The following is a 57,671-nucleotide window of genomic DNA, read 5'->3' on the forward strand; positions in this document are numbered from 1 at the left end:
CACCGCTGTCCTCTTCGTAATCCAGGTCTAAGCGTTCTTCGCCATCGACGATGCCTACGCTGACTGCTGCCACGCTGTCTTTGAGGATGCGATCCAGGGTATGCGGCAACTCCTTACGCAAAGCATGCAAGGCATCTACCACGGCCACAAAAGCGCCGTTGATGGAGGCTGTCCGGGTACCCCCATCTGCTTCCAGCACATCGCAATCGATCCACAAGGTTCGCGGTCCGAGGGCCTCCAGGTCCACCACTGCCCGCAAACTCCGCCCGATCAAGCGCTGGATTTCCACGGTGCGGCCATCCACCTTGCCCTTATCCCGCGGCTTACGAGTCGCCGTGGAACTAGGCAACATGCCATATTCTGCGGTCAGCCACCCTTTGTTTTGCCCTTCGAGAAACTCCGGTACCCGGCTATCCACACAACAAGTGCACAAGACTGTCGTGCGGCCCATCTTCACCAGGACCGAGCCGGCGGCATTGCGCGTGAACTTCCGCTTGAAGCTTATGGGACGGAGTTGATTTGCCTTCCGCTCATCCGGTCGCATGATCCCCTTCTCCCCACTCGGCAGTACCTTCCGGTTGGCTCTCCACTTGCCGCTCCGCCTCCCCTTGGCCGTGGTGACATCCTAACGAAAAGAGCCGCTCAGGAAAACATCCACCCTCACTTCGACCCCTCCCTTCCTGCACAATTTCAACTTCATTCGCCAGGACAAGGACCCTGATGAAGCGACGAGTCGCCTCTCGATAGGATGACTCAACAGGTGATTTCTCCTGCACCTCTTCGTTGCCTTTCCTGTCTTCGAGGATCGCTAGAGTTTACCCACAGCGTAATATTTTGCAGCCAGAAGAAAGAAAAAAGCATTATTTGGGATTTTTTCTGCAGCGGGATTTGCACGACCTCGTATCCTGGCGTAAAGAAGAAATGTACTACGACGTTTGTCCCGTGCTGTGTGTGCGAGGAATCCGTACGACGGATAGGAGCAAACCGGGAAAGGAATCGTCGGTAAAGACGACAGCACTGGGGATACTATACGACGTGTGATTCCCTCCCAATCCTCTGGCGATTCCTCAAGGAGGAGGTAGACCGCTAAGAGTCAGTGTTCGAGGTTGGAGCGGTGGATGACCTCCCGTCCTCGGTGGTGTTTTTACCCAATCATGCCCGGGGTCTGCCACCGGATGCAGAACTTCCACGCACGGCGGTGCTCTCGGACATCCCGCTGATTGCCAACGCCGAGGCTTCCGCCGGTGTGGAGATGACGCCTCTCCCCTTGCGGTACCGCTCCTCGGAGGTTCCCTCTTCGCATCCCGCCTCGGCGGACAACAGCGGGGACAGCACCCAGGAATTACGCCCCGGAGACAGCTTCTACGGCTTCGAGTTAGTGGAAGAGCTGGGGCAAGGGGCATTCGCACGGGTCTTTCTGGCTCGGCAGAGAGCGTTAGCGGGACGGCTCGTCGTTTTGAAAATCTCTCGCCGCCCCACGCGGGAGGCGGAACGCCTGGCCCGTTTGCAACACACCAATGTCGTCCCCGTGTACTCGGTCCACGACGATCCGCCCCTGCAAATCATCTGCATGCCTTTCCTGGGCCGGAGGACAATCGCCGACGTCCTGCGGCAATACCGCTGGCAGCGGTCCACAGAATCTTCCTCGAGCAGCGGCCGCTGGAGCCTGACGCGCCGCGGGCGCTCCACGCGTTGGGAGAGCCATCGCACTTCGGCCCGTCCTGCTCGCGCTGAGAAAACTTCTCCTCCTTTCGTGTCCGCTTCTGCCGCCGCAACCGAGCCGCAGGAGTCCTTCATCGGCAACCCTCTCGCCGTGCTCCGCTTGCTCAGTCAACTGGCCGCGGGATTGCATCACGCCCACGAGCGCGGCATCCTGCACCTTGACATCAAACCGGCGAATGTGCTCCTGGCGGAAACGGGCGAGCCGATGCTGTTCGACTTCAATCTCGCCTTCGATGCTCACGAGCAGGATCGGGAACTCATCGGCGGTACGATCGCCTACATGGCCATTGAGCAATTGGAGGATATGCGCAGCCGAGGGCAGGGACAGATCGATGCCCGCACAGACCTATATGCCTTGGGGGTGATGGCCTGGGAGATGCTCACCGGGGAAGTGCCCTTCCCTCCCGGTCCGCGCGGTCTTGTGGACCTCGACGAACTCATCGCCGCCCGCCGGGGTGAATTGCCATCCCTGCGCAAGCTCAATCCCGCCGTCACCCCAGCGGTGGAAGCCATCATCCGCAAACTCCTGGCACCTGAACCCGCCGATCGGTACCAATCCGCCGCGGAACTGAAAGCCGACATCGACCGGCATTTGGCTGATCTGCCCCTCCTTTATGCTGCCGAACCTTCCTGGCGCGAGCGCTTCCAGAAATGGCGCCGCCGTAACCCGCGACTCTTGCGCCGCCTGACGATCTCGGCTTCTCTACTCCTGACCGCCCTCACCGCTGGCCTGACCTACCATTACTTGGAAACCCAGGCCATCGCCGCAGCGCGGAACAAATATCACGACCTCATCCCCCGCATGCAGTCGGCCCACATCGAACTTCTGGTCCAGGGCGAATACACCTGGCAGGAGCAAGGCCGTCTCCACGCCTTCGACATTCTTCAAGAATACGGCCTGCCCTATGATCCGGAGTGGCGGGAGCGTCCCGAATTCCAGCGCCTGCCTCCCGAAGAGCAGCGTGAATTGTCCGCCTCGCTAGCCGACCTGCTCCTGCTCGTAGTCCAGAGCCGCTGGGAGGAAGATCGCTGGCGTCCGCCGGATGCTCAACGCCAAGCAGCCGCCGAACTGCTTGAACTCAACCGCCTCGCTCAACGACTCTATCCCACCGATGTGATTCCTCCGCTGCTCATCCAGCAGGCGCGGGAGATGGCGGAAATTCTCGGAGCGGACACCGCGACCCTGCCGCCGCAAGCCCCGCCGGCCAGCTTCCGCGATCATTATCTCGAAGCAGCTCGCGACATCTTGGCCGGGCGCTTTACCCAAGCCCTCGGCCGCCTCGAACCGCTGGTGGCCCAGCGACCAAGCGACGGCCTGGTTCATTTTTGGATCGCCTTCTGCCGCCAACAGCTTGGCCAATACGACAATGCCCTCGACCGCTACGACATCGCGGCTGTCCTCTTGCCGCACGATTCCCGGCCCGTTTTCTTCCGCGGAACAATCCACTCCCAAAATCTGCACCCTTCCGTCGCCGAGTTGCAATACACCCAAGCCATCTACATGACGCCGAAGGAGCCACTCTACTATCGAGCGCGCGGCATGACCCGTTGGCGGCTCCGTAAATACGAGGAAGCCGAGGAAGACCTCGATCACGCCCTCCGCTTAGGCGGACCGGACATTCAGGCCCACATCTATCGAGCCTGGATCCGCAAAGCTCGGGGCAATCACCAGGGGGCACACGAAGACCTGGAGAAAGCTTTCACGCTCAAGCCGCAAACCGCCGGAGATCACGTGGCCCGCGGCCTGGAACTCATGCAGACACGGCCCGCAGTCGCTTTGGACGAATTCCAAGCCGCTGAGCGTCTTGATCCACAATCTCTACCCGCATTGTTCAATCAAATCAATGTGCTCGGCAACTTGGGACAATGGCACCAAGCTGTAGAAGTCTCTCGCCGCCTGGTTGCCATGCGCCCGGATTATGTCATGGGCTGGGTGTCCCATGCGGTGGTTCTCGCCCAGTTAGGACAGCGAGAGGAAGCCCACCACTCAGCCCAGAAGGCTCTCAGCTTGTCGCAAGATGTTGTGGTGCTGTTTCGATTATCGAGTGTCTATGCCTTACTCACCCAGAAGCATCCTGAAGACGGAGAAATTGCCATCGACTTGCTGGAAAAAGCCTTCCAAGCTGGCTTTCGGCGTGTCGATCTGGTCGAAAATAACAAGCTATTTTTGCCGCTGCGCAACTACCCCCGCTATCAGAAACTCATCTCTTCGGCCAAGTCCCTCTTTGGTAAGAGAAAAATCAATTAGCACCCCAATCTTTGTCCCAAGATTTACTTGGGGTCGAGTCGAGCGCATCACTCACGAGATTATTTACTGAAAATTATTCCACTTCACAGGTAAAAGGCCCACTCGCCTGACTCACGGACCAATGGGATCCAGAGGCTCCCAAGGATCATCCGGCTGATCAAGCGGGATTTCCGGATGCTGATCCAGAGGTTCGCCATTGGGCAGAAGTGGACTCGGCAGCTCCGGAGGAATGGGGAAAGGCAGAGGTGGTCCCCAATCATTCGGGTTTTCCCGTGACTCCAACACGGTCAGGACGGGACAGAAGCGGACGTTCATGCGCTACTCCTTTTCGGTTGAGGGGGTAACCGAAAAATTCAGACTGGTTCAGACCGCCTGAACCGACCTCTATTTTCACCAAAAATCTTTACTTGTCCAGAAAAAACTTTCTGCTTTGGAAATTTTTTCTGCCCAGGTCAATCTTTATCATCGAAAAATTCGATATAAAGCGAACATTTTTCAGATTTTGCGTGAAATGAGACTACCAAATCCGAAATGGGAGACGGTATCAGAAGCAATCCTCCAAGTTTTTGCAATGGCAAACTTTTATGGTATATTCCGAGTATTTCGCCTGATGATTTATGTGATCATATTACCATAAATGTTATTCAGTACAGTATTCCATAATCGATTGAGTCCTGGAAACACGGAGGAGGCGACTATCGCGTCCCGCGGTTAGGACTGGGTAACCATCGCATCCCGCGGCCCGGATTGGGCCTTGAGTTCGATTTGGGATTGAGAATGCTTACCGGAGGAAGTTAGGATGGCGACCTGGGAAGACGACCGGGGAAGGGGTGTGGAAAGGGATTGACCCTGCTCCGAAGCTGCCTTGCAGATACTGACACCCATTCGGCAAGGAAGAAACGAACTCTCTCGGCGTTGGGAGAGGGGAAAGCGCGGAGCTTGGAGTGGGGAAGGCCGGACTTGAGGATGAGGAGGAAGAGGTGGCCCGCCGGCGACGTCGGAGCATCGATTGGGCAGTCTATGTGATATTGCGCTTGGTTGTGTGCCTGGTCCAAGCCCTACCCGTGTGGCTGGCCTTGGCAGCAGCGGAGGGGATCGCCTGGCTGCTATATCACACCGTCCCCTCCCGCCGGAGGATCGCCCAAGCTAACGTCGCCGCAGCGTTTCCCGATTGGTCTCCGGCCCGCCAGCAGAGGGTGGTCTTGGGGATGTATCGCCATTTCGTCCGGGCCGTGGTGGAAGGTTTGTTCCTATCGCGGAAGCTGCATTTGCACACCTGGCGAGCTTATCTAGACATCCGTCAGGCAAGCCAATTGCCTGAAGTGCTTCTCGATGCACGGCCCGTCCTGCTCGTCACAGGCCACTTCGGGAATTGGGAAGTCGGGGGTTACGTGCCAGCTCTTTTAGGGTTTCAGACCTACGCCATTGCTCGCGTGCTGGACAATCCCTATTTGGATCGTTTGGTGCGGCGGCTGCGGCAGTCGTCGGGCCAGACGCTGATCGCCAAAAAGGATGACTTTGAGCGTTTGACTGCGGTCCTGGCCTCTGGCGGCAAGGTAGCTACCCTGGCGGATCAAGATGCCGGTCCTCGTGGAGTGTTTGTGCCGTTTTTCGGCCGTGCGGCCAGCACCCATAAGGCCGTGGCGCTCATGGCGTTGGAGTTTGATGCCCTCATCGTGGTCCTTGGCATGCCGCGCATTCCCCGGAGCAGTCGCCGATTCGCCCCTCCTCCGCCGGGAAGTGAAGAGATTTGTTACGCCGTGGAAATCGAGGAGGTCATCGAACCGCGGGACTATGCCGGTTTACCCAACGCCGTCGTCCGAATTACGGAGCGTTACACCGCCGCTTTGGAAAGGCTCATCCGCCGCCACCCCCAGCAGTATTTCTGGGTGCATCGCCGCTGGAAACATCAGCCCCGGTCGTCTGCAGTACGCCAGGCAGCATGAGAGAACACACCGCTTTGTGCCCAGCACTCCTCATAGACCAGACCGGTCTAAGAGCCTGGAAGCGTGGGAGACTGGATGCCTACGACGACTCCGGTTTTTTCCTCAAGAACTTGCCGAGACTCTCCCGTGGCTTCGGGAAAAGTCTTTCATGCGAGGGATAAACACTGGAGCTTATCACGCGAGGCGGAAGGCTTCGCGGAGGCATTCGAGGGCTTCAGCTCCCCGCTCCTGATCGACCACCACGGCGACGCAGACTTCGCTGGTGTTGATCATATGGATGTTGATCTGTCGGGCGGCCAAAGCACCGAACATGGTCCGAGCCACACCGGTATGAGTCCGCATACCTACGCCGGTGACGTACAAGACGGCGATGTCCGCATCCCCCACCACGCGGCAGGACGGGTCGATACTGCGAAGCACCTCTTCTGTGCAATGCAAGGCTTGCTGGTAATCTCTGCGGGTGACCGTAAACGAAAGCTCAGCGCGGCCAGGGGCTACGATATTCTGCACGATCATATCCACCAAAATGCCGGCCTGAGCCACCGCCGTGAACACACGAGCACAATTGCCGGGCCGGTCGGGCAAGTCGTGGATGGTCAAGCGGCACTGCTCGGTGTTGAGGTAGACGCCGCTGACCAGGACATCCTCCATGCCGGCCAGCCGGGCGATGGCGGCTTCATGATCTGCTTCCGAGTGCACCACCATTGGTTGGGGACGCGGGCGAAAGCCGTTATCCGCCGGTTCCGCGGGCACCCCCGCTCCCTTGCGGGGCAAGGCCAGGCCGAAAGCATCATGCACTGTGCGTAAGGCCCGCCGGCCCACCACGGCCTTGCGCGCCTCCAAATGGGCCTTCTTCGTCGGTTCCGAGGGCGTCTCCGTTGCCCACTCTTCCGCGGTAGTATTTTCCTCAACCAAAACGCTGATTTTGATGTCCCCCGTGGTAATCATCTGGATATTGATCCCCGCTTGGGCCAAGGCCGAGAACATACGTTCGGCAACACCGGCGAGCGTCCGCATTCCCGCCCCGACCACGGAAACCTTGCTGACCCGCCCGCTTTCCAGCAAGGTGGCCCCCATCTCGGCAACAATCGGCATCAGGATTTTTCGAGTCCGATCCAACTCACTGTTGAGCACGGTAAAGCCGATAGTCGCTCGTCCCCCGCGCCCCACACTCTGGGCGATCATGTCCACGGCAATGTTGGCATCGGCCAGGGCGGAGAAGATGCGGTGGGATACGCCCGGCCGATCCGGCACCCCTTCGAGGACCAAGCGGGATTCATCGGCGGCTAGCGCTGCACCACAGACCGGGAACTCGCTCATCCAGGGAGCTTCGGGCAAAATCCAGGTGCCCAGGGCATCGGAACGGGCGTTGCGCACCATAAGCGGCACATCGTATTTCTTGGCAAACTCGATGGAGCGGGAATGCATCACACCTGCCCCCATGCTCGCCATCTCCAGCATCTCGTCGTAGCTGATCGCATCCATCTTGCGGGCATCGGGAACCAGACGCGGATCGCTGGTGTACACCCCATCCACATCGGTGTAGATTTCGCAGGTCACGTCATAGCCGGCCAATTTCATCGCCGCAGCTACGGCCACCGCTGTGGTGTCGCTCCCACCCCGGCCCAAGGTGGTAATGTCTCCTTCATCCGTCATCCCCTGGAAGCCAGCCAAGACCACGATCTGCCCCGCATCCAGCGCCGCACGCAACCGTCGGATGTCGATCGAACGAATCCGAGCCTTGCGGTGATTCCGGTCGGTGAGGATGCCCACCTGCGGCCCCGTAAAACTGATCGCCTGTTCTCCCAACTCCTGGATCGCCATCGCCGTCAAGGCAATGGAGACCTGCTCGCCGGTAGCCAACAAAACATCCATCTCACGCGGCGAGGGCGTTGCCGTTATCTCGGCGGCCTTAGCGATCAGATCATCCGTTGTTGTGCCTTGAGCCGACACGACCATAATAACCTGATAACCGGCATGTTTGGCCCGGATCGCCTTGCGCGCCGCCGCCAGGACCGACTCCGCATCCCGCAGACTTGAACCGCCAAACTTCTGGACAATTAGTCGCACGTTCCCCTCCCCGCTTGCCCTTCAACCGGGCGAGAACCTCAGTTGGGCCAGCATCGTCCCTCGCCCTCGCTCACTCACCTTGACATACCCCGCCGAGCCTTGGGAACTTGCGGAATGGTACGCTCCCCTTGGACCTATTGGGGCTGTCTCGTGACCGATGCCAAGGCACGACCTGCCAACGCCGTCATTTCTAAGGAACCTCTCCCCCGATTGCCAGGGGGTCTATTCCTCCCGTTGGTGACACACACTTCCACTCCTCCCCTTCCTTATCAGGATGAGTCACTTTCCCGTAATCCAAGTCCAAGGAGTTCTTCTCAAACTTTGTCGGTGGCCGAAAAATGGCCATCCTCTGAAGCGTCTGACCGATTTTCGTACAGGGCAAAATCACCTTGACCTCTCTCCAATCCCTTATACCGCCCCCTTTTATGAGTAAGCCCCCACAAAGTATGCCGAGAAATATGTGAAACAGCACGGCTGAAAATGGCGGCTTCCTAGGGCTGAGCTGACTGTGGACAGCAAGTAAGGGTAAGGAGCTTTGGCATAATTTGGGTGATATAGACGATTTGGTGCTGGTTTGGCACCGTATTTGCGGCAACAGGAATCAGTTGTTATCGACCCTCCTCCAGAAAAACTTGAAAAAAAATTTCGATTTTCTGGAAATGGGAATGGGAGAGAAACGTATAGTAGTGTAGGAAGTACGGCGTTGCATCCTCAAAGAGGTAATTCATCACTCTCTGAGCAACGCTGGCAGCTCCAGGAGGGACGCATCCATGCTCGTGCTCACCCGTCGTCAAGGCGAGTCGATTGTAATCGGCAATGACATCAAAATCACTGTGGTGAGCTTAGGACCCGGGCGGGTAAAGCTAGGGATCGAAGCTCCGCCTCAAGTCCGAGTAGATCGGGAGGAAATCCACGCCCGGATCGTGCAGGAACAATCCGCGGATGTGTTGGCGGCGGTTGCTTCGGAAGCGACAGAAGATGGGAATGGTCCGAACACCTCCCAGCTCAGCAAGACGGAAGTTTTTTCGTCAGTCCCCCGGAAGCCCCGCTGACAGAACCACTTTCCATAATAGCAGGCAATGCTCGCACTTCGGGTGAGTATTGTCGCCCTCTCTTCTTTTTCTGATATCGAAGCGATCCTGTTCTGTACCGGCTCAGTTTCCTGATAACCCCTACCCCCGCCAATACCCAGGGTGTAACTAGATTCTCTGGGGGTTCTCTGCCGGGCAGCTCTGCTAGTCTGGGGAAACACCTCGCGGGTTCAGCCCCCACCCCCAGAAAATCTGGTTACACCCAATACCCAGCGGCGGAGCAATTCGGCTTGCGATCCTGCAAGCCCCACGCTATCTCGCAAAAGGTCCAGGCTATTTCCCAAACGCCCTGAAGGGAGCTTAGCCTGGTCGCGGATTGGAAGCACCGAGGCGCAGGTCGAGGAATGACCGGGGAGGGGGACGGTGCCACGCTGGACGATCCTGGGGATTGGCGGTATTTGGCCCCTACTGAGCGCCGGTTGTGCCCATACTTGGGACGCCCTAACCAGCCAGCGCTTTCGGGACGCTCCCTTCGCCACCTTACGGCATCTGATCCAACCGGAAGACTCTGTGGCGGTGCTTTTAGCGGATCCACCCCGAAGCGGGGATGAGCGCGCGTCTGCTTGGCAGCGCCTGAGTGCGGAACGGTTCCACCAGTGTGCTCCGGAGCAACAGGTGCAGTTATGGCACATGCTGCAACACGACGCCACGCGGGAAGCTAGCCCCTGGGTACGCCTCTCGGCGATTCAGGCTCTGGGCCGGCTCCCTGACCCCCGCACGGTGGGCGTGCTCATCACAGCTTACCACCAGGCGGATGGCTATCCGGAAGGCTATCTCCCTCCGACGACCGCATCCCCTCACAACTCTGCAGTAAACACTGGGACCAGCGCGGGGCGCTTGCCGACCCGTGTGGGACATGATCCGCTGTTGGCCCTCAGCGGCCCCCGTGGCTTTCCCCCAGAATGGAGCAATGCGATCCGCTGTCGGGCGCTGGAAGCTCTGGGACAGACTCAAAGTGTGGAGGCTGTCCGATTCCTCGCTGCTGTCGCAGGGGCCTATCCAGACAACGCTGTCCCGGGAGCAGATGAGCGCGATGTGCGCTTGGCCGCCATCCGGGCCTTATCCCGCTGCCGACAACCCGAAGCGGTCGAGGCGTTGTTCCAAGTGCTCAAAAACAATACGCATTCCACCGATACCGCTCTTCTCCATCGCACCCATGAAGGGCTGGTCCGGCTGACCGGGCGGGATTTGCCTCCTGATCCTCAAAGCTGGCAAGAGGTTCTGCAAGCCGGTGTGACACTCGCTCCAGAGCCGGCTTGGTGGGAGGAAGCTGCTGACAAAGTCGTTCAAGCCGTCCGCTGGCTCCGCTAACGCCTCCAGGGGCTGGGCACGGAGGGGTCGCAAAAACCACCCTCCGGGGACGAACGCTTCGCTTCCGACCTGCGGTTCTCACTTGCCCGATTTCGGCGATTCCTGCTGGTCAGAGGAGACCTTCTCGAAAATGAGGCAGTAGTTCTCCTTCAAGCCAAGTTCCTTCTCTTCCCGCAGTCTCCGGAAGCCACAGGAAAGAATCTCTTTCTCGAAAACTTCCTGTCCTGCCCGCACATGGCCCAGCACCCACTCGGAGCTTTTACCGGGTATGCGGTGGAAGTCGATCAGAACCACTCTGCCCTGCGGCTTGAGGGCCTTATGGATGGCCGTCATCATCCGGAACGGATACTCGAAGTGGTGGTAGGTGTCGCAGATGAAGACCAAATCGACACTGTTCGATGGCAGATTTGGAGAAACGTCGCTTCCCTGTACAGTGATGACATTGCGTAGCCCCGCCTCACGGCACGTCCGTTCTATGTAAGCGAGGAATTTCTCGGAAATATCCACCGCGTACACCTTCCCCTCCGGTCCGACCTCTTGGGCAAAAAGGCGAGTGAACAAGCCTGTACCGGCCCCGATGTCGGCCACAATCATCCCGGCCCGGAGTCCACACACACCGACAATTTTCTGCCGCTGCTGGTAAATCTCCCGGCTTTCACCTTCAAAGGTTTTCAGATATTTGTTGATGTCCGGGTTCTTGAAAGCGTCGTTGATCCCCGGTTTGACGCTTTTCTCCTGGGCATACAGGGAAACACGCAGGGGGACAGCACCCACCAGCGTCAGGCCCAACATGACACTAGCTAGCGCGGCTGCTCCCAGCAGGCGATAGAATCCCGGCATTTGTACTTCCTCCACGAAGGTGTGAAGACCCTGGTATCTACTGGGGCTTAGGTTAGCGGGATTGGACAAGGAATTCGAGCAGATCGGCAGCCTGCTGCGGAGTGAGGTTGGCCAGCAGACCGTCAGGCATCAGGGAAAGACGCGACGGCGTGACAGAGACCACCTCCTGGCTCCGGAAGCGATGTTCCTTGTTGTCCGCATCGCGCAGGACGAGGACTTGCGAGCTCCGTTGCACGAGCAAACCAGTCAGTTGCCGCTCGTCTTCGGTACGCACCAGGTATACCGCATAACGGGGGTCGATCTCCCGCGAGGGTTCCAGCAGGCTTGTGAGTAGTTCGGTACGGGTGCGCTGGCGGCCGATGTGGGTCAATTCCGGCCCCAAATCATTCCCTTGGCCGCTGTGTTTGTGACAATTGAGGCATTTCAGTTCGCTGCTGCGGAAGAGCACTTGTCCCCTTTGGGGATCGCCTGGAAGCGTCAGGATAGCCTGGGGTTTGGGGTTTGGCCCTAGCTTGCGGCCTTGCGGGTCGGGGGGAAAGTATCCCTCGAACAGATCGCGCATTGGTCCGGGTTCCAAGCGTTGGGCAGAGGTGAGGAGCCGTTGCCATTCCTCTGGGGTATGCGGCCCTCGGAGCAGTCGCAGGACAGCGGGGAAGTGGCGGAGTTTGCGGTCCAAGTCGTTCCAGTCGCGGTCGGGAGTCAAGGGGGGATGCTGGCCAAGGCTGCAAATCCAGTCGCTGAGCAATTCTATGGCAGCACGATCGGGCCATTCCGAACCCCAGTGCGGCATGCGGCCCCGGCCGAACTTGGCTACCCGATAAAGTAGCACGCTGCGGCCTGGTTCGCCGGGCGCCAGCAAGCGGGCATTGGCGAGTCCAAAATCTCCTTGCCGCGGACGTTCGTTGTAAATCCCCGTTTGGGACAGCGGCTTGGACAGCTCCAGTTCCAGGACCACCTGGCCGCCCCCGCCGCCAAAGCGATGGCAGTGCGCACAATTGACGTGCAGATAGCTGCGGGCCCGCCGCTCCAGGGACTGTCGGGCGTCGTAAGGATTGACCAATGCGGGCAGCCGACTGGCGGCCTGCTCCTCAAGGGGCGGCAAGGGGCGATTTTGGGCATCGACCCGTCGGATCAAACCCAGCCGCTGGAAGGCCAGCAGTTGGTTCCCTGAAGCGTTCGCCTTTGTGCAGCCCGGTCCGTTGAGCTGAGCCAGGTTGAACGCCAGAGTGAACTCCGCCCAGACATTATGGCAGGCCAGGCATTGGGCACGGCTCGGTACTTGCCAAAGCCAGTGGCGCCGGCCGCCCAGCACTTGGGCATCCGAAACAGCGAATATCCGTTCCAGTCCCTCCGCGGGGACCAAGTCCGCATCACTCTGGTCATCGCGCCACCAGTAGCTGTAACCGCGCCAGTCTTCCCCATCGTGATGGAGGATTTGCGTCTCGATCCGCTTACGTCCTTGGTCAGTTCGGATCGAGAGGGTTTTGACCAGTACGGCATCGGGGGGAAACTGCAAGTGGAAATTATGCCAATAGACCTGGCCGGGGAGAGGCCGCGGCTGCTCGAATTGCGTGACGAAGGTCAGGCCGGGTAAGGCGATATGCCATTCGGCTTCCGCTCCATCGAGCCATTGCCGGGCATTGGGAGCAAAGGAAAAGACACCAGGGGCGAGGCGATATTCCCGCACATTCTCGAATAGCCCCGTAGCACTTAGAGTGGTAGGAAACTGCTCGTTGGCGGCCGGAGCAGTATTGCGTTCCAGGGTGTATAAGTAACCGGTGTCGTAGTCGAGAAAATACAACTCCCCGGCGGCATCCTCGCCAAAGGCCACCACCCGCACGGAGGGCTTGACCAACTCCGGCATGTCACGGACCCGGCCGTCCGCTATGCGAGCGGCCCAAATACGCCGCGTCTCCCAATCGCCGAAAATATAAGCCCCTTCCAACTCCGGAAACTTCTGGCCGCGATAGACATAGCCTCCCGTCACACTCGCTGCGATCGTATGGGGCAGCTCAATGAGCGGCGGGCGAATAGGAGTCGGACCGACTTTCTGATCCGGTTTGATCGGCTGCCGGCCCTCGACGATGCTCCAGCCGTAGTTCCCCCCTTTCTCCACTTTGTGGACCATCTCCCACAATTCCCAGCCCACATCCCCGACCCACAGCTCCCCCGTTTGGCGATCGAAGCTCATCCGCCAGGGATTGCGGAAACCGTAGGCCCAAATCTCGCCGCGGATACCGGCTTGACCTACAAAGGGGTTGTCCGGGGGAATGGCATAAGGGCGTCCTTCTTGGCGGCGATCCACATCGATGCGCAGAATCGACGAGAGGAGATCGGAACAGTCTTGGCCCGTGTTGAGCGGGTCAGGGGGATTCGGACCGGCAGCATCACCCGTGGAGATGTAAAGCATGCCATCGGGACCAAAATGCAAATCCCCGCCATTGTGACCGCCGCCGACAAAGGTCAAAATAACTTCCTCGCTGGACGGATCGATGCGGGGCGGATCAGTATCCAGCATGCGGAAACGGCTGACACGGGTGCCATCGGGGAAGCGTTCCCCTTCAGGTTTCTTCGGCACCAGGGTGTAGCAGACGAAACAGAGGCGGTTGCGAGCGAAGTGCGGATGAAACGCCAGACCGTAGAGCAGGCCGATACCGGCGGCACGCTCGTCCGGCCGTAATTGTCCCTTGGCCCAAGCCGACCGCAGGTCCAGCACCAGGTCTTTGCGCGGTTCTCCGTTGCCTTCTGCTGGCCAGGTTACAGCATAGATGGCTCCCCCTTCCTCGCCAACATACAGGCGTTTCTCGGCCAGCGGTGTCCGAGCAATCAGCAGGGGCTTACGAAACTGCAACTGGCGGCCGATGCGAACGGGACGATACGGCGGCGGCGGGTCCGGCGAGCCTTTGATCCGGGAAGTGGTCCATCCAGGACCTTTGCGGGGGACAATCGTCGATTCCTTGGGAGATTCTGTTCCGGACGATTCCTGCTCAACCTGGTGCGATCCCCAAGCCAATGACTGACCGAATACGGTAGGGTGAGGGTTCCTCGGTCCGGTGGGGAGGGCAGGAACGCTCAGGCCCATCGCCACAACCCCAGCTATCACGAGGATGACCCATCGCCAACCCCTTGGACCTATTCCGGGGGAACACACACTTCTGGGGCTTTCCGTCGCTGTCATGCTGGATTTCCCTTGCCTTGCCTCGGTTTGTCAAAAGTGGAACAGATGCCAGGCCGTGAGGCGGCTGTTCCCTCAAGGGGGAGTTCCAGACTCCTCAGCAGACCACACGGAACCCGCGATCTCTGGGATGGCACTGCCAGAGCAGAGGGCGCGATCCGAGCAGGTGGCACTGCTCTGGTAGGTAGCACTGCTCTATAGTAGTTGATGCGAGGCTGGTTGTAACAGCACTCTTCCCGTTTTCCGATCGAATGAAGGCTCAGTGCGAGGGGGGGGACTCGAACCCCCACGGCCGTTTTGGGGCCACTGGATCCTAAGTCCAGTGCGTCTGCCAGTTCCGCCACCCTCGCTACTACGTTGCGAGAACCTACCAGTAATTTATGAACCGCGGTCCTCTCCCGACAAATAAGGGGCACTCCTCCATACCTGATACAGGTTGTGTATTTTGGATGTTGGTTTCCTTGGCCAACCTGGGCTTCTCTGGACGACTCAGAAGTTACAGGGTACCCCTCTTTCAGGAGTTGCAGGGTAATGCCCCTACGGAGTCAGGCACCGTACCAACCAATCCGCGATCACTTCCGCTGAACTACGGTCGGACTGCACTACAAACCGGGCAGGGAAATCGGGCTTCGATGCCGGGCGCTGTTTTGCTAGCGGAGACAAGAGGCTGTCCAACTCCTTTTGACTGTGTGCCTGGTTTCGGCTGTTGACCAAGGCTTCGAGACGCAAGGCTCGCGCTCGACTGAGCAGCGCCAAAGCTGGGGTGTCTCGGTCGGTTCCTTCAGATTCCCTTCTCAAAAGACCCGGACGGATAGCGGCGAGCGGCAGATAAACAAAGGGTGATTCCAAGACGGAACGATAGGTGGCCAGGTCTCCTGGAGCGTACACCGCTTCGACATCCGAGCAAACGCCGCTGAGCATCAGCGCTAGCCGCGGACCACTGGGGTCTGCGAAGGGGGGCAGTTGCGGCGCATCCCAAGGAACGGCGACCAACATGTCGGCAGGCTGGCATGGCGCCAGGTTCTCGCCCCAAAGAGCCAAGCGTTCGACCTTGCGGTTGAGCCTCAAGTCTGCGCCCACCGCTCGACGTAGCCAATGGTAAACCGCGAGCAAGTCGAATAAGCGAAACTCCTCCACGGCCATTCCGAGCATAAGGGCTGTAGCCGCATGGCTGGTGCTGGCGGAAGTTCGTCCCGGTGTTCGGCTGGTGGCCGTTTCGCCAGTGTCGCGAACATCCACCAGGCAGACGGCGATTCCGCGCTGCAACAAGCGAGCGACCCCGGCAGCTTTCTCTTTCAGGAAAGAAGCCTTCCCTTGTGAACAGACCACCAGCACGACATGACCCTGCCAGTCAGCCTGCGGTGGAGACAGGAACAAGACGGGGATCGGCATGCCGTCAAGATTGCGCAGCAAGACCCAGTGGGCAACGCCGCCCGGCCATGGCTGTTGGCGAACGACCTGGCTCGTTGGCACCGCCGAGACTGGCTGCTTGTGTTGCTGGCACCATCTTTGCCAGAGCACTTCAGCGTTCGGGAGGGGCTTATCGGAGGGCTGTCGCGGCTCTTGAAGTGCGGCATAGCGTGGAAGCCACTCTTCCCACGGTTGCGGTTGCAAGGTCTGCCGAGCTTGAGGCGTCCAGCAGGTCAGCTCGGCCGCTGAGTAGCGCTGCGTATTTTCAGCTTCAGGAGGTTTCAAACCAAACCAGGCCTCCAATGCTTGATAGACTCCTGCTTGCCGATGCACAGCGCCAATATGGGTGCAGTGGGTACTTTCCGGAGGTTTGCCAGTGAGCCGCCCCTTGCCCTGTGCGGAACGCAACTGTTTTTCCGCACCGTACCAATTCCAGATGCGTTGCAGTCGTTTCCAGACCGGGTCACGCTGGCGATCCCAGCTAAACTCGTGGGCATAACATAATCCCCGTGGCGCTATCGAACCGACAATCACCCAGGGCAAAAATCCATCCCCGGCCGAGCGGATTAGGTTCCGCGTGGATTCCCATGAGCCGCTGCCCGCATAAGGGAAACTCGCCTCCGCATCTTCCGGCAACGGATACGGGTCTTCCGGTTCTGGCCCGCCGAAGTTGAAGATGACCGCTGCCTTGATCCGCTCATCCACGGCGGCAGTTACGGCGGCTACATCACCCCCACCGGCCACGCTGCCGAGTATCCCAATCCGCTTCTCATCCACTCCCGCATGGTCCAAAAGCACGCTCACGCCGCAACGCAAATCATGCACCATCCAACCCATGAGCGTTTCGCCCAGTAGGTACAACTGCAGTGCCAGATTGTAGCGGAAATAATAGTCCTGGCGGCCGGGTCGAAATGGGCCGGGGAAACTCTTTTCGTCCACGAACGGATGAATACGCCGTTCGCCGTGACCGAGCAAATCCGGCACCAGCACCGCCGCTCCTGCCTTGGCCCACACAATCCCCATGTCTTGCAATTCGCCGTGCCATTTCGGCGTATGGTGGCTGTGAACCAAAATCAAACCAGCAGGCCGGCCTCGACGCTGCTGCGGCAGATAAAGGTTGGCACTGACCCAAAGCCCCGGCCGACTCTCGTATACCAACTTTTCGATGCGATAACCCTCGCCAGCGATCGTTCCGGTTACCACAGTGCGGCGCGGCTTAGGCGGCGCTTCGGGAATGTTTAGCCCTTGCCGCAGACGTTGCAGTTTTTGGAGGCGAAAGGCTTCCCATTCCTCCCGGCTTTGGAGGCGCTGCCATTCTTCGGAACTGCGACGATTGGCTTGCTGTAATTGCTCGGCTAGCCGGCGTGGCCACCCCTGCCGCAATGCTTGCCCCTCAGCGGACTTTTCCGGGTAAACGTCAGCCGTGAGCTGCCGTAACGCCTCTTGGACTTCTTCTCGTCGCTCTCCAGAGATGGTGACGCTGCACCATACCCCAAACCAGACGCAGCCGACCAGCCAGTAGCGGTGATACCACATACCTGACTTCTCCCTGGGTATGCCACAAGAGTGAACACCGAGCCAAACCAGGCGCGTGGGGATAAGAGGCCCCGCCGAGTACGTGCTTCGGAATACCTCGATTTATTTCAGTCTTCTGCACCCCTCGCTCGTACACCACCGGTCTGGCGGTGGGTTTCCACCCCCGCAAGCGGCGCACCAACGGCCTGCCCACGCGAAAGTTGTCAGGGTCGGAGTTATTCCTCGGCGTTCCCTTCCATGCTACAGAAGGAGGTGGTAAAATGAAGCGACAATCCCAAGGTTGCTGCATGGAACCGGGCTGCCTGATCAGTTCCGGAGTTGGATCTCTGCCACTGACACCGGCGGGAAGTCGGATCGATCGGCTCCGAGCGGCGGCCTGGGGTTGGTCTGTGGAGTGCGCATCATGCCTAGCCCGTTTCCCGGCATGGATCCCTACCTGGAAGACCCCAAACTTTGGCCAGAGTTCCAACACCAACTTGTGGCAGCTCTCTTTCAGATGCTTCTGCCCAATTTGTCCGACCGCTACCGAGCACGAATTGCCTGCCGGCAATACACGGCGGAGATTCCCCTGTTCACTTCCGTAATCCGCGAGAACCATCAGGAGGAATACCTGGAGATCCGCCAGCGAAGCAGTCAGCGGCTGATCACCCTGGTGGAGGTCGTCAGTCCTGCCAATCGCACCACCGCCGAGGGACGCCAAATCTACTTGAAACAGCGGCAGCAAGCGATCGCGGAAGGGGCAGCCACGGTGGAAATCTGCCTGGTACTGCAAGGCAAACCCACCCTCAGTTATCCCCGCGACGGCTTGCCGGACTTCGATTATGCCGTCTCGGTCACGCGCTCCGGCAGCCCCGAACGCTACGAAATCTACACCACCACGTTGCAAAAACGCCTCCCCAAATTCAAACTCCCCTTAGCTCCGGATGACCGCGATACCTTGCTCGATTTGCAAACCGCTTTCAGCCGCGCCTATGATCAGACCTTCCGGAATGCGATCGATTACTCCCGCCCTCCTCACCCGGATGTGCCTTTGAGCGATGAAAAACGCCGCTGGATCAACGATTGGTTGCGACAGCAGAATGTGCGCTAACTGTACGCCAGCTCCGCAGCCCTAACCGGAAGGCAGAAACCGGCCAGGATCAGGGCCTCAGCAAACGGAGACCTGGCCCGATAGCCCCAACAATGCGCCGTCCGCCAGCGAGCGACCCTACGAAGCACGGACAATCCGCCCTGGGGTGGATGCAGCCGCTGCGGGAATTCTGAAAAAGATATGCTCCCAAGAGAAACTCGCGGGAGATTTGGCCGTCTAACAGGGAAATCTTTTTGAGAGGGGGGAACATTCGCAGAATCAATGCACTATAGAGAAACAGACGTGAAATTGTTCTGAATCGATGATATGCTCAAACTACGGGAGCGACTCCTCCCTGGGGGGAACCTGGAGTAACCTAGGAATCGCTTTGTGTAGCCCACCCCGGCGGACCAGCCGGAGCCAACGCCCATGACTCAGGATATGTCCCAGCTCACCACGCTGGGGGATTATGAAATCCTCACCAAGATTGCTGAAGGCGGCATGGGAGCCGTGTACAAAGCACGTCATAGTCGCACAGGCGCCATTGTCGCCATCAAGGTGATTGCCAAGGATACGGCTCGCAATCCCGTTCTGCTCCAGCGTTTCAAACAGGAATTCGACGCCGCTCGCCTGATCGACCACCCCAACGTGGTCAAAGCGCTGGAATATCACGCCCAACCGCACCCCTATATCGTGATGGAATATGTGGATGGCGAGTCGGTAGGGCAGCGCCTGCAACGCCGCGGCGCCTTCGAGGAACAGGAAGCTATCCGCCTCATTGCCCAAGTATGCGAGGGACTGCAACGAGCCCACAAACAAGGATTGGTCCATCGGGACGTCAAACCGGACAACATTCTGATCACCCGCGAAGGACAGGCGAAGCTAACCGACTTGGGTCTGGTCAAGGATATAGAAGCTGACCTGAATCTGACGCGCACGGGGCGTGGCTTGGGCACTCCGCACTACATGGCGCCGGAGCAGTTCCGCAATGCGAAAAACGTGGACGTTCGCAGCGACATCTACTCGCTCGGAGCCACGCTTTACGCCATGGTCACCGGTGTCGTCCCCTTCGAGAACACCAACCCGCTGGACTGCTGGATGCGGAAAATCCGCAATGAGTTCCCCAGCCCCCGCGAATTGAATCCCAAGCTCTCCGAACGGGTGGACTGGGCGATCCGCCGGGCCATGAGTGCCGAACCGGAGCGCCGCCCCGCGAGTTGCCGGGAGTTCCTCGAAGACCTGACCGGCCAGAGCCGGGCCGCTTCCACCAGTCGGGCGGGCTTGTCTGGAAAACTCGCATCCAGTGCCGGTACTGACATGTGGTACATGGTGTACAAGGACGAGCAGGGAACCACGCACACGGTCAAAGGGACCACTGATGGCATTCGCCGGGCCTTGCAGGATCGCTTGCTGGGCGACCCCGCGAAGATTTTCGTCAGCCGCCAGAAGAGCGGGCCATTTACTCCTCTGGTCAACGTGACAGAGTTCCGGGATCTGGTGGTCAATCCGGCCCCCCTGGAGGATGCCCGGCGTTCGGGAGTCATTGGCCGCAGCAGTAGCGGTTCCGGCGTCCTTCCTCCCCCGGCTCTGCGCGCAGACTCTGATCCTGAAGCGGTCAACCTGGGCGGAACGCCTTCGCCGAGTCTGGCTCGCTCCAGCACCTTCCGCGGGTCGCCTTCCGGCAAACTCGTTTCCCCCTCCGGAAGACTGCCTCAAGTAGCCAGCGGCGGGCCAACCAGCGGACGCTTGCGTCCGGAACCTCTGGTCGACCCCCATGCCGAAACGATCGCGGTGACTCCCGCCACCGCCACACCGCCTGAAGAATCCCGCCTACCCGTACCAGCAAAGTCCGCCGCGAAAAAAACCTTACGTCCCAATCACCCCTCGCCCCCGCACCGCCAGGGGCAAACAACACAGTGGCAAACAACGCTCGGAATGGCTTTGCTGCTGCTGACTGTGGCCCTCCTCGCCGCTTTCATCGGCTACTTCATCTTCACCCGCTGAGGCCGCTCTGCGCCGACGGCACTGCTTGCTCGCTCCATCCACGCCACGCCGGGGATACGCTCATGCAGATGGCAGCTAGCATTGCGGGGTATCTCGTATGAGAGCCACGTATGCGAGCCACAGTTGGAATGCTGTCACTGCTTCGCAGGCTCCAGAAGTTGCAAGTCCCGCGCTTCGGTCACCTCGAGCTGGGGACTGTTCCGGTTCAACCGCACCGTCCCGGTCGCCCGGATTGTCTTATTCAGGAATGTCTCCGCAGACGCTTTGGACCAGGGACCCATCTGGGCGGAGGGTGTTAGAACCACCGCGAAGTTGTCGAGAGCGCGGAAATCAGTCGTTGAGTTGAGATAGAGATTGGTCTTACCGCCGACAGAACGGACCACGAATTGCACAGTGACCCGCTCCCCGATGCGGCGGCTGGCTTGCTCCGGTGACAGTACACCGGCAGGTAACGACGGCGAAGACGTTCCCGACCCTTTGCGACGAAGCAAACTCAGGCGCAGTTTCACACCCGCAAGGGCATCCCCCTCTACGTCACGCAACTGCACCAATATCTGCGGGTCAGGCTGTTTCCAATCCACCGCGATCCAACCGAAATGATCCCCATACGGCACCGCCGCCACTCGTTTGCTGTTGCGCTCCGGCGCCCGCCAGCTCTTCGACGCTTGATTGAAACCGCTCGCCGTGATGTCGTAGAGCGGATAGTGCAGAACCTGAGTATCCAGACTAATTTCTCCATGATGCCGGTCGCCGCTGAGGATCAAAACGCCTTCGGCTCCCGTCCGTCGCAATAGTTCGTACAACCGCTCGCGTTCCCGCGGGAAATTGGCCCACTTCTCAAAGGGATGCTCGTCGGCCAGCACTTGAATACTCGATACTAGCAGCCGCAGTTCCGCCGGTTGTTTCAATTGCTCTTCCAGCCAACGCCACTGTTCGCTCCCCAGCATGGTCGCGTCGGGGTCGGTATTGGGCAGATAGGGAACCAGACGCAGCCGGGGATCAAACACCCCTTTCTTCAGAGGACTGCGATGATAGCGCGTATCGAGCAAAATGACTTGGAGGCGCTGTCCCGGAGGTCCAAACACCTGAGCGTGATAGACTCCCTGGCGCTGCCGCCGCGGGTCAGCCGCGGGCACTCCATAAAAATCCAGCAGGGCCTGTTGGGCCTCGGCTTTATGCTTCCAGTCCGCCCCGGCATCGTTGATCCCATAGTCGTGATCATCCCAGGTTCCCAGCATCCGAGGACAAGCCGCCTTGAGTTTCTGAAACGCCGGCACACGCGCGAGCTGAGCGTACTTATCCCGAATCACCTGGGGAGTCACCTCGACCTTGCGGTCCAGGTCGGCATACATCGTGTCGCCGAGAAACAGCATCAATTCCGGCCGGGCTGCCGCGATGGTCTCGAAAATGGGCACAGGCTTGTCCTGATCCGAACAGGACCCGAAGGCGATGCGGCTGATCGACGGCGACTCTGGGGCCGCTGCTCCCAAGGGAAGCACCCAACCCGCCAAAATCCCCAACACCACAAGCCATCTCTTCCCCATCGGCCAAGCGTGACAAAACATCGCCAGCACTCCTCCTTATGGCAGGTGGAACCGTTCGTTCAATTCTCGTTTTTGTCTCCGCGGAGTTCAGCAGATGTCATTATCTAAACAGACGTCACCCCTCTGATCTTGCCTATTCTTCCCTTGAACCTCATGCCTATCCTTTCCTGAAACATCGCTTTCCCTACCGATCCGCAGGTGCAGTGTAGTTTTCTGTTCTCCTCTTGCCAGCGGGAATACTGAACTTCGCCGTTTTTTCACTTGCCAACTAGGCTCATAGTGGGGAATGATACTTGCGGAAAAGCTCACGCAGCAAAAAATCTCCGGCGCTCTTGAAGGAAGGCTGGCCAAGCGTCATGCTAAATAATGTCCGGTCGTGTGACTGCCGGGAAAGGTAAGCATTCCAAAAATCGGATAAGATGACACCCATTCCCACGGGAAATCAAGGGCGTGAGATACTTTCCCGGCCGGGAACAGAGTGGGCGTTCCAAGCCCAATGAGCTGGCACACGCCGGTGACTGGTTGTTCCCCCCTCTACTACCCAACGGCGAGGAGTGACATTATCATGGCCAAATCGCGCGGTGATTTCGCCGATGTTTTGCTTCGCAAGAAGGTCATCAGCCCCGAACAACTCGCTGAGGCGGAAAACACTGCCACAGCTCAAGGCCTCAAACTCCAGGATGCGCTGATCAAATTGAATTACGCCACGGCCAACGAGGTGATGGAGGCCATCGCCGAACACCACGGCCTGCAATTCGTGGACCTGACCCAAACGGAGATTCCCAAGGCGGTGATCGAATTGGTCCCAGAATCCATCGCCCGCGAAAACGTCGTGATTCCCTTAGCACTTGAGGGGAATAGCTTGAAAATCGTCACCGCGGACCCGACCAACTACGACACGATCCAGAAGCTGCAATTCATCCTGAATAAGGACATTGTCCCCGTCTTGGCAGTCCCCGAGCAGATCACCGAGGCCATCAACCGCTGTTACGGGCAAACCGAGACGGAATCAGTGGACTCGATGCTGGTGGAATTCACGGACACGGCAATCGAGTTCACCCAAACCGAATCGGTCAGCAGTTTGGCAGCCGCTGAAGATTCCGACGCCCCCGTGGTCCGCCTTTGCAATCTCCTGATCCAGGAAGCCATCAATCTGCGGGCTTCGGACATTCACATCGAACCGTTTGCCGACCGCGTCCGCATCCGCTACCGCATCGATGGGGTGCTGGTGGAACGGGATGCGGCACCACGCCGGTTGCTGGCCCCGCTTCTGTCCCGCCTCAAAATCATGGGCAACATCGACATTTCCGAAAAGCGGCGTCCCCAGGACGGACGGATCAAAATGACCGTCAACGGTCGACATTTCGACTTGCGGGTCAGTATCCTCCCCACCGTCCACGGTCAATCGGCGGTGATGCGTATCTTGGACCGCGGAAACATCCAAATCAATATCCGCGAACTCGGCTTTAGCGAGGAGGACTACATCAAATTCCAGCAGATTATTAAGAGGCCGAATGGTATTTTCCTGGTAACAGGGCCGACCGGTTCAGGGAAAACCACAACTCTATACGCTGCTCTTAACGAATTGAACCGTCCCGATCGCAAAATCATCACTGCGGAAGATCCAGTTGAATACTACCTTCCCGGTGTTAATCAGGTGGAGGTAAAACACAGCATTGGGCTAGACTTCGCTCGGATTATCCGGGCGATGCTGCGCCAAGCACCGAACATTATCCTCGTGGGCGAAATCCGTGACAAAGAAACGGCAGAAATCGCTGTGCAGGCATCCTTGACTGGACACTTGGTTTTTTCGACACTCCACACGAACGATGCGCCCTCTGCCATTACGCGATTGGTGGACATCGGTGTGCCGGCCTTCCTAATCGCCAGCTCCCTGATCGCCGTGATGGCCCAGCGCTTAGTTCGGGTCAACTGCGTCAAATGCAAGGAACCCTATACCCCCACCTCCTCCGAATTGCGGGCAGCGGCCATTACGCAGGACATGATCCAAAGGGCCAACTTTATGAAAGGTCGGGGATGCAATCACTGCCGGCAAACAGGATTCCGAGGCCGAACCGGTATTTTTGAACTCATGAAGATGACTTCCCTGTTGCGCGAACTGACCTTTGCTCAGGCCCCCACTCAGGAAATCCGCCGCAAAGCTCGCGCCGGCGGAATGAAGACCCTGCTCGACGACGGGGTGCAAAAGGTCCTCAAGGGAATCACCACTTTGGATGAAGTCCTCAGCATTTGCCATGCAGAGGTACTCCAGTTGGTGGAATCCCGCTAACAAGACACCCCCCTTATACGGGAAAATGGGAATCTGAAGATGGGAATCTTTCGGAACAGCGAAGGATTTCGGGGGCGGATAGAAAATCAGACCACCTTATGGGAGGAAAATACTTTTTGGGAAAGGTTTTTTGGCATTCGGGTTTGTGGCCGGTCATAATGTCAACGTCGGGCCGGAAGTGGGCACCGTGCGTAGGGATATTGTGTTCACTTCTGATACGTGGCCATTGCGGCGTTGGCATCACCACATGAGGGGGCCACATCCATTTAGGCGGGGGAAAAAGACGTGGCGAAAGTTTCGATGGAGAAGCTGCTGGCCACCGTGATCCAACTCAAGGCCAGTGACTTGCACATCAGCGTGGGTCAACCCCCGGTCGTCCGCCATCACGGACGCATGCGCAAGCTCGACATCGGCGGAGGGGTGCTCGACCCTGACGACACTACCGCCCTGATGAAGTCCATTACACCGGACCGTTGCCAACAGGAGTTACAGCAACGGGGCGGGGCCGACTTCGCTATCGAGTACGTCGATGGCGTTCGCTTCCGGGTGGCGGTGTTCAAACAAAAAGGGACCATCGGAATGGTCCTCCGGCGCATTCCCAATCAATTCCTGACCTTCGAGCAACTCCGCACTCCGGACGCCATCCGCTCCTTGATCGTTCGCCCCCGTGGTTTGTTGCTGGTGACCGGTCCCACCGGTTCGGGGAAGACGACCAGCCTCGCCTCCATGATCAACTTCATCAACGAAAACTACGACCGGCACATCATCACGCTGGAAGACCCGATCGAATACTACCACAAGCATAAGCGCTCCACCGTCAATCAGCGGGAAATTGGCATCGATGTGCCGGACTTCAAAGAGGGACTTCGTCGCGCTCTGCGGATGGACCCGGACGTGATCCTAGTCGGGGAAATGCGCGACCTAGAGACTATCCGGGCGGCCCTGGAAGCCGCCGAAACGGGGCACCTCGTGTTCGGAACCCTCCACACCTCCGGTGCCGCCTCCACCATCGACCGCGTCATTACCGTCTTCCCCGAAAATGAACAGGACCAAATCCGCACGCAGTTGGCCGGTTCCCTCATCGGCGTTCTCTCTCAAGCCCTTCTGCCCCGCAAACCGGAAGGCTTGGTCGCTGCTTATGAGATGATGGTCGTCACCCCGGCCATCCGCAACCTCATCCGCGAAAATAAAACCTACCGCATCGATTCCGCCATCCAAACCGGGCGCAAACATGGTATGTTTCTCCTAGATGAGTCCCTCTTCCGCCTCTGGAAAGAAGGCCTCTGCGACAAAGAAGAGGTGCTGCTCAAATCCAGCCGGCCCAACGAACTCGCCGCTAAAATTGAAGCCGCCGAACGTGGCATGGAGGAGGATGAAGAATACGAGGACGAGGAGTACGATGAAGACGAAGATTTTGAAGATGAGGACGAAGATGACGAGGAGGAAACACCACCCCGGCGGCGGCGCTGAGGCAGTCTCCACTCGCTCATCTGATCGATCGGAATACCTCGGACCACCGACAGGAGCGAATCCTTCTCCAACGGATCAAATCCTGTTGTGGAACGGCAAGTAGCACAGGATAATGACATGTAGCTCAGAATCCGGAAGGAATTCCCAGATCAGGCGGATAAGCAAACGCCATCCTTCCTGACTGAATCCGAGGAAAGCGAACAAGGGAAAACTCTCTATGCCTGCACCGACGCCTCCGAATGATAAATCCCCCGCGAAAAAGCCCGCCGTGCCAGCGAGCGGAACCTCAACGCGCCCCGCATCGACCCCGACGGCCCCAGCCGCCAGCAAGGCAGCGGCTGCGACTCCCTCCGCTCCAGCCCCTCCCCAGAAGGCCAGCACGGCCAGCAAGCCGGCCTCAGCGGCAAGCCGACCCGCCGCCTCAGCCCGATCGGCTACTGCTCCTTCGGCACGCCAACGCTTCGCTCATATCGATGCCACCACGCGTCAACTTGGCCAGAAACTCCTGGACCTGGGCCTTCTCGATGAAGCTCAGTTGGAGTCGCTCTACGAGGAGATGCGCACTACCGAGCGCCGCCTCGGCGAGTTGGCCCTGGAACGGGGACTGGTCAACGAGGAACAACTGCTCCAAGCCACGGCCGAAGTCCACGGCCTGAAGGTCCTCAACGCCGAAGAAGTCAAGCCCCAGCCGGAAGCCCTCAAAATCGTCCAGAAAAACATGGCCGAGTTGTATAAACTCGTGCCCCTGAGCTATGACAACGACACCCTTACTGTGGCCATGGCCGACCCCAATAACCTGCAAGCCATGGACGATCTCAAAAACCTCCTCGGCATTCGCAACGTCCAACCCGTCTTAGCTCTCCCCCGTCAAATTGAGGAACTCCTCAAGAAAGCATACTCCGAAGAAAAGGAAGAATCGATCACTTCTCTGATCGCCCAATTGGAAGCCAGCAACATCGGCGTGGATGTCACCGGGCGGGAAAACTCTATCGATTTGGACGACGCTCTGGAACTGGCGAACTCGCAGCCGGTACGCAAGCTGATCAACATGGTCCTGCTCATGGCCATCCGCGACCACGCCTCGGACATCCACTTCGAGCCGTTCGAGGATGAGTACAAGATGCGCTACCGCTGCGACGGCGTTCTCTACGAGATGGTCCCTCCGCCGCGCCATCTCGCCAGCGCTATTGCCAGCCGGATCAAGGTCATGGCCAACCTGGATATTGCCGAGCGGCGCTTGCCCCAAGACGGACGTATCGAGCTGAACGTGGGCGGTAACCCCGTCGATATGCGGGTTTCCGTTCTGCCTACTATGTTCGGGGAAAGCGTGGTCATCCGCGTCCTGGACCGGACCAATGTCGGCCTACGCCTAGACAACCTCGGCATGCCCCCGGACCTACTGGCCCAGTTCCGCGCCGTCATCCGCAAGCCCAACGGTATCATTCTCGTGACTGGCCCCACCGGCGCGGGGAAAACCACCACTCTTTACTCCGCTTTGGCGGAACTCAATGACATCGAAGTCAAAATCATCACCACGGAAGACCCCGTCGAATACGAAATCGATGGCATCGTCCAGTGCCCGATCAATCCGGACATCGATTTGACCTTCGCCAATGCCTTGCGGGCCATTCTGCGACAAGACCCCGATATCATCCTGGTCGGCGAAATCCGGGACCTGGAAACCGCCCAGATCGCCATTCAGGCCTCGCTGACGGGCCACCTCGTGTTCAGCACCCTGCACACCAACGACGCTCCCAGTTCCATCACCCGCCTGCGGGATATGGGGATTGAGCCATACCTGATCACGGCCACCGTCGAGGCCATTCAAGCCCAGCGTCTGGTGCGGAAAATCTGCACCGCCTGCCGCACCCCGTATCAACCGACCCGCGAACAGCTCATGGAATTGAACCTCCGTCCCGAAGACCTGCGCGGCCGCCCCTTCTACTACGGCGAAGGTTGCGATAAGTGCAACAATCTCGGCTTCAAAGGCCGAACCGGTCTGTTCGAGTTGATGATCATGAATGACGACCTGCGGGACATGGTCAGTCGCGGGGCCAGCACCGACGCCCTGCGGCAGTACACCCGCAAAATGGGAACCCTGAGCTTGCGTGATGCGGGTCTGCGTGCCCTCTTCGCTGGCGTCACCACCATCGATGAAGTGGTGCGCGAAACCGTCCTGGAGGACGAAGGCTGACCGCATCTCGCAAGGAAACCATCGGGTCATGTGGAAAACGCCGGCTGCTCCACAGGAGAACCTGGCTTCTGGGTTTTACGATAATTTCCCGGCTGGAACCAAAACCTGGCCGACCTGAAGGATGTGCTTCCACTGTCGTGCGAACTGCTGGACGAGGTGTGACCTATGCCGACCTATAAGTTTGAAGCTCTGGATGCCTCCGGAAACGAAATCAAGGATTCGATTGAGGCCGCCAATGAAGAGGAAGCTCAGGCCAAAGTCAAAAGCCGCGGCTACTTTGTGACCAAATTGGCCGTGGTGACCACCGGCGGCAAAGCGGCCAAAGGAAAGAAGAAAAAGACGGGGAAAAGTCGCAAGACGTTCACCATCGGCCGCGTCAAGCAAAAGATGTTGGTCACCTTCACCCGCCAATTTTCCACTCTCATCGACGCCGGCTTGCCCGTCCTCCGTTCCCTCCGCATCCTGGAACGCCAGATGAAGCCGAGCGTGCTGAAAAACGCCCTTATTGACATCGTCGATGATGTGGAATCCGGCTCCTCCCTCTCCGATGCCATGGCCAAGCAACCGAAGTGCTTCAGCAAGCTCTACGTGAACATGGTCAAGGCGGGCGAGGCGGGTGGCGCCTTGGAAGTCATCCTCCAGCGCCTGGCGGACTTTCTCGAAAAAGCCCAGAGCCTCAAAGGCAAAATCATCGGCGCTATGGTCTATCCGGCCGTGGTCATCGCCGTGGCCATTGGCATCCTCACCTTTATCATGGTGGCCATCATCCCCAAGTTCAAAAAGATCTTCGACGAATTCGGCATGACTCTCCCCTGGGCCACCCAGAAACTCATTGCCATCTCCAACTGGATGTCGGAATACTGGTGGACGATCCCCCTCTTTCCGATGGGATTGTACTTGCTGGCCAAACTCCTCCGCCTGACCCGATGGGGCAACTACGCCTTAGACCGCGCCTTACTCTGGATACCCATCATTGGGGAACTCGTGGAAAAAACCATTGTAGCTAGAACCATGCGCACGTTGGGGACGCTGGTCAGTTCCGGCGTCCCGATTTTGGAAGCCTTGACCATTGTCAAGGAAACCTCGAACAACGCCGTCTTCGAGCGGATGTTCCAGAGAGTTTTTGAATCCGTCCGCGAGGGGGATACAATAGCTGACCCGATGCGGGAATCCCGGCTGGTGGACGACATGGTCGTCAACATGATCGAAGTCGGCGAGGAGACCGGCGATCTGGATACGATGCTCTACAAAATCGCCGACTTCTACGACGAATGGGTGGACAACCTCGTCAAGTCCCTCTTGTCGTTGCTAGAACCGATCATGATCGTCTTCCTGGGGTTCACCATCGGGGCCATCGTAATTTCGCTCTTCCTGCCCTTGATCAAGCTGTTGGAAGGCTTGAGCAAGAGCGGCTGACAGAGACGCGGCATAGTAGCAGTAGCAAACTTGACCCGGTCTTCTCGAGGAGCACGGACCATGTCCAGGCGTATTCCGATCCGCCAGGCTTTTACGCTTGTCGAGTTGCTCGTAGTGATCGCGATCATCTCGATCCTGATGGGCCTGCTGATGGCAGCCGTCCAGAAGGTCCGCGATTCCAGCTTCCGTGCCGAAAATACCGACCGCATCTCCCAGATCAACGCGGCGGTCGCTCTGGCTAAAGCCAAAGGCGGCATGGATTACGTCTGGAGTGGCACTTTTCGGTTACGTTCCTCCTATAGCCCAAATGATCCCGAAGTAGACCTGCTCAAGCGCATGTTTCCGCAAATGGATTTGACCAACAACGGGCTGCCGACCAGCGCCCAAGCGGATTTGAATCCCAATCAAGCCCTGCTCTTCCTTCTTACGGGTGGGACTCCTCTCAACTACATGGGGTTCTCGAACAATCCCCGGCAGCCCTTCGCCCCCCCTTCCGTGCCAGGAGAGACACGGAAAGGACCGTGGCTGCAAGTCACTCCCAAAATGCTTCAACCCGGTCCTAACGGCCACGCTCAACTGGTAGATCCTTGGAACACGCCGTACATTGTGTTCGCGGCGACCAAAGGCAAGCCGAACAACTACGCGACCAACATGGATGGTACCCCTCAGGTCTGGCCCACAGGAACGGTGACAGTCACGCCTTACCAATCGGGCGGCAAGTATCTCAACGAGAGCAGCTTTCAATTGATCTCCGCGGGGCGGAACCAGCTTTTTGGCCCCGGCGGCACCGACTTCCCAGCCACGACATGGGAAGGTTACGACGACCAAGCCAATTTCAGCCGCTCGATACTACGTGCAGGCTTCAATTGAGTGCCATGTGAGGACGCAACCATGATGGCTTCCCGCCGCAATGCCTTCAGTTTGGTGGAGCTGTTGGTGGTCATCGCGATCCTGGCCGTTCTGGCAGGACTGACCATGAGCGGCGTCGGATATGTGCGTATCCGCCAACAATACCGCTCCAGTGAACAGACAGTTTACAAACTTCAGGAAGCCTTGGACCAACATGTCAAAGCTCTCACCGAGCAGGTGCGCAAGGAAAGACTCACGCGCAGTTCAGCGTTCACCCAATTGCTCCCCTACTGCGTGAACGACGAGGATCGGGCGGAAGCCCTGCTCCTGTACTGTCGCCTGCGCCATACCTTCCCGGTCACGTTCGCCGAAGCACGAAGCAACCTGACCATCCCCGCAGCGGGAATTAATTGGCCCCCTCACACTGCCTATGCGGATTTGCCGCCCAGCATCAGCGGTCTCCCCGAACAGGAAGCTGCCGCCTTGCTCTACAAAGCCCTTTCCCGCCTCGGTACGGGGGGAGCCAATTTCGCCAGCGACGATGTGATGAACGCCGCTCAAGCCGACATTGCCATCAATAACGGAACGGTCCGGGTTTTTACGGACTTTTGGGGAACTCCCATTATTCTGGGGCGCTTCTATAGCTCGCCCGAACTGAATGCCCCGCCGTATATCAACCCCAAGCCCGGCTCACACGATCCCTTCGATCCCTTGGGCAAACTCGCCGACCCGAATTGGACCAACCGAGCGGATGCGCAAACCCGCTTAGGGGTCGTCTTTGATGCCAACAACAAAGTGTTGACCGTCATCTCCTTAGGACGCGATCGAATCTTCGGATCCAATGACGATATTTTGGGGTATCGCCTCCGGCAATTGGGAGCCAGAGGAGGTAACCCGTCCGCCCAGTAAAAGTACTTGGCACTGAAAAGTTGTATTTAGCCTCGGAATTGGAAACAAAGGGGACATGCATTGGACAGGTGAAGGGGGGATTCGGTAGGGTGTCACACCACGAGCTGCACATGACATCTCAGGAGTTCTCGATTATGAGCGGTCACAAGCGAGCGCGATTGCACTGTGTGGCTCAGGAGTCAGCAGGAGCAGCTTCCACCTTGGGGCGGCGGGGGTTCACTCTCATCGAACTGCTGGTGGTCATGGCGCTGATCGTGTCCGTGGCGGCGGTGGCTTTGATGGTCGTCCCTGCGGCTCTGGAACGCGACCGGACCGTCGATGCCGTCAATCAAATTCAAAATATGCTGCAAATTGCCCAGGCCCGAGCCATGCGGGATGGCCGACCTCATGGAGTCCGCCTCATCCTCGATTCCACTCAGCCTAACCTGCTGTTTGCAACTTCGCTGCAATACATCGAAGTGCCCCCCCTCCTGCTCCCCAACCCCGATCCCACCCTCTTACCCAGTGCGCCCTACATTCGGTTTCTCTATTCATACGACAACAGCGGAGCCATTGTTAACCGCCGCTGCCAATTGGTCAATGTGCCGACCGCTTTGTTGACCTTCAGCCCCCAACAGCGATTGCTCCTCGTCCTCCCTGTCTTGGGAACGTGGAATGATATCATTTCTGTCACCCCCGTTGGGAGCAATGTCCTGGAATTGGGTTTGCGTCATTATCCCGATGAAGTTCTGGGAGCAGCGGGTCTTCCTTCGGGAACCGCAGCGACCGACGTGGAAATCTACCGCACCTATCATTTTGGCATTCTCCGGGCACCTCAGCCGCTTCTGGGCGAACCGATCGTCCGGCTCCCCTCGCGCACGTGTATTGATTTGTCGCCAGGGTTATCCATTCCGGATGCTTCGAGCCTGCCCGCAGGTACTGACTATGATCTGATCTTCATACCCAGCGGGCAGTTGTCTCCCTACGGTGCCAATCGGGGAGCAGGCCATGTGTTTCTGTGGGTGCGCGATCCAAACAAACCGGAAGGAAGTGGACAAATGGCTCCCGGCAACTACGGCGGAGTCACGACTCCGGCATTCCTGGACGCCTTGCGGCGAGGGGGAGAGCAAATGATCGTGGCCATCAAGGCCAGCTCGGGCGCTATCGGAGCAGCACCGGTCTACTGGCCGGATAGCACCAGTACCGATCTCCACAAGTTTGCCCGCGAAGCCATCCAGAACCAATAGGATATCGGATTGTGCTGTTTCTGGCCCCTGGCCCACGAGAGACAGACCGCGAAAAACCGCGGAATTTCCAGGGAAAAAACCACCGGCAGCGAAAAATTGGTGGATGGCATATCCGGCCGAATAATACCTAGCAGCCACGGCTCCGCCTCTGTTCCCGTCCCGGAGCGTCGTGTGGCGAGCCGATCATCCAGAGGGATGCCGCCATGTACCTGCGCAAGGGTTTGTCGCTGGTCGAAGTCCTGACGGCGATCTTTATCATGGGTCTGGGGGTGATCTCGATTCTAACCCTCTTCCCCTTGGGAGCCATGCGGATGGGTCAGGCCTTCCGCGATGAGCGGAGCGCCCTGGCTGCCTACAATGCCGACCAGTTTTTCCGATCGTATTGGAAAACCTACGTGGTCGAAGCTACCACCCCTGACCCTTTCTTCTCGGCTCTCGATCAACCCGCCCTTGGCATGCCTCCCTGCTTACCGCATGAGGCAAGTTACCCCGTCGTTGTAGACCCGATGGGTTACTTGGCTCGTGCCGGCCAGCAGAATCAGAATTGGCTCGGCGACACACCAACTCTCACGCGCATCCCGCGGTGCAACTTGAAAATCGTTGGCAATAATCCTCTCGCTGCCTTGGCGCTGTGCAGTTTACGGGACGGAGTCGTGGCCGACGACAACGGCAATCCCCTGCCGGATCGCGAGTTGCGCTACAACTTCCTCTGGGTGGTGCAACGGCCGACCAATGCGAACCGCTATTATGCGAACTTGACTGTCGTGGTCTTCGACCGCCGGGCCCACATGTACGCCCCACCGGGAAGCGAGCAGGTCTTTCATGGAATCACTTTTGCTCCTGGTCAAACACGTCTGGTTCTGCTGCCTCGGAATCAAGTAGAAATCCGCAGCGGCGACTGGATTATGGATGCCACCGTTTACGACCCGACGAGCGGCATCACCCTGGGCCGTCCCGGCATGCGGCACGCCCATTTCTACCGAGTATCGGCGATCACAGAAACAGTCGGGGGAACCCAATTGGAAGTCCAACCGCCCCTGCGAACCCCCGCCGATGGCAACCCTGCATCTTACTTGGGAACACTCGTTCTACTGCGGGGAGTTTCAGGGGTTTTCATCCGGAGTCCTCTAACTGGGAACTGAATTCCCAAGACCTGGAATCATAGGGCACCTGTGGCCACAGGACAGTAGAGGCTCACGAATCCTGGAACACGAACACGAGCTTTGCGGGAACCCTGCCATGCAAGAGCGCGATATTCACCAATCGATGGTCATCACCGGGCACTCCCATATCGGGGAATCCCATTCCCATCCCTGCTTCCCTTCGCCTGTTCGTGAGGAGACTCCCATGATCCGCAACAGGAATCGGCATCGCCGGGGGGGCTATACCCTCGTGGAAGTGATGGTCGCCTTGGGCTTGTCCGTCTTGACCATGTGGATTCTGGCGGAGGCCTTCCGCATCGGCTTGGAGATGATCGGTCAAGCCCGCGCCCAGGCCCAACTGATGACCCAACTCAGCGCGGTGGGGAACATCCTCCATCGGGACTTGGTGGTGGCCCACCCGTTTCTTCCCGATGACAATCGCCCCAATCGGGGGTTGCGCCTGAGCGATCAGCGACTGGATCGCCTCACCGCCAGCGGTCAGGGGTGGACGCCTCCCCCCGGCGGTTTTTTCCGCATCATCAGCCCCGACTCGACGATCGTGCAAACCGACTCGGAAGGGTTGAATATCTACTCCGCTACGAACCACGCCTTGCATTTCACCGCCATCCTACCGGATAACGACAGCGATCCTTACCATGTTCAAGTGGATTATGGCCCCGCCGGCATTCAGGTTGTTCAAAGTCGGGCGGCCGAGATCGCCTACTTCCTCGCTGACACAGGAAATGTCACCGGAGCTGGCGGCTTGCCTCTCTACAACCTCATGCGCCGCCAACGCCTGGTGGCCGTCGATGATAACAGCCGCGCAAAACTCTGGGCGCCTTCAGGGGGTGTCGTCCCTGTGAATTACACCAGTTTGATTGCCAGCGACCTGGTCAAGGGACCGTGGACCCTTCAGGAAATTCGCCACCCGTCGCGGCGACTTCCTTTGAGTCCTGTTACCATACCCGTTTCCCCCAGTGGAAGTCCTTACCCGCTCGTCCTTCCTGTGACTGACGCTGTGAACTACGGCACGGACATTTTGTTATCCAATGTCCTCTCGTTCGAGGTTCGCGTGAACTGGGATCCCAATCCGGACCTCGCCCTTAATAGCTCGCTCCCACCTCGTGGATTGGCGCAGGGGAATACCGAGTTTCCCTACGACAACCTTGGCTCCGCTAATCCTAGTCAACCTATCCCTGGCCTCAACCTCGGTCGTAACTCCACTCTGCCGGCGACCTTCGATACTTGGCACGACGAGACCGGCTGGACCACCGGCCCGAATGCGGCCTTTAGCACTAGCAATTCTCCGGGGCCTCTGCCGCTAGCCATCCGGGTGAAAGGGATTCAAATCACCATCCGGGTGTTCGATCCGAAAACACGCTCGGTGCGGCAGAACACCTGGCGCTTCGCCCTGTGATTGTGCCTGTGATTGTGAATGAGGAAACCTTTTCATTCGGGAAGAGGAAACTTTTGTCGATCCAAACGGAGATACTCTGGAAACCCATAACCTGGAGCATCCACCATGTTGGCGAAAAACACAATGGGACAGAGAGTTGATCAGCGTCGTGGCGTATTGCTCATCGTGGTGCTCGCCATGTTGAGCTTGTTCGCGATAGTGGGCATCACCTTTGTCTTTTTCGCTGGCGGCAAGGCCGAGTATGCCCGCATCACCGCGGAGATTCAAAATCCGGGAAATCTACAATTCCCAGACGATGGCAGCGCCGCCTTCAATGCCTTCCTGGCGAATTTGATCTTCCCGGCAGTAATGCCGACCTCCACGGCTCCTGCGCCGAGCTATTTCAACGCCCTACGCGGCCATGACCTGACCACCCTCATGTACGGCGGCCAAACCGGGAGCACGCTCGCCTGGAGCGGCATCGGCTTGTTCGATGAAGCCGTCGCGGCACCGGAATACGCAGGACTCAATCGCCGCCAGATTGTCAACTTCACCCTCTTCCCCGGCATGAACCTGATGGTGGACCCCGAATATTCCAATCCAGCAGGACGACCGGTCGGGGGACCGCCGGCTGGTACCTACATCCCGAAAAACGCCTCTTACACCTATCCGGATGTCAACAACTACTTCCTCGCCGCCATTTGCCCCGCCACCGGGGAAGTACTCCTGCCCTCCTTCCATCGTCCCCAGCTTTTCGGCTCCCTTGATCCGAGCAACCCCAACTGGACCAATCCCCAAGGTAAATTTTTGACTCTGCGTCCGCGGCCGGCGGAGCATCCGAATTTCCCCCGCGTACCACCAAACGCCGATGGCAGTTACACGGGTGATGTTTGCAACCTGCGGGGTGGCGTCGGTCCATGGAAGAACGACAGCTTATGGATGGACATCGGGCTGGCAGCCATCACCGGTCCAGATGGGAAGCGTTACAAGCCGTTGGTGGCACCGCTGATTGTTGACCTGGACGGTCTGCTGAACTTGAGCGTCCACGGGAACGTGTTGGGGGCCGGAGGCGTACACCGGTCCGGCAGCGGGTTCGGACCATGGGAGGTCAGCCTGGAGCGAGCCTTCGGTGCTTTCGGCGGTAATGTTGCAGAAGCTCGCAACCTGATCAATGTTCGGAACGCCACTTTGGCCAACCGCGCCGGGGCTGGACAGCGGGCGTTTGCTCCGCCTCCGCTGTTGGGTATCAATAATGCTATTCCAGCGTGCTCATCTGTTGCGTGGGCTGGCTTGAGCGGCGCTGGCGCTCTACTCCTACCGGGACAGGGCGGCGCTGGCCTATTCCGCGATGCGCCGGCCTACAGCAACGGCTACGATAGCCACAACAACCCGTATCCCCGCCATCCCTACCTGTACCACCCGGCTGAATGGCCCAAGGCACCCAATAGTACCAATCCCCGGGCCTTCAGTCTGCCCGATCTCAAGCTGCTCCATTTCGCCTATGCAGCGGGTCCGGCTTACTACGACAGCCTGGAAGTAGGAACTCATGCTTCAACGACCCTGCGTTCCGGTGGTATCGGCTTCCCTGCCACGGTCATTGGTCAGACCACGCCCAACCCCTACCGCCGGGATCCACCCCACCGCAACCGGATGATTTTCACCACCTATTCGTATGCGTTGGACCGCCCCGGCGGTTTGGGCTACGCCTTCACCGGGACGAACCTTGTGGCCAATCCGTTGGCGAACTTGCCACCGCTGAATTTGAGCCGCCCGCTGGCCGACTACCGCAACGACGTGAGCCAGCCATTGAGTCCGAGCAACATCGGCAACGCCGCCCAGGCTCAGGCTGACCGGCAGCAATTGGCCCGCGACATTTTCGTCCGCCTGGTGGCTGCGATCAATCCGTTCCTGATCGCCACCTACAATCCTGCCAACGGCCAGTACACCTTCGCCCCCAGTGTAACGCCGGGATCGCCTGAGTATACGATGCTGCGTCAAGCAGCCCAACTGGCTGTCAACATCGTCGACTACATCGACAACGACGATATCATGACGCCCCTGCCTTGGGATCCCAATACGCCTGGGGAGGTGGTCTACGGAGTAGAAAAACCGCGGCTGATCATCAACGAGGTTTACGCCGAAGCAGTCAATGACCCGGCCGACCCGACATTCGGTGTCGTGCCTATGATGGCAAACAATCCAGTCCACGTTCGCTTCTGGATCGAACTGCAGAATCCCACCAGCACGCCATATCCTGCGGGCACAAACGGCGCCCTCGGCGATGGCTCCGTCCCGCTCCGCTTGCCGGATACCGCGCCGGGCTACAGCGTCTACCGCCTGGAGATTGTTCAGAATGCGGGAGGCAAAGTCAGCCTTGCCCTGCGAGATCCGGCTGCCAGTGCAAGCAATAACCGGGGTGAGCCGGGCGTCTTACCGCAGATCCTATTTGACTTTAGCCCGGCTGACGGCACCCCTCTACAGCGTATCGGTCCGGCTAACGGCAACCCTGATGGCGGAATCGTCGTTTGTGCCGCGAACGTGCCCCGTGTGCACGCGGCTAGTGAGTTCAATCCGAATTTCCCCGCTGGAACCCCTGTGATCCACGCCGCACCCACCGGTGCACCTAATGCCTTGGCCTATACCTATCCGCTGAACCAAGCTCTGAACAACAACACTCTTAATCCACTGCTCAAGGACCATGTCGTCCTGCTCCGCCGATTGGCCAACCCATACATGCCACATGATGTTACCACCAACCCCTACATCACGGTCGACTTCATGGATCATGTGCCGGCCTTCGACGCCATCCAGCGCGAGCAAGGTGCGATCCTCGACCGCAATGTCAAGCAGTGGAACGGCATGGCGGTGCAACCAGGGTATGATCCGGTGGATCTGCCTGCTGCGGGTGATCCGATAGTCCGCCGCCACTCCTTGGGCAAGGTGCAACCGTTGGCTGGTCAATGTAATCCGCAGCCTCCCGCTGCTAATGCGGACTATCCCACTTATGCCTTCCCCGCTTCGCTGGTTGTCGCTCAGAATCTGAATCCTGCCAATCCGCAGCCCGGGGTCCGACACACCTTGTTACGACGCAATAGCCGCGATCCTGGGCTTAACGCAGCCACTTTCAATCCTGGTCCGCCGGCGTCTCTTGCCAACAATGAGACGCTGATGGCGCCGTATGACTGGTTGGTGCATCTCGACCGGCCGCTCATCAACCAGTTGGAGTTGTTGCATATCACAGCCGGCCGGCCGTACGACGTCACGCAATTGTTCCTGACGCCGCGAACCGATGGCGGCATCAACAAGTTCACCGGTACTGTCCAGAACAGATTGAGTGACCCGCAGTGGCTCCTGCTCTATCGGGGTCTGGAATGGCTCCGCGTCCAACCGTATGTGACGGGAACCGCCGTCGGCGGGCGTGTCCCCGGACGCATCAACATCAATACGATCCAAGACAAACGCGTGTGGGATGCTCTGTTCGACGCTCAGGCTGGCAACAGCTTCGACCAGGCCTTCGTCGATCAGATGTGGAATACCCTCATCGGTAGCCGCACCCCCAACCTGCAGGCGCGGACTGCGGCCGACGGCACGGTCCATCCGTGTCCTGTTCCGGGAGCCACGGTCTACGACAACAATGCGCCCACCGGCGACCGCCCCTTCCTCTCCTTCGGTGTGCCTACCGTTGTTAGTGTTGCCGGTGGTGCGTCCATCACTGCTACCGCGCGAGCGTACGGCGGCACCCTCGGTCTCAACGATACTCTCTTGCGAATCAATCCGGCGACGCAGCTTCCGTGGCTGACCGTTCCGCCACCCGGCGCTCTCCACCCCTACCAGAACTTCGAAGCGGTTCGCAAGGTATTCAATAACCTGACGACTGTCAGCCACGCCTTCGCCGTGTGGGTCACCGTGGGCTACTTCGAAGTGGAGCAGGAGAGTCCCACTGCGGTCCCCGGCGTCAACTTTACACGTTTGGGCCAGGAATACTACCGCGAGGTGCCCGGCGATACCCGCTTCCAATTCTTCGCCATCTTGGACCGCAGCCAGATTGCTATCGACCCGGCCAGTTTTGCCAGTGGTTCGATTTCCCATGCTCTGCAGCGGCCGTTCTTCACCACATTGCTGGCCAACGCACCAGCCGGTAGCAGCGCGCTGACCATATACGCCCCTGGAGCCAGCGGATGGAGCGAAGGACAGCCTGTGCCTCTGGGGCAATCCCTAGTGGTCGGCCTCGGCAGCGCAATGGAAATCGTCCAAGTGCAAGGGGTCGGTGCGGTTCAGCCCGACGGCTCAGTGACGGTGACTCTGGCAGCACCCCTCAGCCGCACGCACTACTTCGGCGATTGCGTCTCCAATGTTCTGCCAGGTAACCCCGGGCCGCAGCCGAACTTTGATGTCCGCCTACCAGTTTACCAGTATGTCGTCCCCTTCTGGACTCGCCTTCGCTGAACCGAAGGAGCAAGCAGAGTGCACGGTTTAGGCTCCTCCGCTGGGCAGCGGATGGTCAACAACTGGCCATCCGTTTCTCTTCGGGGGGAAAACCACGGCCTTTCCCTGCCGACTTTGCAGGAGTGACGGTAACAAACGTCCCCCGGAAAGCGATCCCAAAGTTGGAACCCGTGGCGGAGCAGACTTGGGATAAGCAATGAACTGGGCTACGGTTGCGGGGGAATTTCTTTGGCCTGGAGCAACTCGATTTTGCCCTCCCGGCCCACAGCGTAACGGAAATTGGTTTTGGCGGTACAAGCCGCGCCGACATTCCCCTTGGGATCAAGAGCCAGAAAGGCGACACGGGCGGGATGAACCCCTCGGCGGGCAGCAGCGGCATGTACGCGCTGGCACGCCATCTCGCAGGCTTCTTGGGGAGATTTGCCAGCACGCATCCATTCCACGATCAGCAGGCTGCCGCCAATGCGGATGATCTCTTCCCCCACCCCCGTGGCCCCGGCCGCTCCGGCCGTGTCATCCACGTACAGCCCCGCTCCGATGATCGGCGAATCACCGACCCGCCCCGGCAGCTTGTATGCCAGACCGCTAGTCGTACAGACGCCCCCCAAGTGTCCTTTGACATCCAAAGCCAAGACGGTCACGGTGTCGTGGCTCAACTCTCCCGCTGCGATGTCGCTAGCCCCATCCCGGCACGTCTCCGGATCCGGCGAGCCGGCATCTGAGGCACTCCGCTTTTCCTCCGGAGGCTTTTGATTAGGCTGGGGCCTGTCTTCCGGGCGCAGGTCCGGGTGCCGTTCGAGCCACTCGCGCAGAGCAGCGAGAGTATAGGGTTGCTCCAAGCGAAACCCTTCCTGGAGGGCGAACCACTTGGCTCCCTCGCCGACCAATAGGACATGGGGGGTTTTTTCCATGACTCGCCGGGCCAAGGCGGCTGGGTGCCGGACATGTTCTACTGCCGCCACCGCTCCACAGGCCAAGGTTCGGCCATCCATGACGCTTGCATCCAGGGTCAAGCGCCCTAGGCGGTCGGGTAGGCTGCCGAAACCCACCGAGTTGCGGATGGTAACATCCTCTTCCACGGCCTGAGCGCCCGCCAGAGCAGCGTCCAAGGCTGGCTCACCCCGTGTGAGAAGGGGCAAAGCCTTTTCCACCGCCCGGCGGCCAAAGGGCCAGGTCGCAATGACCACAGGATGAGGCATGGGCATCCTCCGGAGGGGTAGACGGCGAGGGGAAGGCAATGCCCCAGCGCCGGCGTGAGGAACCTCCCTAAACAGAAAGGAACCTCCTCAGCCTTAGCTTAGAAGGCAACCCTCACGGTGAAAACAGAGCGCCTAGCCTTGCCGGTTCAACCCCAGCAACAGAACGATGAGACTTTGACTGAGGATTGCAGGCTCAATTGTCCAAGTCTCATAGCGCTGCTGTCGCTGGCACAGGCAGCAGGCCGGCGCGGACATCGTTACCCGGAAGGATGCACCGGTTGATCAGGGGAAAGACGGAGCCGGCGGCGGTGTTTCCGAGGGAGCCGGAGCCGGCGCGGGTTCAGGGGTCACCGGAGCAGCCTTGGCGGCCTTCTTCGCGGTGGCCTTGCGAGTCGTGGTTTTCTTCGGAGCAGCCTTCTTGGCCGTCGTCTTCTTGGCGGCCGTCTTCTTGGCTACGCTCCCTGCCGCCTTGGTCTTCTTGGCGGTTGCCTTCTTGGCCGTCGTCTTCTTGGCAGTCGTCTTCTTGGCTGCCGTGCTCTTGCTGCTTTTGGCCATCGTCAACATCTCCCAGAGTTACTCAGAGTATCGACCTTCCACGCGGTCGATATTGCCTCAATCCGAGAAACGCCTCCTGCCTGCGAGTACAGATTTCCCTGTTACCATGCTAGTGCACGCGGCGCATTTGTCGATTCTTTCTTGCATTATTCGTCGCTTTTTTCTCCCGATCCATCCCTTCTTGAAAAAACATGCCACATGTTTGTCCCTCGCACCACTGAAAAATCGGCAAACTCACTCTGTTTGATCAAATCCAGCCCCAAGAGTTGCCGATAGTGACAACAGACCGACCCACACGAAGCGGTGGAGAGACGCAGGATGGGTCAAAGAGGCGTCATGAGACTGCTTCTTCCGCTGCTCGCCACCGGCTGCAATATCGCGCACGAAGCGATCCGTAACTTCCATCACGAACCCCGCCTCCTGGGGACGCAGTGGATCATCACCCAGCGTTTACAGCAACAGGCGCGCGAAGCCTGGAAGAGTATCCGGGGGGAGTTTCCGGACTGTGCCCCGGAGTTCCGTGAGGGCTTCCTCGACGGCTATGTGGATTACTTGGACCGCGGCGGACCGGCCCATCTTCCCGCAGTGCCGCCCAGTAAATACACGCGCCATCCCCGCTATTTCACTCCCGAAGGGCATGCCCGCTTGCAGCAGTATTTTTTGGGCTTTCAGCTTGGACAGCAGCAAGCCATTGCAAGCGGCCAGCGCCGCTACCTGACGGTTCCTGTCCTCCTCCCATCGCCCCCGCCAGAGCCGCCGCCATTCCGCTTGGCTCAGCCTTCGGCCTCCAGCAACACTCCTCCGCCTTCAAACGATTCGCTCCCCCCGGAACAACCATCGTCCAGCGAAGGGTCAGCCGCAAGTAGGGATTCGCCCCCCTCCCTACCGCCTTCCAGGGAAGAAACTGGCTTTCCCCTCCCCCGCCCAACGCCGGTGGAACTTCTCCCACGACCCGGAGGGCGACCATGACGCCGCTCTCCCGCCATTTCCTGAGTCTGCTCCTGCTTGTAGCCGCTGCTCTGACGACCGGCTGCGCCGCTCTGACAAACCCTGTCGCTGATGGCATCCCCGTACGCCGGCTGCCAGAGGAGATTCTGGGACGGCCCAAAAGCGATTACCGCCCCATTCCCCTCACTCTGCTCCGTATCAATACCCCCAAAGAATACCGCCTGGACAAAGGGGACGTTCTCGCTATTGTCGCCGATGAAATCCTAACCAAAGCAGACCAACCGATTCCGGTTCAATTCACCCCTAGCGGCGATAGACCCGCCGTCCAAGGCCTGCCCGTTCCGGTTCAGGAGGATGGCACCATCCAACTCCCCCAATTGGACCCGATTGTGGTCAAGGGGATGACTCTCAAGGAAGCCCGTGAGGCCATCCTCAAACAGATTGTCGAGGAGAAGAAAATTCTCCAGCCAGGCAAGGGCCGCGTGTCGGTGGAGTTGTTGCAGCCCCGGCGGTATCGCGTGCTGGTCGTACGGGAAGATGCTCAACCCATTCAACCGCAATTTGCTGCCGCTGGACCTATTGCCGCCGTGATTGGCGGTACCAAGCGCGGCGCCGCCTTCTCGCTCCTCCTGGAACCGGGGCGCAACGACCTACTGCAAGCCCTCACCCTGACAGGCGGACCTCCCGGCCTGGAGGCCAAAAACGAGATCATCATCCGTCGTGGCACCTATGATCCGGACCAACCGGCCAAAGGGTTCGTCCGCATCCCTCTGCGTCTGCCCCCCGACCAACCCATTCCCTTTACCGAAGAGGACATCATTCTCAACGATGGCGACACGGTGTACATCGAGGCCCGCGATACCGAGGTTTATTACGTAGCTGGTCTAGCAGGAGCGACCCAAGTCCCCTTACCGCGGGATTACGACCTGCGAGTCATCGAGGCCCTGGCGCAAGTCCGCGCTCCCCTCATCAACGGCAGCTTCAGCCAGAACGCCTTCGTGGCACAGGCCGTCCAAGCAGGTATCGGCAACCCCAATCCCAGCCTGGTCACCGTCATTCGGCGGCTTCCCAACGGACAGCAAATCCGCATCCGCGTGGACTTGAACGAAGCTTATCGCGATAGCCGCGAAAATATCCTCATCCAACCCGGCGACCTCATCGTTCTGCAGGAACGTCCCAGCGAAGCCTTGGTCCGTTACCTCACCCAAACCCTACGCCTGAGTACCACCTGGGAACTGATTCGCAGTCCCCGATTCACCCAAATTGGCGTGTCTAACAACCCCTAGTGCCGCCTCGTCCCTCTACGACTTGCCTCACCCTATCTTCCTCCCACTTGGGCAGCTAGAAGCAATCAATAGGACTTGGGCGGCATACCTTTTACCGATTTGCCCAACCGATCTGTGGTGCCTGCTTGTCTAACCTGTTATGCCACTATCCTCCTGGATTAACGTCCTACACAACCTTCCTTACAGAACGACACAGGGGCGGAGATTTTCACCCACACGTTTGCCAACTCCCAAAAGTTTCCCATCCTGGTCCAGCACCGCCCATTCCTGATCGTCTTGGCTCCCCGAATGGGAGGCCATCCGATCTCCCCGCCAGGATATACTCTGGCCGTGGCAGAAAAGTCGAGCCTCGGTAGGAGCTAACGTCAGGGCGGGAAGGTGGGACACTGCCAGCCTTACTGGCAATAGCGGCGGAGGTTCCCGATACTGTTGCAAAGGGGTAGCTTGCGCCAGGGTCAAATCCCCCACGCGCAACCGCCGCAAAGCCTCTACGTATCCTCCGCAACCGAGTTTCTCCCCCACATCCCTGGCCAAGGCACGAATATATGTCCCCCGGCTACAATCCACTTCTACATCGACATAAGGCCAGTGATAGTCCAGCAAACGGATCGCGCGAATATGGACCAAGCGAGGAGCCAGGACAGGAGCAGCTCCCTGGCGTGCCAACTCGTAAGCCCTTTGTCCCTGGACTTTTAGGGCGGAAAAGGCAGGGGGGCGCTGCCAGATGTCACCGATAAATTCCTGAAGTACATCCCGAACCTGCTCCCGCGTGGGCTGGGGAGTTCCCGCGCGTGGCGTAATCACCCCCTGAGCATCGTCTGTATCGCTCACCGCACCCAAGCGAAACCGAGCCTGATACGTCTTCTCCATCTGCTGGACATAGTCGGCCAAGCGCGTGGCTCTCCCTACACACAACACCAGCAGGCCCGTCGCCAAGGGGTCCAACGTACCCGTGTGGCCGATCTTGACACGAGAGGGGAACCACTGCTGGACCTGATTGACCACCGCACGGGAGGTCACCCCTTCCGGCTTGTCAATCACTAACAGCCCGGCGATTGCCTGGGTCATGGGATATGGGAATGCTAGATGACCGGACGGCATCGTCCTTGACCGCCACCAATCATGCCGCACCGAAGCATGCGGTCCTGCAATTCAGTTGTAGGGAATCTCGATCCGGCACCAGCCTAAGTCCAGAAAGGTCGATTTGTTTCCCTGATTGACAAACACGTCCGGGTGGAGGGTATAGACCACATACCGTCCATTCTTGCTGCCTTTCACCAGGCCGGCCTGACTCAGGACACCGAGATGGTGGGAAACATTGACAATCTCGATGTTCAACTCTTTGGCCAATTGGCTCACGTTTTTGGAGCCTGTGCGCAGGGATTCGATGATGCGAATGCGGTTCGGCTCTGCTAGGGCCTGAAGCTTTTCCGCGCACTCTTTTGCCGTTTTGGGATCGGTCATGGCTGCTGTCTCCTTGTTCGTTCTCGGATTCGCTTTCCGCACCGACCCGAAGGCGGTTGGCCTTCGCCGAAATCGGCCGATCGAAGTCGGGCGGTGTTTTCATCACCACGTTCTTCCCACTATCATTATTACGATAACTGTTCCGTGATGACAAGCACGGTTGCGATGCTAAATTTCAGGACATCGCCGCAGGGCCTTCATGGCCCGCACAGTTTGCAACATCTATGGGAATAACCTGAGAGCAAAAGGCGCAGAACAGCGGAGGGGGCAAACCGAGGAGAGTCACGAGGCAGCAGGCCAAGAAGCGTTCGTACGTCCACACCAGGGAGCGCCACATGGGGGGCCATCCCCTTGGCAGTTCGTCGCCGCAGGCGCCGCAGATCGGCCGGCGGTTGGCAGCCCGATCAACCGCTCCAGGCTCGGACTTTGGCATTGGGGGCATGTCGTTGGCTCGTGAGCCATCGATGGAACCAGTTGCTCAAACGTATGTTGGCACTGACGGCAGGTATACTCGTACAGCGGCATAGCTGCTACCTCCTTCGTCAACCCAACCGGCTTTTGCTTTAGCGACGGCGTTTTTTATATAATTCGCTCGCCTGGAAGAGGATGGCACGTTCCTCCGCCGTCAGACTCGCCTGGCCGTACTGGGAAACTTTCGCCAACACTCGGTCCACCTCGGCCTCGAAATCGACTGTCGAAGAGGACGACGCGGTTGATGGCGCGGCCTCTTCCCCGGAGCCACCCTCCATCACCACGCTGTCGCTGTCGGGCGGAGTGGTCACACGCAACACAGGCCGAACGGAAGAACTTGCGCGCCGCTTCTTCTCCGGCCACCACCGCCCTGTCAAATGCCAATTGTAACGATAGTAGAGCCAGCCGAAACCCGCACCCACGAGGTCGATGGCCGCCGCTGTCTGCCAACCGTTCCCCACCATGATCAGCAGGTCCAAACCCACGTAGAGCACCGCGATGCTCCACACCGGCAGGGGAAGCACAAAAAACAAGAGCACCTGCTGCCGGGGAAAATGACAAGCAAAGAGCACCAGGGTCGCCGCCACCGCTGCATTGGCACCAACGGCTGGCTCCCCAGCGAGCACACCCGCCCCATATAGCCCCGTCGCCACGGCATACCCCAGCACGCCTGCCAGCACATAGTACACCCCATACTCCACTTCACCGTGGATGGCCGACAGGCGGCTCCCCGCCCAATACACCAAAAGCATGTTGGCGAACAGATGCCAAATCGAATGATGCAGCACAAGCGGGGTCACCAAACGCCAAACTTCCCCGGCTACCACCCGTCGAGGATGGTAAGCCCCCCATCCCAGCAGCGGATTGTTCCGGACATCGCCCACATGCTGCAACAGAAACACCACACTCGTGAGGACAATAATCCACACCGCCACGCCCCATCCGCGCCACGTCTGCCCCCAGCGCCCGTGCCGATCTTCGGAATAGTAGTCCCGGTCCATGATCCCCATACCCGTTCTCCTCCACCGGCCTGCTTGGCTGTGTTCAGCATAGCAAACCGCCCGGCCACCTCAAATGCTTCCTCCTGGCTGTTCCTTCGTAGAGCAACCCGTAATTGAGATCGAGGCAGCGCCGCCCTCCCTTGCCAGTGCACTCCTGCCTGACTTTTCTTCACCCTCTTCGCTGCATTCATAGATGTCACACGGATCATCGCTTCATCCCTCCGATGTCGTAACTCACTGGCTACCGTTTCCGTCCATCCCTCCGCGGAATGGAACTTTCACCCGCCAGCCGACCCTATCGCTCGATTAGGAAAGGTCTCGCCCCCACCTTTCCTTCCCCCATCGTCTCCGCGCCCACTTCACACCGATGGTCGAATCGAGCGCCACGGTCTACTGATAGGGTGATCAGTTACTATAAATATGTCCCACAAAATCGGAGTTGTCAACCAAAAAACCAAAAATTTTTTCCTCGGGGCGACTTGGAGATTCCTCAAGGGCCTAAACTTGCCGATTGCTAGACGTTCTGGCCGAGGACGAAATTCTCCGCCTGCCGCTTTTGCTTTTCTTCCCGTTCGGTTTGGTCCAGTTTACCCGCCAAAAACACCGCGGCCCCGGATGGCTCGCCACCACCCGAGGCCGGAGCGGCCCAAAGCCACCTTCCGCTACCCGGCGGAGAGAGATAGCCTCTCGGTTCCCATCACTCCTATCTGACCACGATTCTCATCACTCCTATCTGACCACGATCACACGGGAGAGGACCTGCAGGCCGTTGCCCAAGCGGGCCACCAGGCGGTAGCGCCCCGGCTGGGACAGCACCAGGTCGCCGAACGTCGCCAGGCCGTGAATGCTCGTCCGCTTGACCAGTGTCCCGCTCAGCCCGCTGCCCGCCCGCAAACTCAAACGGATCGCCACATTAGACACGGGCCACGGATCACCATGCTGATCCAACAACATCACCTGGACTCGGAAACGCTGACCCATCCTTACTCTCAGTGGAGGCTCGAGACGAAAAGTGATTGAAGGTGCTATTCTCCATAACTCTCGACCACTATTTCCATTATCTCCGACAAAATATAATGTTCCTCCAGCATTGGTCAAATATCGAGGATAGGAGCAGCCGCTGGGATTAATATCTGCTACCAGAACAGTACCTGTTATAGTTCCATCACTACGCCATAGCTCTCGTCCATTCACACCGTCATCTGCACTGAAATACAATATACCATCGACATTCGTCAAATATCGGGGGTGCGAACCAACAGGTCCTAGAGTGATGTCTTGAACCAAATAGGTTCCACTTATCGTGCCGTCGCTCCGCCACAACTCCCGCCCCGCAATACCATCGTTGGCCACGAAAAATATCGCACCATCCACATAGGTTATATAGGATGGATTGGAGCTGCCTATACTTGGATTGATATCTTTGACTAAGACAGTTCCGTTATCGGTGCCATCGCTTTTCCACAATTCTATACCATCGGTCCCATTATTGGCACTAAAAAACAATATCCCATTGGCGTTTACCAAGTACGAGGGGTTGGAGCTTCCAGCGGGATGGATATCCTTGACCATGGAAGTGCCTGCTTCTGTGCCGTCGCTCCGCCATAACTCCCGACCATATAGAGGATGAAAGGCGCTGAAAAACAGCGTACCTTCCACATTCGTCAAATTCCGAGGATAGGAGTTACCAGTCGGATGGATATCCTTGACCACGGAGGTGCCTGCTTCTGTGCCGTCGCTCCGCCATAACTCCCCACCTAGGACTCCATCGTCCGCTGCGAAAAACAACGTCCCATTCACATTGACCAAGTACCGGGGATCGGAACTGCCTAAATATCCTTCACGAGAAGGGTATTGGCCTCTGTTCCGTCACTCATCCACAGTTCTCGACCATTCGTTCCATCATTGGCTGTGAAAAACAAGATTCCGCCGACATTGACCAGCCAACGAGGATGAGAGCTATCACCGCTGTGGATATCCTTGACAAGGTTCGCTGTCGTGCCATCGAGCTTCCATAACTCCCGGCCATGGCTGCCATCGTCTGCAGTAAAAAACAGAGTACCGTTGACGTTCGTCAAATAGCGGGGATTGGAGCTGCCAATGGGGTTGATATCCGCCACGCGCCAGGTACCTGCTGCGGTTCCGTCTGTCCGCCACAGCTCCCGGTCGCCACTGGCATCCGTGGCCGCGAAGTACACGACGCCGTTGACCTCGGTGAAATAGGCCGGATAGGATGCTCCCGAACCGGTGGCAATGTCCTGGATCATCTTCACCCCGACCACCGACGGCGTGGTGCGATCCTCCAGAGCCTCCACCTGCAAGGCTGGAGAGCGGCGAATAGTGCGAGCAGAACCCGTCGAGAACAAGCGGCGTACCTACGAGCGAAGCAGATACTTCATGGGGGATTTCCTCAAGGGCTAGGGGGCTTCACAATATATAAATTATCGTTAGATTTATTCAAGATTATATCTGTGAGTTTTTGAGTGGTCAAGATAAAATATTTCGATCGTAATCTCCAATCTTTGACATTTCCTTAGTGGAGTTGGAAACGGCGCGGAATCGTTCCGCAAGATTGGGTGAAGTGGGAGAAAATGGTATGAGGTTGCAGGGTCAGCGCCGCTTGCTGGCCGGAAAGAAGAGGTGCGTATCTCGACGGATCGTTCAGATTGCCAACTAACAAATAAGCTCCGGATGGCTCGCCACCACCCAAAGGACCGCAGCGCCCAGGACCGCGGCCACTTCGACAGCTCCCTTCTCCCGGCATTCCCTTCCAGCAAATAGGCTGAACACCAGAGTTGATTCATTTGACATCCTAACCCTTTCGACTCCGGCGTGGCGGCTGCCTTCGCTTACCACATCGTGTCGTGCGAATGTCCGTGTGCAAACTACGGCCCCAGAGAAAAGCGTTCGAACGACCGGGTAGGGGCTGGAGAGGAATGGCGGGTTAGCGGATGTCGAGTTCCAGTTTGGCCAGGATGGGGTTGCGGCGGTCGCCGCGCTGGCGGTAGTCCTCCAGCAGGGTCTCCAGGTTCGGGACGAGCCGCTGTGGACGATACCCCAGGGGGGAGTTGCCGTTGATCGTGATGCGGACCGGCTTGTTCCAGTCGATGAGATCGCGGGTGAAGTGCAGGGCCAGCCGTTGGATGCCGAGGGTGCGTAACGTCACCAGGTTGTCACCGAGGATGTCGCCCTGGACGGTGGCCGGGACGATGAGTCGTCCGGGGGCCAGGTTATCGATGAGGCGGCGGGGTTCGATCTGTTCGGCTCCGAGCCAGTAGAAGCGGTTGTCGCTGGCGCGCATGGTGGTCCAGGGGGGGCGGGCAATAGGTCCGAGGGCCAGAGTGGCGGTGCCGCTGACGCGCCGCTTGCGCTGGAGCCAGTCGAAGAGAGTGGGGATTTCGACGGGATAAAGTTCCAGTCCGCGGCCTTTGTAAACATGGAGGAGGGCCGGGAAGCCGCGAGGCATCCACTTCTCAAACAGCCGGCGGGTGTTTTGCAGGGAGTCGCCGGAGAGTTCCCCCGTGACGATGTAACAGGGGAGCTTCTGAGCGTTGGTCCAGTATTCCGAGAGGAAGTTGGCCCATTTGGGGCGCGGGGAGAAGGCGGCGAGAGCAGCGAAGAGGTCAGGATGGGATAAGCCCACGTCCAAAGCCATATTGGCACCTTCCGCATAACCGAGAAGGTAAACCCGATCGTTATCCACGCAGAAATGGCGGATGGCGTCGCGGAGGACATCGAGGACGTAGGCGTGGTCGTCCCCTTGCCAGCGCCAGCCGGAGTCGAAGGCGTTGGTCCAGTCCGGAGCCAGGAGGATGTAGCCGTAGCGGTCCGCTTCGCGGGCCACACTGGCCAGAGCTTCGGCCGCAGGGATGGTCGTATGGGTCAAAACGATGAGCACGGGCCAGGGGCGGCCGTGGTGATACTCCGGCGGCAGACGCAGCAAGTAGGGAATCCCCCGCGGGTTGTCCGGGGTGGAAGGGGTGATCCGGCGGTAGATACCGCTGGGCAAGCCTGCTCCCGCAGAAAGCGGTTCCCCGGAGCGGAAGAGGAGGTGTTCCGGCTCGGCGGGAGGCAGCAGCATGATGATCTGCGCGATTTCTTCTGGGGGAAGCGGCTGGCTCTGGCTGTAGCGGGCGAGCAGTTCGCGTCGGCTGTTGAGATCGGGGCTGCGCTGGTAGTCGAGCACCAGCAGCCGAGCTTGCCAGAGGCGCAGGGCCGTTTGAGGATTGGGAGTGGCGCCATTGCGGCCTTTGATCCAGCCACTGACGGCTGCCGCCAAAAGCTCCTGGGGTTTGTGCGTGGGGTCGCGGCCTTGCTGGAGTTCCCGCTGGGTCTGCGCGAAGAGTGTCAGGAAGGTGTCAATGCGCTCGACGAGGTCCGGATGCAGCTCGGCATAGACGGCTTCCCCCGCTTGCACCAAGAGGGCGTCGCTGGGGGAGAGGGCCTTGCGGGGCCAGAAGAGCAGGGCTGGTCCCCCCGCCACGGCATGGCAGCCGCGCGCCTGATCCAAACCGGTGAAGGCGTCGAGGAGACGGCGGAGGGCGGCGCGGGCTTGCTGATACCGTTCCCGCAAGGTTTTACCCTGGGCCAAGATGGCCGTGAACCGCTCGATTTGGGCCGGTTGGGCTTTGTCCGCGGGGAAGGCGGAGCCGAGTTCCTGCAGATAGTTGTACCGGGCGGCTGCCAGGGCCGCTTCGGCCTCCTTGAGCACCAGGTCGGCCATCGCGGTATTGGCGTCACGCACCAGAGTGTCGAAGGCTTCCTTGTCCTCAGCCGGCACTCCCTGAGGGAAGGCCTTGCGGATGGCTTCGATATCCTCCAGGGCGATCGCTAGCCAGCCGGCCTCCAGCATGAAGCGGGCTAGTGCAATCCGCTTGCTCGCCTCCGGTTGCCCTTCCTTTTCCGCTAGTTCCGGGTGCATCAACAGAAGCTTGCGAACCACTTGGGGGTCCCATTCGCTGGTGCGGTAGGCTACGCGCCAGGTATGCGTGGACGAGACGATGTAGATGAAATGCGGGTCCATGTAGGTGATCTGCTGATCGATGTGCTCGAAACTGATGGGGGTGCTGACTTTGATCCGGCGGCGCCACTGAGCGTTGAATTCCGGCGCCTCCAGCAACTTCATCCCCGCCGGCAGGGGAAAGGACGAAACCCGGCCGACAAACTCCTGCCGGTACGCCCGATATTTGGGGCGCAACTTCGCCTGCGGTGCCACGGCGCCTTTCTGCCGCACGTGCTCGCTGAAGACCACGACCTTTGGCCCTTCATCGACCAGATCGAAGCCAGTGTCCTTGACGATCGGCACGATCCGCCCACTGGCCTTGTCCACCACCGTCGTGATTTCCTTGCGCGCCGACCCTTGCAGGATGAACCCATCCCGGAGAATCACGACCTCTTCCCCATCCTGGCTCCACACAGGCAAGAAACCTGCCAGCAGCAGCAGGCCGACCGCTCCCCCCCAAAGCCGCCTCTTCGGATGCCGCACAAGATGTTTAGCCATGGGCCTGTCCTCAATAGGGATCAATCCTTGAACCACGTCGCTGGAATAGCTTCCTCGCTGCCACCCGGCTGTCCAGCCATCACGCATCGGTAATCCAGGGAAACGGGAATCCGTCCTTCCCTGCCCGGCCAGGATGCCTTCATTGTTTCCGGTTTGCCGGGGCGGATCAAGCCGGCCCGTTTCTCCCCAGGGCCAGCCAAGCCGGCTTGGACACCCCGCCAGAAAGCCGCCCAGTCCTCGCCATCGCTTCTGGGGTATCGCTTCTGAGTTCCCGGATCGCTTCTAGGGTATCGCTTCTGAGTTCCCGGCATCTTCCCTCGACACTCCCTGCAAGCGTCAGCTATATTGATAAACGAACCAGAGCGAGAGTTATTAGCGGCTTCAGTGAAGGGATCCGACAGGCAGGGCGATTCCGCACCAACACTGCCGCTCGAAGCGACCAAGAGGGGCGCGGGAACAGCGCCGGTCTCGAAGCTGAAGATCCAGAGGGGTTTTACTCCATCGAATCGGAAAGAAAGAAGCGCCCCAACTCCGGGGAGCATGCTCAACCGGGGAGCATGTTCAATGTGCACGAATCCAGAGAGTCCAGTGGGCGGGAAGGAGGATCGCTGCGGATTCCCGGAAGGTGCGGGCTGTTGCCCGTCCGTCCTACGATCTGAGAGCGAGCACCGTTGAGTCCAAGGAACGAGACGCAATGCCGATTCAGTTCCGTTGTTCTCACTGCCGGGCGCGCCTGTCGATCACCCGGCGGAAAGCAGGCATGATGACGACCTGTCCGCGCTGCGGGCAGGAAGTGCGCGTGCCGGAGGTGGACAGCAACCCCACGGCGCGCTTGGCCGAACGTTCTTCTCCAGAAGCCGCTTCCTCCCCAGCGTTGCAAGCCCGTCCGGTGGAAGGTGGCACACCTCCGCCCCTCCCTCCCCTTTCCACAGGAGGGAGCAGCCAAGCGCCGCTGCAGCCTCCACCGCTGGACCTGTCGCCGCTGCCTCCCCCGCTGCAACCTCCCCCGCTGCCGTCGTCGGTTCCAGCCGCTGGTATCGCTTCCGTCTCCCTACCACCGCCTCTACCTGTGAGTCCTTTGGCTGGTGCAGTCCCTCCGGCACCGGCCATTCCCCCTCCACTGCCGTCCAAGGTCGTGGTCCCCCCGCCCGCAGGAACTGGGATAGCTCCAGCAGGGGGACACAAGGCACCGCCCCCCGTTTCCCCACCTTCGCCGCGCGACAGTAAACCTGCGGTCCGATCGGCGGAGAAAGCGGCCAAGCCCCGCTCCGCCCGACCCGCGCCCGCTGACAATGAACCGCCCCTGTTTGAGCGGGACATCGATTCTCTCTTGGGACCAATTCAGGACATGCAGCCGTCCCGCAAGCAACGCTCCCAAGCCGCAACCGGCGTAGATGCCACGATGATCCTGGACCACCGCGGGCCGCCCAGCGAATACGTCCAGCGGCTGACCTCGATTGTGGTCATTGCCTTCACTCTCGTGGTGCTAGCATTCCTAGCAGGCCTGTTTATTGCTATCCGCTGAGAGGCAGCGGTTGAGGGCCTGCCGCTGCTCTCCGTCCCCTATTCGCCCGCGTGGGCGATCCTTCTTGTCTGCCCTGCTCGCCTCGGCGACTCATCGGAGACGGGGTGACATGGGGTTCCGACCGAACTCCGGCTTGGGAATGCCAGCCGAAGCCGAACTTGGAGCGCGCTTTGGGAATACCAATTTGGGAAAGTCCATGCAGGGGGACGCACCGCTGGGGTTAGTGTCTCCGCATGATCGGGGGGAGGTTGGAACAGTTCAGGGTGAAGAGGGCGGGCGGCGCTGTTCCTCGGCGTAGCTGGGGCGGATGTAGAGCGGCTCCAGAGCGAACAGCTCACTGCGGGAAAGGTCGGGCATGCGGGAACCGGCAGCGTACAAGCCCTGGAGGGTGGGATGGTGGGTTTCCGGCGGGGTCAGGGCCAGTTCCGGCCAGTGTTCCGCGGCTTGCAGGGCACCGGGACCACTGACAAAGGCCTCCGCCGCCACGTGGCTGCGCCACTGTTCCCAGGGTAGCAAGAGCAACTCGGTTTGTGCTTCCCACCCGTGGTCTGAACGCTGGAACAACTGGGCATAAGCGTGGCCGCGCAAGGCATCGGCGACCACCCAGAGGGGCGTGCAGCGGGGCGGCGCTTGTTCCGCCACAGCCGCGAAGGTGGGGACTGCCCGCAGAGCACAACCCGTAGCGTAGGCGAAAGTCTTGGCGGACATCACCCCCACCCGCAGACCTGTGAAACTGCCCGGACCCAAACTCACCATGACACCTGCGCACGCTGCGGGGGCGATCCCGGCTTGTTGCAAAAGCTCCACCACCGCCGGGGTCAGGTCCCGTGCATGCCGCCGGGAGGGGTCCAGAAGGCGGCTCAGGATAACTTCTCCCCTGCGAGCCAGGCCGACCTGACCTGTACGCCCGGAAGTCTCGATCAGCAGCCATGGATCGCTCGTTCCTGAGTTTGACCCGCCGTTCGAAACCACCTCTGGCATCGTGGCCGAGGAATCAACAGGATCGAACATAGGCGATAGCTCCCGGCGCTGTGTACAATCCTCAGCAGGCAAGCAGCAGGCCATGCGGCGGGTCAAGCCATCGGCCCCGGCAACCGCCCTGCTTCCCCTCGGTTCATCCCGCCATGCGAAAGCCCAAAGCCCATAATGCCGGAAGGGTTCCCCCAGGAGCGCCGGTCATCCATGAGTGAAGGCACACGCTTGTACATTGACGGCGCGGCGCGGGGTAATCCCGGTCCTGCGGCTTACGCTGTGATTTTACAGCGTCCCGGCCAGCCTCCCCTGACCCAGGCTGCCCCCATCGGGACCGCTACCAACAACGTCGCGGAATACACGGCCTTACTGGAAGGGTTGCGCCTGGCCGCGGCACACAAGGTTCCCTGCCTGGAAGTCATCAGCGATAGCGAACTGTTAGTCAAGCAAATGCAGGGGCACTACCGCGTTCGCCATCCCGAGTTGCAACGGCTGTATCAGGCGGTGCACGAGCTGCTCCCGCACTTCCAGCAGGTCACCTTCACGCACGTCCGGCGAGACCAGAACGCCGAGGCCGACCGGTTGGCCAATGCCGCTCTCGATGGCCGGCTTTCTGCCGCCGGGTCGGAACCGCCAAGTTCCAATGCTGCCGCCGCATCTTCCCAAGCCGCTTCGCCACAGGACCGACCTCGGCCTCCTGCCGCGGACTCCGCGCCCTCCGATGGCCCAGCACGCCTGCCCCTGCCCTCCGCCGCCTACCACGACATCCATGCCATCCTCCACTCGGCAGCCCAGACCTGGGCAGCCCAGGGACTGCCCGCCCTGCCGGTGGACCAGGTTTGGGAACAGATTCAATCGGTTCTGGAAGAGCATCGCTTGTTGCATCGACCGCGCCGTTCCCAGCAACAATAGCAATACCGGAACGGACACACCTGATGCTTGGACCGCCTTCGGAACACAAAACCGGGAAGCTTCTTGGACCACCTTCGGGACACAAAATCGGGAAACACGATGTCATAGGCATCCGAAGGGGAGCACGCTTTCCGAAGGGGAATGTGCTTTCCGTTGATAGAAAACCACGCTGAGGAGGAGTAGCCCCATGAAGCGAAAGCTGCGCGCCAGTCTGCTTACCATTCTGATGCTGATGCTTGGCTCCGGAACCAGCGGGTGGGAGCTAACTGCCCAGGAGAAGAAGCCGGTCCAGAAGAAGAGCAGTGACCCTGCGAGTTGGCGGCCCGATGCCGCAACCCTGGCACGCATCCGCGAGCAGACCGATCTCCTGCGGCAGGCGGTGGAGCAGTTGCAGCGCCGGGGCGTGGCCGAGGAGGTCTGGATCGAAGTGGCCATCTATCTGAAGGCGGCGGAGAACATCGTCCGCTGGGAGGAATGGCTGCACACCAATAGCGTCCGCTGGACGCTGCAAACTCTGGAAGAAGGTCTGGAACGGGCGCGGCAAGCTCAGGACGGCCAGGCGCCGTGGCGGAATACTTCCGGCCGCTGGACGGTGCGCGCGTACCGCTCCCGCATCGATGGCTCCCTCCAACCCTACGCCGTGCTCCTGCCGAAGGATTACGGTCAACCGGGGCGGGGACCCTGGCGGCTGGATATTGTCTTGCATGGCCGCGACGCCAGCCTGACGGAGGCCAAATTCCTGGCCAACCACAGCCCGAAAACTCCCGTGGCCGCCCCGCCGGACTTCATCCAACTGGAAGTGTATGGCCGAGGAAATAACGCCTACCGCTGGGCTGGAGAAACGGACGTCTTCGAGGCGTGGGAGGCGTTCCAGCGCTGGGCAGGACCGCAGTGCGACCCGAAGCAGGTAGTGCTCCGCGGCTTTTCCATGGGCGGAGCGGGCACCTGGCACATCGGCCTGCATCATCCCTGCCGCTTTCGTGTGCTCGGACCTGGCGCGGGGTTCACGACCACGCATGGCTACGTTCCGCGCTTGCCCGACCCCTTGCCGGATTATCAGGAAAAATGCCTGCGCATCTATGATGCCGTGCGCTACGCCGAGAATGCCTATCTGGTTCCCATCGTCACTTACAGTGGGGAAAAGGACCCGCAGAAGGCCGCCGCTGACACCATCATCGAAGCGCTGCGGGATTTCCCGCTGCCCCTGCGCTTGACCCATCTCGTGGCTCCCGGCTTGCAGCATCAGATGCCGCCGGAGTGGCAAGCGAAAGCCCAAGCCGAGTACCGCCGCTACCTCCAGCAGCCCGAAGTAGCTACCGGCGAACATCTCCGCTTCGTCACCTGGACCACCCGCTACCACCGCTGCGCCGGTCTGGAAATCCTCGCCTTGCAGCAGCATTACGAAAAGGCCGTGGTCGATCTTCGCTATGGACCGCAGGAAGTCACCCTTCAGACGCAGAACGTCCGGCGATTGCGGTTCACGCCGCCTGCGGACAAAGTTCCCCAGCGGGTCATTCTCGACGGCGTCTCGCTCCGCTGGCCCCAGGGACAAGCCGCCATTCTGTGCGAACGCACCCATGGACGCTGGCAGCCAGTGGCGGAAGCCGCCCTGGCCGATCGCCTCCAACGCGCCCCGGAGAAAACACCCGGCCTCCAAGGCCCCATCGACGACGCTTTCCGGGAACCCTTCCGGGTCGTCGGACCGCTGCAAGAGGATGGCTGGCCCACCGCGGCCTTGCAACGCTTCGCTGCACTCTGGGAGCGCTACTTCCGCGGCGAACTCCCCCGCCTCCCGCCCGAACGCTATGATCCCCAACAGCACGATGCCCATCTGGTCCTCTTCGGCACGCCCTGGTCCAACCCCCTGATCGCCCGCCTGCTCCCGCACCTGCCCATCATCTGGACTGAACGGGACCTCATCGTCAATGGCGTGCGCTACGATGCGGCCACGCACCTGCCTGTGTTGATCTATCCTCATCCGCTGCGCTCCCAGCGCTACGTGGTGATCAACAGCGGGCACACCTTTGGGGAAGCCGACCTGCGCGGCACCAACGCCTTGCTCTATCCGCGCCTAGGAGATTGGGCCGTTCTTCGCCTGCCCGCCGCTCATGCGGGGGACAGCCAGAAACTGCTGGAACAGGCGGTGCCCGTGGCCGCCGGCCTCTTCGACGAATCCTGGCAGTTCCCCGGACCTATCGCTCCCTCCGCCCGGCTGGAAAAACTTTGGAGCGAGGGGAGCTTCACCGAAGGACCCGCCGAAGGCCCCGACGGCTGCATCTACTTCTCGGACATCGGCAACCGCATCATGAAGTACGACCCCCGCACTGGGAAAACCACGGTGTTCCGCGATCCCAGCGGCCGGTCCAATGGCCTGAAATTCGACGCTCAGGGCCGCCTCATCGCTTGCGAAGGGGCCAACACCGGCGGAGGACGCCGCCTGAGCATCACCGAAAAAGACGGCACCATTCGGACCCTGGCGGACAAATACCAGGGCAAGCGTTTCAACTCCCCCAATGACCTGACACTGGACCGTC

38 protein-coding genes, 1 tRNA gene and 1 pseudogene (2 of these 40 cut by a window edge) are annotated in these 57,671 nt (G+C 59.5%); 21 read left to right on the top strand and 19 right to left on the bottom strand.

Annotation, left to right across the window (positions count from 1 at the left end; genetic code table 11):
• A protein-coding gene (rph, locus tag H0921_RS07225; protein WP_194537374.1) for a ribonuclease PH crosses the window boundary here: on the bottom strand, nt 1-544 show its 5' portion. Its footprint begins 185 nt before the window's first position; 544 of the gene's 729 nt are visible here — the first part of the coding sequence; it begins with the start codon at nt 542-544; its stop codon lies off the left edge, out of view.
• A gap of 570 nt (nt 545-1,114) precedes the next feature.
• Here rph and H0921_RS07230 point away from each other — a divergent pair.
• Nucleotides 1,115-3,970, top strand: a complete 2,856-nt coding sequence (locus H0921_RS07230; protein ID WP_194537375.1) for a serine/threonine-protein kinase — start codon at nt 1,115-1,117, stop codon at nt 3,968-3,970.
• A 111-nt stretch (nt 3,971-4,081) separates the two neighbouring features.
• On the opposite strand, the gene H0921_RS07235 is transcribed toward H0921_RS07230, so the two are convergent.
• Complete coding sequence (locus H0921_RS07235; protein WP_194537376.1) at nt 4,082-4,285, bottom strand: hypothetical protein; 204 nt, start codon at nt 4,283-4,285, stop codon at nt 4,082-4,084.
• 665 nt (nt 4,286-4,950) lie between these two features.
• On the opposite strand from H0921_RS07235, the gene H0921_RS07240 reads away from it, so the two are divergent.
• A complete protein-coding gene (locus tag H0921_RS07240) occupies nt 4,951-5,916 on the top strand; it encodes a lysophospholipid acyltransferase family protein (RefSeq protein ID WP_194537377.1) in 966 nt (321 codons plus the stop codon).
• A gap of 174 nt (nt 5,917-6,090) precedes the next feature.
• Here H0921_RS07240 and H0921_RS18310 read toward each other — a convergent pair whose 3' ends face one another.
• Complete coding sequence (locus H0921_RS18310) at nt 6,091-7,986, bottom strand: aspartate kinase (RefSeq protein WP_194537378.1); 1,896 nt, start codon at nt 7,984-7,986, stop codon at nt 6,091-6,093.
• A gap of 770 nt (nt 7,987-8,756) precedes the next feature.
• Here H0921_RS18310 and csrA point away from each other — a divergent pair.
• Nucleotides 8,757-9,038, top strand: coding sequence for a carbon storage regulator CsrA (csrA, locus tag H0921_RS07250; protein ID WP_194537379.1), 282 nt, complete (start codon nt 8,757-8,759; stop codon nt 9,036-9,038).
• Nucleotides 9,039-9,440: 402 nt separating this feature from the next.
• Nucleotides 9,441-10,388 (top strand): HEAT repeat domain-containing protein, encoded by a 948-nt coding sequence (locus tag H0921_RS07255; RefSeq protein ID WP_194537380.1) that lies wholly within the window; start codon nt 9,441-9,443, stop codon nt 10,386-10,388.
• Between the two features lie 78 nt (nt 10,389-10,466).
• Here the strand turns inward: H0921_RS07255 and H0921_RS07260 are convergent, their stop codons facing one another.
• The 4 genes from H0921_RS07260 to H0921_RS07275 all read right to left on the bottom strand — a co-directional run bounded on the left by H0921_RS07260 (nt 10,467) and on the right by H0921_RS07275 (nt 17,349).
• Nucleotides 10,467-11,228 (bottom strand): class I SAM-dependent methyltransferase, encoded by a 762-nt coding sequence (locus H0921_RS07260; RefSeq protein ID WP_228499156.1) that lies wholly within the window; start codon nt 11,226-11,228, stop codon nt 10,467-10,469.
• Nucleotides 11,229-11,280: 52 nt separating this feature from the next.
• Nucleotides 11,281-14,406 carry a PQQ-dependent sugar dehydrogenase gene (locus tag H0921_RS07265; protein ID WP_194537381.1) on the bottom strand — a complete coding sequence of 1,042 codons (3,126 nt, stop codon included), beginning with the start codon at nt 14,404-14,406 and terminating at the stop codon, nt 11,281-11,283.
• A gap of 260 nt (nt 14,407-14,666) precedes the next feature.
• Nucleotides 14,667-14,753 (bottom strand) — tRNA-Leu (locus H0921_RS07270).
• Nucleotides 14,754-14,940: 187 nt separating this feature from the next.
• Entirely contained in the window at nt 14,941-17,349 is a 2,409-nt protein-coding gene (locus H0921_RS07275; protein ID WP_194537382.1) for an alpha/beta hydrolase family protein, read from the bottom strand.
• 403 nt (nt 17,350-17,752) lie between these two features.
• On the opposite strand from H0921_RS07275, the gene H0921_RS07280 reads away from it, so the two are divergent.
• Nucleotides 17,753-18,439 (top strand): DUF4058 family protein, encoded by a 687-nt coding sequence (locus H0921_RS07280; protein WP_194537383.1) that lies wholly within the window; start codon nt 17,753-17,755, stop codon nt 18,437-18,439.
• A 408-nt stretch (nt 18,440-18,847) separates the two neighbouring features.
• The gene (locus H0921_RS07285) at nt 18,848-20,422 is read left to right on the top strand and encodes a serine/threonine protein kinase (RefSeq protein WP_194537384.1); all 1,575 of its coding nucleotides are present in this window, start codon (nt 18,848-18,850) and stop codon (nt 20,420-20,422) included.
• A gap of 134 nt (nt 20,423-20,556) precedes the next feature.
• Here H0921_RS07285 and H0921_RS07290 read toward each other — a convergent pair whose 3' ends face one another.
• Nucleotides 20,557-21,987, bottom strand: a complete 1,431-nt coding sequence (locus H0921_RS07290; protein WP_228499158.1) for an alkaline phosphatase D family protein — start codon at nt 21,985-21,987, stop codon at nt 20,557-20,559.
• Nucleotides 21,988-22,531: 544 nt separating this feature from the next.
• On the opposite strand from H0921_RS07290, the gene H0921_RS07295 reads away from it, so the two are divergent.
• The 10 genes from H0921_RS07295 (at nt 22,532) to H0921_RS07340 (ending at nt 39,304) form a co-directional block, all read left to right on the top strand.
• Entirely contained in the window at nt 22,532-24,256 is a 1,725-nt protein-coding gene (locus tag H0921_RS07295) for a GspE/PulE family protein (protein ID WP_194537385.1), read from the top strand.
• A gap of 285 nt (nt 24,257-24,541) precedes the next feature.
• Nucleotides 24,542-25,726 (top strand): type IV pilus twitching motility protein PilT, encoded by a 1,185-nt coding sequence (locus H0921_RS07300; protein WP_194537386.1) that lies wholly within the window; start codon nt 24,542-24,544, stop codon nt 25,724-25,726.
• A gap of 217 nt (nt 25,727-25,943) precedes the next feature.
• Nucleotides 25,944-27,920 (top strand): GspE/PulE family protein, encoded by a 1,977-nt coding sequence (locus tag H0921_RS07305; RefSeq protein WP_194537387.1) that lies wholly within the window; start codon nt 25,944-25,946, stop codon nt 27,918-27,920.
• Nucleotides 27,921-28,085: 165 nt separating this feature from the next.
• Entirely contained in the window at nt 28,086-29,336 is a 1,251-nt protein-coding gene (locus tag H0921_RS07310; protein WP_194537388.1) for a type II secretion system F family protein, read from the top strand.
• Between the two features lie 60 nt (nt 29,337-29,396).
• The gene (locus H0921_RS07315) at nt 29,397-30,206 is read left to right on the top strand and encodes a type II secretion system protein (RefSeq protein WP_194537389.1); all 810 of its coding nucleotides are present in this window, start codon (nt 29,397-29,399) and stop codon (nt 30,204-30,206) included.
• Between the two features lie 21 nt (nt 30,207-30,227).
• The gene (locus H0921_RS07320; RefSeq protein ID WP_194537390.1) at nt 30,228-31,094 is read left to right on the top strand and encodes a type II secretion system protein; all 867 of its coding nucleotides are present in this window, start codon (nt 30,228-30,230) and stop codon (nt 31,092-31,094) included.
• A 134-nt stretch (nt 31,095-31,228) separates the two neighbouring features.
• The gene (locus H0921_RS07325; RefSeq protein ID WP_228499160.1) at nt 31,229-32,320 is read left to right on the top strand and encodes a prepilin-type N-terminal cleavage/methylation domain-containing protein; all 1,092 of its coding nucleotides are present in this window, start codon (nt 31,229-31,231) and stop codon (nt 32,318-32,320) included.
• A gap of 203 nt (nt 32,321-32,523) precedes the next feature.
• On the top strand, nt 32,524-33,462 hold the full coding sequence (locus H0921_RS07330) for a type IV pilus modification PilV family protein (protein ID WP_194537391.1): 939 nt from the start codon (nt 32,524-32,526) through the stop codon (nt 33,460-33,462).
• Nucleotides 33,463-33,667: 205 nt separating this feature from the next.
• Nucleotides 33,668-34,879 carry a PulJ/GspJ family protein gene (locus H0921_RS07335; RefSeq protein WP_194537392.1) on the top strand — a complete coding sequence of 404 codons (1,212 nt, stop codon included), beginning with the start codon at nt 33,668-33,670 and terminating at the stop codon, nt 34,877-34,879.
• Nucleotides 34,880-34,984: 105 nt separating this feature from the next.
• Entirely contained in the window at nt 34,985-39,304 is a 4,320-nt protein-coding gene (locus H0921_RS07340) for a hypothetical protein (RefSeq protein WP_194537393.1), read from the top strand.
• A gap of 206 nt (nt 39,305-39,510) precedes the next feature.
• Here H0921_RS07340 and H0921_RS07345 read toward each other — a convergent pair whose 3' ends face one another.
• Both H0921_RS07345 and H0921_RS07350 read right to left on the bottom strand, forming a co-directional pair.
• Nucleotides 39,511-40,503, bottom strand: a complete 993-nt coding sequence (locus tag H0921_RS07345) for a N(4)-(beta-N-acetylglucosaminyl)-L-asparaginase (protein ID WP_194537394.1) — start codon at nt 40,501-40,503, stop codon at nt 39,511-39,513.
• A gap of 282 nt (nt 40,504-40,785) precedes the next feature.
• Entirely contained in the window at nt 40,786-41,058 is a 273-nt protein-coding gene (locus H0921_RS07350) for a hypothetical protein (RefSeq protein ID WP_194537395.1), read from the bottom strand.
• A 336-nt stretch (nt 41,059-41,394) separates the two neighbouring features.
• On the opposite strand from H0921_RS07350, the gene H0921_RS07355 reads away from it, so the two are divergent.
• Together H0921_RS07355 and H0921_RS07360 are read left to right on the top strand one after the other, a co-directional pair.
• Nucleotides 41,395-42,027 carry a hypothetical protein gene (locus H0921_RS07355; protein ID WP_194537396.1) on the top strand — a complete coding sequence of 211 codons (633 nt, stop codon included), beginning with the start codon at nt 41,395-41,397 and terminating at the stop codon, nt 42,025-42,027.
• Complete coding sequence (locus H0921_RS07360) at nt 42,024-43,292, top strand: polysaccharide biosynthesis/export family protein (protein ID WP_194537397.1); 1,269 nt, start codon at nt 42,024-42,026, stop codon at nt 43,290-43,292. The genes H0921_RS07355 and H0921_RS07360 overlap by 4 nt, the downstream gene beginning before the upstream one ends.
• A 180-nt stretch (nt 43,293-43,472) precedes the next feature.
• Here the strand turns inward: H0921_RS07360 and truB are convergent, their stop codons facing one another.
• The 8 genes and pseudogenes from truB to H0921_RS07395 all read right to left on the bottom strand — a co-directional run bounded on the left by truB (nt 43,473) and on the right by H0921_RS07395 (nt 51,728).
• The gene (gene truB / locus H0921_RS07365; RefSeq protein ID WP_194537398.1) at nt 43,473-44,360 is read right to left on the bottom strand and encodes a tRNA pseudouridine(55) synthase TruB; all 888 of its coding nucleotides are present in this window, start codon (nt 44,358-44,360) and stop codon (nt 43,473-43,475) included.
• Nucleotides 44,361-44,444: 84 nt separating this feature from the next.
• Nucleotides 44,445-44,756, bottom strand: a complete 312-nt coding sequence (locus H0921_RS07370; RefSeq protein ID WP_194537399.1) for an ArsR/SmtB family transcription factor — start codon at nt 44,754-44,756, stop codon at nt 44,445-44,447.
• A 282-nt stretch (nt 44,757-45,038) separates the two neighbouring features.
• Nucleotides 45,039-45,281 (bottom strand): FmdB family zinc ribbon protein, encoded by a 243-nt coding sequence (locus H0921_RS18505; RefSeq protein ID WP_194537400.1) that lies wholly within the window; start codon nt 45,279-45,281, stop codon nt 45,039-45,041.
• 38 nt (nt 45,282-45,319) lie between these two features.
• Entirely contained in the window at nt 45,320-46,237 is a 918-nt protein-coding gene (locus H0921_RS07380) for a rhomboid family intramembrane serine protease (protein WP_194537401.1), read from the bottom strand.
• Between the two features lie 720 nt (nt 46,238-46,957).
• Nucleotides 46,958-47,209 (bottom strand): hypothetical protein, encoded by a 252-nt coding sequence (locus tag H0921_RS17810; RefSeq protein WP_228499194.1) that lies wholly within the window; start codon nt 47,207-47,209, stop codon nt 46,958-46,960.
• Nucleotides 47,210-47,377: 168 nt separating this feature from the next.
• Nucleotides 47,378-48,028 (bottom strand): annotated as a pseudogene (locus tag H0921_RS18510) (ELWxxDGT repeat protein); the annotation flags it as partial.
• Between the two features lie 29 nt (nt 48,029-48,057).
• Nucleotides 48,058-48,594, bottom strand: a complete 537-nt coding sequence (locus H0921_RS07390) for an ELWxxDGT repeat protein (protein ID WP_194537403.1) — start codon at nt 48,592-48,594, stop codon at nt 48,058-48,060.
• Nucleotides 48,595-49,172: 578 nt separating this feature from the next.
• Nucleotides 49,173-51,728 carry a carboxylesterase family protein gene (locus H0921_RS07395; protein ID WP_194537404.1) on the bottom strand — a complete coding sequence of 852 codons (2,556 nt, stop codon included), beginning with the start codon at nt 51,726-51,728 and terminating at the stop codon, nt 49,173-49,175.
• 760 nt (nt 51,729-52,488) lie between these two features.
• On the opposite strand from H0921_RS07395, the gene H0921_RS07400 reads away from it, so the two are divergent.
• A complete protein-coding gene (locus H0921_RS07400) occupies nt 52,489-53,253 on the top strand; it encodes a hypothetical protein (protein WP_194537405.1) in 765 nt (254 codons plus the stop codon).
• Between the two features lie 258 nt (nt 53,254-53,511).
• Here H0921_RS07400 and tsaB read toward each other — a convergent pair whose 3' ends face one another.
• Nucleotides 53,512-54,264: a tRNA (adenosine(37)-N6)-threonylcarbamoyltransferase complex dimerization subunit type 1 TsaB gene (tsaB, locus tag H0921_RS07405; protein ID WP_194537406.1), complete on the bottom strand. Its 753-nt coding sequence runs from the start codon at nt 54,262-54,264 to the stop codon at nt 53,512-53,514.
• A 171-nt stretch (nt 54,265-54,435) separates the two neighbouring features.
• Here tsaB and H0921_RS07410 point away from each other — a divergent pair, with 171 nt between their 5' ends.
• Nucleotides 54,436-55,137 (top strand): ribonuclease HI family protein, encoded by a 702-nt coding sequence (locus H0921_RS07410; protein WP_194537407.1) that lies wholly within the window; start codon nt 54,436-54,438, stop codon nt 55,135-55,137.
• 187 nt (nt 55,138-55,324) lie between these two features.
• Nucleotides 55,325-57,671: the 5' portion of an SMP-30/gluconolactonase/LRE family protein gene (locus tag H0921_RS17815; protein ID WP_228499162.1), read on the top strand. The gene runs 515 nt beyond the window's last position; 2,347 of the gene's 2,862 nt are visible here — the first part of the coding sequence; it begins with the start codon at nt 55,325-55,327; its stop codon lies off the right edge, out of view.

Source organism: Thermogemmata fonticola, from assembly GCF_013694095.1.
GTDB classification, from domain to species: domain Bacteria; phylum Planctomycetota; class Planctomycetia; order Gemmatales; family Gemmataceae; genus Thermogemmata; species Thermogemmata fonticola.

What these genes read in the sequence shown, in the direction of transcription:
- H0921_RS07235 (WP_194537376.1), bottom strand. Translation starts at nt 4,285, where the DNA reads ATGAACGTCCGCTTCTGTCCCGTCCTGACCGTGTTGGAGTCACGGGAA.
- csrA (WP_194537379.1), top strand. Translation starts at nt 8,757, where the DNA reads ATGCTCGTGCTCACCCGTCGTCAAGGCGAGTCGATTGTAATCGGCAAT.
- H0921_RS07260 (WP_228499156.1), bottom strand. Translation starts at nt 11,228, where the DNA reads ATGCCGGGATTCTATCGCCTGCTGGGAGCAGCCGCGCTAGCTAGTGTC.
- H0921_RS07265 (WP_194537381.1), bottom strand. Translation starts at nt 14,406, where the DNA reads ATGACAGCGACGGAAAGCCCCAGAAGTGTGTGTTCCCCCGGAATAGGT.
- H0921_RS07275 (WP_194537382.1), bottom strand. Translation starts at nt 17,349, where the DNA reads ATGTGGTATCACCGCTACTGGCTGGTCGGCTGCGTCTGGTTTGGGGTA.
- H0921_RS07280 (WP_194537383.1), top strand. Translation starts at nt 17,753, where the DNA reads ATGCCTAGCCCGTTTCCCGGCATGGATCCCTACCTGGAAGACCCCAAA.
- H0921_RS07285 (WP_194537384.1), top strand. Translation starts at nt 18,848, where the DNA reads ATGACTCAGGATATGTCCCAGCTCACCACGCTGGGGGATTATGAAATC.
- H0921_RS07290 (WP_228499158.1), bottom strand. Translation starts at nt 21,987, where the DNA reads ATGTTTTGTCACGCTTGGCCGATGGGGAAGAGATGGCTTGTGGTGTTG.
- H0921_RS07295 (WP_194537385.1), top strand. Translation starts at nt 22,532, where the DNA reads ATGGCCAAATCGCGCGGTGATTTCGCCGATGTTTTGCTTCGCAAGAAG.
- H0921_RS07305 (WP_194537387.1), top strand. Translation starts at nt 25,944, where the DNA reads ATGCCTGCACCGACGCCTCCGAATGATAAATCCCCCGCGAAAAAGCCC.
- H0921_RS07310 (WP_194537388.1), top strand. Translation starts at nt 28,086, where the DNA reads ATGCCGACCTATAAGTTTGAAGCTCTGGATGCCTCCGGAAACGAAATC.
- H0921_RS07315 (WP_194537389.1), top strand. Translation starts at nt 29,397, where the DNA reads ATGTCCAGGCGTATTCCGATCCGCCAGGCTTTTACGCTTGTCGAGTTG.
- H0921_RS07320 (WP_194537390.1), top strand. Translation starts at nt 30,228, where the DNA reads ATGATGGCTTCCCGCCGCAATGCCTTCAGTTTGGTGGAGCTGTTGGTG.
- H0921_RS07325 (WP_228499160.1), top strand. Translation starts at nt 31,229, where the DNA reads ATGAGCGGTCACAAGCGAGCGCGATTGCACTGTGTGGCTCAGGAGTCA.
- H0921_RS07330 (WP_194537391.1), top strand. Translation starts at nt 32,524, where the DNA reads ATGTACCTGCGCAAGGGTTTGTCGCTGGTCGAAGTCCTGACGGCGATC.
- H0921_RS07335 (WP_194537392.1), top strand. Translation starts at nt 33,668, where the DNA reads ATGATCCGCAACAGGAATCGGCATCGCCGGGGGGGCTATACCCTCGTG.
- H0921_RS07340 (WP_194537393.1), top strand. Translation starts at nt 34,985, where the DNA reads ATGTTGGCGAAAAACACAATGGGACAGAGAGTTGATCAGCGTCGTGGC.
- H0921_RS07345 (WP_194537394.1), bottom strand. Translation starts at nt 40,503, where the DNA reads ATGCCTCATCCTGTGGTCATTGCGACCTGGCCCTTTGGCCGCCGGGCG.
- H0921_RS07350 (WP_194537395.1), bottom strand. Translation starts at nt 41,058, where the DNA reads ATGGCCAAAAGCAGCAAGAGCACGGCAGCCAAGAAGACGACTGCCAAG.
- H0921_RS07355 (WP_194537396.1), top strand. Translation starts at nt 41,395, where the DNA reads ATGAGACTGCTTCTTCCGCTGCTCGCCACCGGCTGCAATATCGCGCAC.
- H0921_RS07360 (WP_194537397.1), top strand. Translation starts at nt 42,024, where the DNA reads ATGACGCCGCTCTCCCGCCATTTCCTGAGTCTGCTCCTGCTTGTAGCC.
- truB (WP_194537398.1), bottom strand. Translation starts at nt 44,360, where the DNA reads ATGACCCAGGCAATCGCCGGGCTGTTAGTGATTGACAAGCCGGAAGGG.
- H0921_RS07370 (WP_194537399.1), bottom strand. Translation starts at nt 44,756, where the DNA reads ATGACCGATCCCAAAACGGCAAAAGAGTGCGCGGAAAAGCTTCAGGCC.
- H0921_RS18505 (WP_194537400.1), bottom strand. Translation starts at nt 45,281, where the DNA reads ATGCCGCTGTACGAGTATACCTGCCGTCAGTGCCAACATACGTTTGAG.
- H0921_RS07380 (WP_194537401.1), bottom strand. Translation starts at nt 46,237, where the DNA reads ATGGGGATCATGGACCGGGACTACTATTCCGAAGATCGGCACGGGCGC.
- H0921_RS17810 (WP_228499194.1), bottom strand. Translation starts at nt 47,209, where the DNA reads ATGGGTCAGCGTTTCCGAGTCCAGGTGATGTTGTTGGATCAGCATGGT.
- H0921_RS07395 (WP_194537404.1), bottom strand. Translation starts at nt 51,728, where the DNA reads ATGGCTAAACATCTTGTGCGGCATCCGAAGAGGCGGCTTTGGGGGGGA.
- H0921_RS07400 (WP_194537405.1), top strand. Translation starts at nt 52,489, where the DNA reads ATGATGACGACCTGTCCGCGCTGCGGGCAGGAAGTGCGCGTGCCGGAG.
- tsaB (WP_194537406.1), bottom strand. Translation starts at nt 54,264, where the DNA reads ATGTTCGATCCTGTTGATTCCTCGGCCACGATGCCAGAGGTGGTTTCG.
- H0921_RS07410 (WP_194537407.1), top strand. Translation starts at nt 54,436, where the DNA reads ATGAGTGAAGGCACACGCTTGTACATTGACGGCGCGGCGCGGGGTAAT.